Origin of the sequence: Pseudomonas sp. L5B5 (assembly GCF_020520285.1) — a bacterium.
Lineage (GTDB): Bacteria > Pseudomonadota > Gammaproteobacteria > Pseudomonadales > Pseudomonadaceae > Aquipseudomonas.
In genome coordinates this window covers 1,645,751-1,700,248 of record NZ_CP084742.1, presented here as the reverse complement: position 1 = coordinate 1,700,248, position 54,498 = coordinate 1,645,751, and the positions used below count along the sequence as shown (strand labels likewise).

Annotated in this window: 57 protein-coding genes and 1 pseudogene (2 of these 58 only partly in view); 22 read left to right on the top strand and 36 right to left on the bottom strand. The window is 64.5% G+C overall.

The genetic code is table 11. The features are described from left to right. Nucleotides 1–415, top strand: partial view of a hypothetical protein gene (locus LGQ10_RS07650; protein ID WP_058436675.1) — the 3' portion only. The gene continues 263 nt to the left of window position 1, outside the view; 415 of the gene's 678 nt are visible here — the last part of the coding sequence; the start codon falls outside the window, past its left edge; the stop codon is at nt 413–415. A 70-nt stretch (nt 416–485) separates the two neighbouring features. Here LGQ10_RS07650 and LGQ10_RS07645 read toward each other — a convergent pair whose 3' ends face one another. From LGQ10_RS07645 to LGQ10_RS07610, 8 genes are all read right to left on the bottom strand, one after another. After that, nucleotides 486–1,331 (bottom strand): CAP domain-containing protein, encoded by an 846-nt coding sequence (locus tag LGQ10_RS07645; RefSeq protein ID WP_226526107.1) that lies wholly within the window; start codon nt 1,329–1,331, stop codon nt 486–488. Nucleotides 1,332–1,430: 99 nt separating this feature from the next. Next, nucleotides 1,431–2,126, bottom strand: a complete 696-nt coding sequence (locus LGQ10_RS07640; protein ID WP_226526106.1) for a DUF1963 domain-containing protein — start codon at nt 2,124–2,126, stop codon at nt 1,431–1,433. Between the two features lie 104 nt (nt 2,127–2,230). Further along, entirely contained in the window at nt 2,231–4,672 is a 2,442-nt protein-coding gene (locus tag LGQ10_RS07635) for a TonB-dependent siderophore receptor (protein ID WP_226525176.1), read from the bottom strand. A gap of 96 nt (nt 4,673–4,768) precedes the next feature. Further along, nucleotides 4,769–5,740 (bottom strand): FecR family protein, encoded by a 972-nt coding sequence (locus tag LGQ10_RS07630; RefSeq protein ID WP_226525175.1) that lies wholly within the window; start codon nt 5,738–5,740, stop codon nt 4,769–4,771. Next, the gene (locus LGQ10_RS07625) at nt 5,737–6,246 is read right to left on the bottom strand and encodes a sigma-70 family RNA polymerase sigma factor (protein ID WP_413247590.1); all 510 of its coding nucleotides are present in this window, start codon (nt 6,244–6,246) and stop codon (nt 5,737–5,739) included. Before LGQ10_RS07625 ends, LGQ10_RS07630 begins: the two co-directional genes overlap by 4 nt. A gap of 119 nt (nt 6,247–6,365) precedes the next feature. Then, entirely contained in the window at nt 6,366–6,860 is a 495-nt protein-coding gene (locus LGQ10_RS07620; protein WP_058437587.1) for a PaaI family thioesterase, read from the bottom strand. A 49-nt stretch (nt 6,861–6,909) separates the two neighbouring features. Then, nucleotides 6,910–7,548: a hypothetical protein gene (locus LGQ10_RS07615; RefSeq protein ID WP_226525174.1), complete on the bottom strand. Its 639-nt coding sequence runs from the start codon at nt 7,546–7,548 to the stop codon at nt 6,910–6,912. Continuing rightward, on the bottom strand, nt 7,545–8,309 hold the full coding sequence (locus LGQ10_RS07610) for a hypothetical protein (protein WP_226525173.1): 765 nt from the start codon (nt 8,307–8,309) through the stop codon (nt 7,545–7,547). Before LGQ10_RS07610 ends, LGQ10_RS07615 begins: the two co-directional genes overlap by 4 nt. Before the next feature lie 775 nt (nt 8,310–9,084). Between LGQ10_RS07610 and mqo the strand changes: the two genes are divergently transcribed. The 3 genes from mqo to LGQ10_RS07595 all read left to right on the top strand — a co-directional run bounded on the left by mqo (nt 9,085) and on the right by LGQ10_RS07595 (nt 13,393). Further along, on the top strand, nt 9,085–10,722 hold the full coding sequence (gene mqo / locus LGQ10_RS07605) for a malate dehydrogenase (quinone) (protein WP_058437593.1): 1,638 nt from the start codon (nt 9,085–9,087) through the stop codon (nt 10,720–10,722). A gap of 237 nt (nt 10,723–10,959) precedes the next feature. Then, nucleotides 10,960–11,679, top strand: a complete 720-nt coding sequence (locus LGQ10_RS07600; protein ID WP_058437595.1) for a GNAT family N-acetyltransferase — start codon at nt 10,960–10,962, stop codon at nt 11,677–11,679. A 931-nt stretch (nt 11,680–12,610) separates the two neighbouring features. After that, nucleotides 12,611–13,393, top strand: coding sequence for a DeoR/GlpR family DNA-binding transcription regulator (locus LGQ10_RS07595; protein ID WP_226525172.1), 783 nt, complete (start codon nt 12,611–12,613; stop codon nt 13,391–13,393). On the opposite strand, the gene LGQ10_RS07590 is transcribed toward LGQ10_RS07595, so the two are convergent. From LGQ10_RS07590 to LGQ10_RS07565, 6 genes are all read right to left on the bottom strand, one after another. Beyond that, nucleotides 13,357–13,743 (bottom strand): hypothetical protein, encoded by a 387-nt coding sequence (locus tag LGQ10_RS07590; protein WP_226525171.1) that lies wholly within the window; start codon nt 13,741–13,743, stop codon nt 13,357–13,359. The genes LGQ10_RS07595 and LGQ10_RS07590 overlap by 37 nt on opposite strands. Nucleotides 13,744–13,746: 3 nt before the next feature. Then, complete coding sequence (locus LGQ10_RS07585; protein ID WP_226525170.1) at nt 13,747–14,544, bottom strand: nucleotidyltransferase domain-containing protein; 798 nt, start codon at nt 14,542–14,544, stop codon at nt 13,747–13,749. 85 nt (nt 14,545–14,629) lie between these two features. Then, nucleotides 14,630–15,958 (bottom strand): MFS transporter, encoded by a 1,329-nt coding sequence (locus LGQ10_RS07580; protein WP_058437603.1) that lies wholly within the window; start codon nt 15,956–15,958, stop codon nt 14,630–14,632. 153 nt (nt 15,959–16,111) lie between these two features. Continuing rightward, entirely contained in the window at nt 16,112–17,305 is a 1,194-nt protein-coding gene (gene lhgO / locus LGQ10_RS07575) for an L-2-hydroxyglutarate oxidase (protein WP_226525169.1), read from the bottom strand. A 96-nt stretch (nt 17,306–17,401) separates the two neighbouring features. Continuing rightward, a complete protein-coding gene (locus tag LGQ10_RS07570) occupies nt 17,402–18,112 on the bottom strand; it encodes a FadR/GntR family transcriptional regulator (protein ID WP_226525168.1) in 711 nt (236 codons plus the stop codon). A gap of 105 nt (nt 18,113–18,217) precedes the next feature. Beyond that, nucleotides 18,218–18,745, bottom strand: coding sequence for a GNAT family N-acetyltransferase (locus LGQ10_RS07565; RefSeq protein WP_226525167.1), 528 nt, complete (start codon nt 18,743–18,745; stop codon nt 18,218–18,220). Between the two features lie 138 nt (nt 18,746–18,883). On the opposite strand from LGQ10_RS07565, the gene LGQ10_RS07560 reads away from it, so the two are divergent. Next, nucleotides 18,884–19,771 carry a LysR family transcriptional regulator gene (locus LGQ10_RS07560; protein ID WP_226525166.1) on the top strand — a complete coding sequence of 296 codons (888 nt, stop codon included), beginning with the start codon at nt 18,884–18,886 and terminating at the stop codon, nt 19,769–19,771. Here LGQ10_RS07560 and LGQ10_RS07555 read toward each other — a convergent pair. Beyond that, a complete protein-coding gene (locus LGQ10_RS07555; protein ID WP_058435816.1) occupies nt 19,768–20,388 on the bottom strand; it encodes a LysE family translocator in 621 nt (206 codons plus the stop codon). The two genes, LGQ10_RS07560 and LGQ10_RS07555, sit on opposite strands and share 4 nt — an antisense overlap. Before the next feature lie 104 nt (nt 20,389–20,492). Next, entirely contained in the window at nt 20,493–21,362 is an 870-nt protein-coding gene (locus LGQ10_RS07550; RefSeq protein WP_226525165.1) for a LysR family transcriptional regulator, read from the bottom strand. Nucleotides 21,363–21,501: 139 nt separating this feature from the next. On the opposite strand from LGQ10_RS07550, the gene LGQ10_RS07545 reads away from it, so the two are divergent. The 5 genes from LGQ10_RS07545 (at nt 21,502) to LGQ10_RS07525 (ending at nt 26,350) form a co-directional block, all read left to right on the top strand. Further along, nucleotides 21,502–22,560, top strand: a complete 1,059-nt coding sequence (locus LGQ10_RS07545) for an agmatine/peptidylarginine deiminase (protein ID WP_226525164.1) — start codon at nt 21,502–21,504, stop codon at nt 22,558–22,560. Further along, entirely contained in the window at nt 22,557–23,465 is a 909-nt protein-coding gene (gene aguB, locus LGQ10_RS07540) for an N-carbamoylputrescine amidase (protein ID WP_058435813.1), read from the top strand. The genes LGQ10_RS07545 and aguB overlap by 4 nt, the downstream gene beginning before the upstream one ends. 62 nt (nt 23,466–23,527) lie before the next feature. Next, on the top strand, nt 23,528–24,589 hold the full coding sequence (locus LGQ10_RS07535; protein WP_226526105.1) for an extracellular solute-binding protein: 1,062 nt from the start codon (nt 23,528–23,530) through the stop codon (nt 24,587–24,589). 38 nt (nt 24,590–24,627) lie between these two features. Then, complete coding sequence (locus tag LGQ10_RS07530) at nt 24,628–25,758, top strand: agmatine/peptidylarginine deiminase (protein ID WP_226525163.1); 1,131 nt, start codon at nt 24,628–24,630, stop codon at nt 25,756–25,758. 133 nt (nt 25,759–25,891) lie between these two features. Then, the gene (locus LGQ10_RS07525; protein ID WP_058438986.1) at nt 25,892–26,350 is read left to right on the top strand and encodes a GNAT family N-acetyltransferase; all 459 of its coding nucleotides are present in this window, start codon (nt 25,892–25,894) and stop codon (nt 26,348–26,350) included. 183 nt (nt 26,351–26,533) lie between these two features. On the opposite strand, the gene LGQ10_RS07520 is transcribed toward LGQ10_RS07525, so the two are convergent. The 3 genes from LGQ10_RS07520 to LGQ10_RS07510 are packed head-to-tail and all read right to left on the bottom strand — an operon-like array spanning nt 26,534 to nt 28,947. Then, complete coding sequence (locus LGQ10_RS07520) at nt 26,534–27,475, bottom strand: class I SAM-dependent methyltransferase (protein WP_226525162.1); 942 nt, start codon at nt 27,473–27,475, stop codon at nt 26,534–26,536. 31 nt (nt 27,476–27,506) lie between these two features. Further along, nucleotides 27,507–27,983: a hypothetical protein gene (locus LGQ10_RS07515; protein ID WP_058435214.1), complete on the bottom strand. Its 477-nt coding sequence runs from the start codon at nt 27,981–27,983 to the stop codon at nt 27,507–27,509. A 28-nt stretch (nt 27,984–28,011) separates the two neighbouring features. Beyond that, nucleotides 28,012–28,947, bottom strand: a complete 936-nt coding sequence (locus LGQ10_RS07510; RefSeq protein ID WP_226525161.1) for an ankyrin repeat domain-containing protein — start codon at nt 28,945–28,947, stop codon at nt 28,012–28,014. A gap of 199 nt (nt 28,948–29,146) precedes the next feature. Here LGQ10_RS07510 and LGQ10_RS07505 point away from each other — a divergent pair. Beyond that, a pseudogene (locus LGQ10_RS07505) lies at nt 29,147–30,105 on the top strand (MDR family oxidoreductase). A gap of 131 nt (nt 30,106–30,236) precedes the next feature. Next, entirely contained in the window at nt 30,237–31,592 is a 1,356-nt protein-coding gene (locus tag LGQ10_RS07500; RefSeq protein ID WP_226525160.1) for an MATE family efflux transporter, read from the top strand. Nucleotides 31,593–31,601: 9 nt separating this feature from the next. Here the strand turns inward: LGQ10_RS07500 and LGQ10_RS07495 are convergent, their stop codons facing one another. Both LGQ10_RS07495 and LGQ10_RS07490 read right to left on the bottom strand, forming a co-directional pair. Beyond that, a complete protein-coding gene (locus tag LGQ10_RS07495) occupies nt 31,602–31,931 on the bottom strand; it encodes a hypothetical protein (RefSeq protein WP_058435218.1) in 330 nt (109 codons plus the stop codon). A 13-nt stretch (nt 31,932–31,944) separates the two neighbouring features. Then, a complete protein-coding gene (locus LGQ10_RS07490; RefSeq protein WP_226525159.1) occupies nt 31,945–32,346 on the bottom strand; it encodes a DUF6713 family protein in 402 nt (133 codons plus the stop codon). Between the two features lie 138 nt (nt 32,347–32,484). On the opposite strand from LGQ10_RS07490, the gene LGQ10_RS07485 reads away from it, so the two are divergent. Both LGQ10_RS07485 and LGQ10_RS07480 read left to right on the top strand, forming a co-directional pair. Continuing rightward, the gene (locus LGQ10_RS07485) at nt 32,485–32,952 is read left to right on the top strand and encodes a GNAT family N-acetyltransferase (protein ID WP_058435220.1); all 468 of its coding nucleotides are present in this window, start codon (nt 32,485–32,487) and stop codon (nt 32,950–32,952) included. After that, nucleotides 32,942–33,751: a helix-turn-helix domain-containing protein gene (locus LGQ10_RS07480; RefSeq protein WP_226525158.1), complete on the top strand. Its 810-nt coding sequence runs from the start codon at nt 32,942–32,944 to the stop codon at nt 33,749–33,751. Before LGQ10_RS07485 ends, LGQ10_RS07480 begins: the two co-directional genes overlap by 11 nt. Here LGQ10_RS07480 and LGQ10_RS07475 read toward each other — a convergent pair. Together LGQ10_RS07475 and LGQ10_RS07470 are read right to left on the bottom strand one after the other, a co-directional pair. Continuing rightward, entirely contained in the window at nt 33,748–34,437 is a 690-nt protein-coding gene (locus LGQ10_RS07475; protein WP_226525157.1) for a TetR/AcrR family transcriptional regulator, read from the bottom strand. The two genes, LGQ10_RS07480 and LGQ10_RS07475, sit on opposite strands and share 4 nt — an antisense overlap. A gap of 131 nt (nt 34,438–34,568) precedes the next feature. Further along, nucleotides 34,569–34,943 (bottom strand): DUF2784 domain-containing protein, encoded by a 375-nt coding sequence (locus tag LGQ10_RS07470; protein ID WP_058438265.1) that lies wholly within the window; start codon nt 34,941–34,943, stop codon nt 34,569–34,571. A gap of 128 nt (nt 34,944–35,071) precedes the next feature. Here LGQ10_RS07470 and LGQ10_RS07465 point away from each other — a divergent pair, with 128 nt between their 5' ends. Next, the gene (locus LGQ10_RS07465; protein WP_226525156.1) at nt 35,072–36,097 is read left to right on the top strand and encodes a hypothetical protein; all 1,026 of its coding nucleotides are present in this window, start codon (nt 35,072–35,074) and stop codon (nt 36,095–36,097) included. 63 nt (nt 36,098–36,160) lie between these two features. On the opposite strand, the gene ppnN is transcribed toward LGQ10_RS07465, so the two are convergent. The 3 genes from ppnN to LGQ10_RS07450 form a co-directional block, all read right to left on the bottom strand. Further along, nucleotides 36,161–37,534 carry a nucleotide 5'-monophosphate nucleosidase PpnN gene (ppnN, locus tag LGQ10_RS07460; RefSeq protein ID WP_226525155.1) on the bottom strand — a complete coding sequence of 458 codons (1,374 nt, stop codon included), beginning with the start codon at nt 37,532–37,534 and terminating at the stop codon, nt 36,161–36,163. A gap of 222 nt (nt 37,535–37,756) precedes the next feature. Beyond that, nucleotides 37,757–38,410, bottom strand: coding sequence for a suppressor of fused domain protein (locus LGQ10_RS07455; protein ID WP_226525154.1), 654 nt, complete (start codon nt 38,408–38,410; stop codon nt 37,757–37,759). A 51-nt stretch (nt 38,411–38,461) separates the two neighbouring features. Next, a complete protein-coding gene (locus LGQ10_RS07450; protein WP_226525153.1) occupies nt 38,462–39,211 on the bottom strand; it encodes an SIR2 family NAD-dependent protein deacylase in 750 nt (249 codons plus the stop codon). Between the two features lie 169 nt (nt 39,212–39,380). Between LGQ10_RS07450 and LGQ10_RS07445 the strand changes: the two genes are divergently transcribed. Then, the gene (locus LGQ10_RS07445; RefSeq protein WP_058437143.1) at nt 39,381–39,785 is read left to right on the top strand and encodes a response regulator; all 405 of its coding nucleotides are present in this window, start codon (nt 39,381–39,383) and stop codon (nt 39,783–39,785) included. A gap of 33 nt (nt 39,786–39,818) precedes the next feature. Here the strand turns inward: LGQ10_RS07445 and LGQ10_RS07440 are convergent, their stop codons facing one another. Then, nucleotides 39,819–40,688, bottom strand: coding sequence for an isocitrate lyase/PEP mutase family protein (locus LGQ10_RS07440; protein ID WP_058437142.1), 870 nt, complete (start codon nt 40,686–40,688; stop codon nt 39,819–39,821). A gap of 437 nt (nt 40,689–41,125) precedes the next feature. Here LGQ10_RS07440 and LGQ10_RS07435 point away from each other — a divergent pair, with 437 nt between their 5' ends. Continuing rightward, nucleotides 41,126–42,253: a saccharopine dehydrogenase family protein gene (locus LGQ10_RS07435; RefSeq protein WP_226525152.1), complete on the top strand. Its 1,128-nt coding sequence runs from the start codon at nt 41,126–41,128 to the stop codon at nt 42,251–42,253. A 7-nt stretch (nt 42,254–42,260) separates the two neighbouring features. Here LGQ10_RS07435 and LGQ10_RS07430 read toward each other — a convergent pair whose 3' ends face one another. The 3 genes from LGQ10_RS07430 to LGQ10_RS07420 all read right to left on the bottom strand — a co-directional run bounded on the left by LGQ10_RS07430 (nt 42,261) and on the right by LGQ10_RS07420 (nt 45,640). Then, entirely contained in the window at nt 42,261–43,586 is a 1,326-nt protein-coding gene (locus LGQ10_RS07430; RefSeq protein WP_226525151.1) for a PQQ-like beta-propeller repeat protein, read from the bottom strand. Nucleotides 43,587–43,699: 113 nt separating this feature from the next. After that, nucleotides 43,700–44,647, bottom strand: coding sequence for a GGDEF domain-containing protein (locus tag LGQ10_RS07425; RefSeq protein WP_058434244.1), 948 nt, complete (start codon nt 44,645–44,647; stop codon nt 43,700–43,702). A 3-nt stretch (nt 44,648–44,650) separates the two neighbouring features. Beyond that, a complete protein-coding gene (locus LGQ10_RS07420) occupies nt 44,651–45,640 on the bottom strand; it encodes a response regulator (protein WP_058434245.1) in 990 nt (329 codons plus the stop codon). 608 nt (nt 45,641–46,248) lie between these two features. Here LGQ10_RS07420 and LGQ10_RS07415 point away from each other — a divergent pair. After that, nucleotides 46,249–46,785, top strand: a complete 537-nt coding sequence (locus LGQ10_RS07415) for a DUF4174 domain-containing protein (RefSeq protein WP_058434246.1) — start codon at nt 46,249–46,251, stop codon at nt 46,783–46,785. A gap of 76 nt (nt 46,786–46,861) precedes the next feature. On the opposite strand, the gene LGQ10_RS07410 is transcribed toward LGQ10_RS07415, so the two are convergent. Next, the gene (locus LGQ10_RS07410) at nt 46,862–48,034 is read right to left on the bottom strand and encodes an acetylornithine transaminase (RefSeq protein ID WP_058434247.1); all 1,173 of its coding nucleotides are present in this window, start codon (nt 48,032–48,034) and stop codon (nt 46,862–46,864) included. A gap of 101 nt (nt 48,035–48,135) precedes the next feature. Here LGQ10_RS07410 and LGQ10_RS07405 point away from each other — a divergent pair, with 101 nt between their 5' ends. Next, nucleotides 48,136–49,041 (top strand): LysR family transcriptional regulator, encoded by a 906-nt coding sequence (locus LGQ10_RS07405; RefSeq protein WP_058434248.1) that lies wholly within the window; start codon nt 48,136–48,138, stop codon nt 49,039–49,041. On the opposite strand, the gene LGQ10_RS07400 is transcribed toward LGQ10_RS07405, so the two are convergent. Genes LGQ10_RS07400 through LGQ10_RS07390 form a run of 3 tightly spaced genes read right to left on the bottom strand, consistent with a single transcriptional unit; the run spans nt 49,038 to nt 50,804 of the window. Then, nucleotides 49,038–49,544 (bottom strand): NUDIX hydrolase, encoded by a 507-nt coding sequence (locus LGQ10_RS07400; RefSeq protein ID WP_226525150.1) that lies wholly within the window; start codon nt 49,542–49,544, stop codon nt 49,038–49,040. The two genes, LGQ10_RS07405 and LGQ10_RS07400, sit on opposite strands and share 4 nt — an antisense overlap. 5 nt (nt 49,545–49,549) lie before the next feature. Further along, nucleotides 49,550–50,257 (bottom strand): NUDIX hydrolase, encoded by a 708-nt coding sequence (locus LGQ10_RS07395; RefSeq protein WP_226525149.1) that lies wholly within the window; start codon nt 50,255–50,257, stop codon nt 49,550–49,552. 1 nt (nt 50,258) lies between these two features. Next, entirely contained in the window at nt 50,259–50,804 is a 546-nt protein-coding gene (locus tag LGQ10_RS07390; protein WP_226525148.1) for an adenylyltransferase/cytidyltransferase family protein, read from the bottom strand. Nucleotides 50,805–50,986: 182 nt separating this feature from the next. Between LGQ10_RS07390 and LGQ10_RS07385 the strand changes: the two genes are divergently transcribed. The 3 genes from LGQ10_RS07385 to nadE are packed head-to-tail and all read left to right on the top strand — an operon-like array spanning nt 50,987 to nt 53,720. Further along, nucleotides 50,987–51,634, top strand: coding sequence for a nicotinamidase (locus LGQ10_RS07385; protein WP_058433186.1), 648 nt, complete (start codon nt 50,987–50,989; stop codon nt 51,632–51,634). A 9-nt stretch (nt 51,635–51,643) separates the two neighbouring features. Beyond that, the gene (pncB, locus tag LGQ10_RS07380; RefSeq protein WP_226525147.1) at nt 51,644–52,873 is read left to right on the top strand and encodes a nicotinate phosphoribosyltransferase; all 1,230 of its coding nucleotides are present in this window, start codon (nt 51,644–51,646) and stop codon (nt 52,871–52,873) included. 1 nt (nt 52,874) lies between these two features. Then, the gene (gene nadE, locus LGQ10_RS07375; protein ID WP_226525146.1) at nt 52,875–53,720 is read left to right on the top strand and encodes an ammonia-dependent NAD(+) synthetase; all 846 of its coding nucleotides are present in this window, start codon (nt 52,875–52,877) and stop codon (nt 53,718–53,720) included. A 145-nt stretch (nt 53,721–53,865) separates the two neighbouring features. Here nadE and LGQ10_RS07370 read toward each other — a convergent pair whose 3' ends face one another. Then, on the bottom strand, nt 53,866–54,330 hold the full coding sequence (locus LGQ10_RS07370) for a hypothetical protein (RefSeq protein ID WP_058438643.1): 465 nt from the start codon (nt 54,328–54,330) through the stop codon (nt 53,866–53,868). After that, nucleotides 54,327–54,498 carry the 3' end of a GFA family protein gene (locus LGQ10_RS07365; protein WP_226525145.1) on the bottom strand. It continues 215 nt past the right edge of the window, so the window shows 172 of its 387 coding nt (coding positions 216–387); its start codon lies off the right edge, out of view; its stop codon occupies nt 54,327–54,329. Before LGQ10_RS07365 ends, LGQ10_RS07370 begins: the two co-directional genes overlap by 4 nt.

Genomic DNA, 54,498 nt, shown 5'->3' with positions numbered 1-54,498 from the left:
GTTCGTCAGCAGCTCCGACCCGAAACGGGCGATCAACTGGCTGATGGCTTCGCTGCACAAGCACTTCGCTTCTGTGACCGTCTACGACAACCTCGATGCGGCGGTCCAGGCCCATCCCGATGTGGTGGTGATGCTCGACACCTACAACCAGCTGGTGACCAAGCGCAACAACCGGGTCGAGGCCCGCTTCATCGCCAAGTTCTACGATGCCAACTTGCAGTACATCGGCCAGGCCGAAGGCCTGCGCGCCAAGGACATGCCTTCGGTATGGGTGCGGGGCAAGGCGGCACCGGAGATCGCTGCCCAGATCGACCAGCAGACCGAGCTGCAACTCGATGCCCTGAAACAGTTCGACGTCTCGCTCAAGGCCCTGGTGACCCAGGAGGATGCTGGGCAGATGGCGGTCAACAAGTGACGGCGCCCCAGCTGCAATGAAAACGCCCCGACTAGTCGGGGCGTTTTCATTTACGGCGGTTCAGGCAGGCTCAAGGTGCGCCGAACATCGCGGTCCAGTAGATGCCGGCATCGCTTTTCGGGTCCACCGCATAGGCCGCGCCCAGTTCGTGGTAGGCCGGGTTCATCAGGTTGGCACAGTGCCCGGGGCTGGCCAGCCAGCCGTCCACCACCTTGCGCACGCTGTCCTGGCCGGCGGCGATGTTCTCTCCCACTTGCTGGCCGGCATAACCTGCCAGTTCCGCGCGATCGCCTGGGGTGCGGCCGTCGCGGTCCTTGTGATCGAAGTAGTTCTGGTTGGCCATGGCCCGACTGTGCTCCTGGGCGGTATCGCCAAGGGTCGAGCTCCAGGCCAGGGGAGCGGTGGCGGCAAAACCCTGGCCGCCGCATTGCCGGGGCTGGCTGCGGGCGCTGTTGATCTGCGCCAGCAACTGCTGGCCCTCGGCCTGCCAGTCGCCCAGGCGGGCCGAGAGCAACGGGCGGGCCAGGACGATGCGCCACTGGGTGGCCTGGCGACTGACGCCGATATCGACGAATTGCGGGTCCAGCACCACCTGGCAGAAGCTCTCGCGGATCGCCTGCATCGCCGCCTGGGCATCACGCGGGCCGGCCAGGCTGATGGCCTGGACATTGACCATGGGGTAGGCCGCCCGCGCCAGGGCCTGTTGCAGGTCGCCGACGTTGTCCACCGGCAGGATCAGGCGGGGGTCGCTGGCCAGCGGTGGCAGTTCGGACGAGGCCTGGTTGGCACAGCGTTGCGGCTGGCTGCGGTAGGCGTTGATCGATTCGATCAACTGCGCCTGGTCATCGGCCATGGCCCCGGCCGGACCCAGCAGCCCCAGGGACAGTGTGGCGACGGACAACAGCAGTGAGCGCATGGACATGAAGGTCTCCCAGGAATCGATTGCGCCCATGATGCACTCGCCCTCGGTGCTTTTCATCCGGCGGCAGATGAAATCGGCGTTATCACCGGCACTTCAATAAAAGTCGTAGTACAGCGCCCATTCGCCGCTGTCGCGGTGCTTCCAGAACATCAGGCTGCCGCTGTGCACCACGTTGAGGTTGATCTTGGCGTCGGAGGAGATCTGCATCACGAACTCGAAACCCTCGCCGGGGTCGATCCCCGACTGGCAGAACGACGGATAACCTCCCAGCTTGTGCTCGTAGCAGTGGGTCACCAGGTCGTAGTAGCACTCGATGCGGCCGGAACGTTCCAGTTCGAGGACCTCCTGCTCCAGGTCTTCCGGCACGCCACCACCGTCCCACAATGGATAGTCGGCAGCCACAGACTCTGCCTTGAGTGGGAAGGGCTTGAGAAAGGCCCCGGGAGCCGTCAGCTCCTTGCGCACCAGTACCTCTTCGTCACGATACTCGCGCACCAGCCAACGCTCGCCCATGGGCTCCAGCTCATCGGGAAAGGGGTTGGCCACGAATACCGTGAGCAGCTTGATCCCTTGCAGCCACGGGCTGTGAAAGGGCAGGGACGGCAGGTGGAACTGGGCGAACGGCAGCAATGTTTCGCCGGCGCTGTTGCGCGGCAACTCCTCATCTGCGCGAAACAGGAAGACCCGGCCCAGCCAGCTTTCCTCATCGTCATGGGTGGGACGAAAGCCCCCGGCGGTGAACTTGAGCGCCGGCTTGGCCAGCCGCTCCTGGATACTCTGGATGTCCATGGTCAAGTACAGCGTCCTTACAGGGGAACGGGGGATCGGATCATACAAAAAACGGGCACCCCGTGCAGCGCCCGCCTGCATGGCGGGCGCCGGCTCGCCGTGCTTCAGAACTGCGGGGTGTACTTCACGCTGAGCATGAAGTTGCGCGGATCGCCGAAGCTGTTGTTGCCACCCAGCTGGTTGAAGCCGGAGACGTAGTAGTGCTTGTCGAACAGGTTGTAGGCATTGAGTGCCAGGCTGACCTGGTCATTGAGCTCATAGGCGATACGAGCGTTCCAGACGGTGTAGCCCGGCACCTTGTAGCTGCGTTCGTAGCCCAGGGTATGGCTCTGGCTGGTGAAGCCCAGGCCGGTACTGACCTTGCTCCATTCGCCGTCCAGGCGATAGTCGCCCCACACGCGCACCATGTGTTTGGGAGTCCACTGGCTGAAGATCCGCCCCTGCTCCTCGGGGTCCTTGAGGAATTTGGTGGTGTTGTAGGTATAACCGGCAGACAGTTGCAGGCGATCCATGACCTCGCCGCTGACCTCGGCTTCCAGGCCCTGGCTGCGCACCTTGCCCGAGGCCGTGGAGCAGTACCAGCCATCACAGGCGTAACCCGAGGCGGTGTCCTGGACGGCACGGTTCTTCTGGTCGTAGCGGAACAGCGCCAGGGAGGTGTTGACCCTGCCATCGAGCAGCTCGCCCTTGAGGCCAACTTCATAGTTGGTGCCGATCACCGGCTGCAGGACCGAGCCGCTGGCGGTGCGCGAGGTCTGGGGTTCGAACACATCGGTGTAGCTGGCGTAGAGCGACCACTGGCGGCTCAAGTCGTAGATGAAACCGGCGTAGGGCGTGACTTCGCCGTTGTCGGTCATGGTGCTTGGCGCCTGCACCGTGGCCTGGCGGGTGATGGCTTGGTAGTTGGTGGCGTCGTAGCGATAGTCGTACCAGCTCACGCGTGAGCCCAGCACCAGGGTCAGGTCCTCCACGGGCTTGATCCGCCAGCTGCCATACAGGCCTTTCTGGCGTATGTCGTATTGGCTGTGGGTGGCACGTCCGCCAGGCGTATTGAGCAGGCTGTCGTAGCTGATTTCCGGTCGATCATGATCGATGGCGAGGATGTTGCCGCCGTTGTTGAAGGTACGGGCGAAAACGTCGTCGCTGGTCATCTTCGCGTAGTTGCCGCCCAGGGTGACTTCCTGCTCCATGGACAAGCCCTCGAAGCGTCCCGTGACGTTCATGTCGAGGCCGATCTTGGTGTTGTCGAAATCGGTGATCCAGTCGGCGTACTGCACGCCGCTGCCGTCAGGATTGAGGCCGTCGGAGATGGTCTGGGTGCGCTGCTGGGTCGAGTCGTTGTCTTCGCTCATGCGCACGGCGCCGACCTTGAACGTCCAGTCCTGGTTGAAGCGATGTTCGAGGTCGGCATACAGCGTGGTGACGTTGATCTGCGAGTGGTTCCAACGAGCTCCGCTGTAGGTCGAGCGAGGCACGTCGACCGGGCTGCCGTCGGCGTATCGCGGCAGGCCGCGGATCATCGGCCGTGATTCGGCTTCGGAGCGGCTCACGGCCAGGCCCAGGGTGGTGTCGTCGCTGAAGTCGAAATCCAGGGCGCCGTACAGGGAGTGAGTCTTGCTCCATTGCTTGTCGATGAATGAATCGCTCTGGTCCTCGTCGAGCACCACGCGTCCGCGCACCGTGCCGGTATCGTTCAGCGGGCCGCCGGCATCCAGTTGCAGGCCGTAGTGGTCCCAGGAGCCGGCCTTGCCGGTCAGGGTCACGGTGGGTGCATCCTGGCCGCGCTTGCGCACCAGGTTGATCGCGCCCCCCGGGCTGCCGGTACCCTGCAGCAGGCCGGAGGCACCGCGCAATACTTCCAGGCGGTCGAAGAAGATCAGGTCCTGGGTCGCCCAGTTGCCCAGCGAGTAGGTGTTGCGCGGGATCGGCACGCCATCGTATTGCCAGTCGTCGATCTGGAAACCCCGCGACGACAGGATCATGCCTTTGCCCACCCCTTGCACGCCGACCAGGCCGGTGGTCTGGTTGGCCGCGGCCTTGAGGTCGGTCAGGCCCTGGTCATCCAGTTGCTTGCGGGTCATGACGGTGACCGACTGCGGAATTTCCCGCAGGCTGTGCTGGCCCTTGCCGATAGTCACCGCGCGAGCGGCATAGGAGTTGGAGCCTTCGGTGGTGGCGGTGTCGAACCCGCTCTCGACGATGCTGGTCGTGCCCAGTTGCACCCCGGCGCCCGCGCTTGGCAGTGGCTCGACGCTGAAGTGGCCGCTGGCGGTGAGCCGCAGTTGCAGGCCGCTGCCAACCAGGGCGGTGTGCATGGCCTGGGTCGGTGTCATCGTGCCTTTCACGGCAGGAGCCTGTTTGCCCGAGACCAGGCCTGGGTCCAGCGACAGCACAACGCCACTCTGGCCGGCGATGGCATTGAGTGTTTCCGCCAGTGCAGCGGCTGGCAGATTGAAGGACCGGGACTGTTCCTGGGCCAGGACCGGGCCACTCAGGGCTGCCAGGGCGACGGCGACGGGAAGGGCGTGAAGCCAAGGGTTGCGCACGGAGTTCTCCTGATTGCGTTGAGGTGTCAGGAGATAGGTGGGACGAAAAATGAAAACCAGACACGAATGAGAGTTATTTTTAAAAAATATCTGCTCTCAACTGCGCGGCTGGATCAGGGTGAGCCAGGGACCGAAGCGCTCGACGCGAACAGGCAGGGTCTGTTCCAGGGCATCGAGGGCCCGCTGCGGGTCGTCCAGCGGGAACACACCCTGCACCCGCAGACGACTGACCGCCGGGCTGACCCGGACATAACCCCGGCAATAGGGGCGCAGGGCGGCAATCACTTGTTCCAGGGAGTCGTCCAGCACATTCAGGCGACCGCTGAGCCAATCGCCACGGTGCGCCTGGTCTTGCGTCAGCCGTTCGATCCGCCCGGGATACAGCAGGGCGGCCTGGCCCTGTTGCAGGTCCTGCTCATGGCCGGTTTGCAGGCGCAGTCGCACCGAATGCTCCTGCACCACGACCCGGGTGGCGCCTGCTTCCTGGCTCACCAGGAAGCGCGTGCCCAGGGCCTGGACCTGGCCCTGGGCGCTGCGCACCCGCAGCGGCCGGCGTGGATCGCTGGCCACCTGGATCAGCAGTTGCCCGTGACGCAGGATCACCAGGCGTTGCTGGTCGTCGAACCGCAAGTCCACGGCACTCTCGGCATTCAGGCTCAGGCGACTGCCATCGGCCAGGGTGAAGTCCCGACGCTGGCCACGACCGGTGCTGAAGTCCGCCAGCAGGGTTTCGCCATAAGGTGTGCGTGCGCCGAGCCACAGGCCGCCACCCAGCAGGCCGAGCCCAGCCAGGCCACGCAGCAACTGGCGGCGAGACGCATGGGGGCTGAGCAGCATCTGCCGGGCTTGCGCGGCCTGTCCGGGCAACCGTTGATCCAGGGTGCGCAAGGTGCTGAACGAGGTGCCTAGCTTGGCCTGCAGATGGTGCCAGGCGTGGGCATGGGCGGGATCGCTGGCGAGCCAGGCGGCCAGTTCCTGTTCCAGGTGCGGGTTGGTGTCGCCGGCGCGCAAGCGCACCATCCAGTCGATGGCCTGCTCGACTGCTGGCTCCAGGCGTTGCCGGCTCACAGGGCGAGGTCACTCAGGTAGCACTGGCGCAGGGCTTGTTTCATGTAGCGGCTGACGGTGCGTTCGGACAGCTGGAGCTTTTGCGCGATCGCCACATAGCTCAGGCCATCGAGCTGGCTGTAGAGGAAGGCTGTCTTGACGATCATCGGCAGCCCATCGAGCACGCGATCGATCGCCACCAGGGCTTCGATCAGCAGCAGCTGTTCCTCGGGGGAGGGCGCGAGCAGTTCTGGCAGGGCGCTCAGGCGCAACAGGTAAGCCTGCTCCAGCTGACGTCGGCGGTGGCGATCGAACACCAGGCGCCTGGCGATGGTGGACAGGTAGGCGCGTGGCTGCTCGATACTGTCCGGATCGACCTGGGCGCTGAGCAATTGGCAGAAGGTATCGGCGGCGGTGTCTTCGGCGTCGGCACGGTTGCCCAGGCGCTTTTGGATGTGTTGCAGCAACCACCGGTGGTGGTCGCTGAAAAAGAAGCCCAGCTTGTTGCTCGAAGATGAGTGCACCATTGCCCGCCGAGATGTGAGTGTGAATCGTTCTCAATAATACAAGGGCGTCGGACAGGACTGCAATCACCGCATGAGGGCACTCTGACCCTCATCGATCAGGACGGCATGGGGGAGCAGTGTCAGTTTTCACGGCCATGGGCTGCGTTGGCCAGTTGCTGGGTATCGACGCGCACGAACACCGAATCGCCGATGGCCGTCAGCACGTCGCCGGCATAGACCTCGCAGATCACCTGGCTCTTGCGGCCCACCTCACCTTCGACCCGGGCCCGCAGGGTCAGGGGCACGCCCATGGGCGTGGGCTTGATGAACTTGATCCCCAGGTTGCCGGTCACGCAATCGATGCGGGGCAGGCTGCCGGGAACGCGTTGCTCGGCGCGGTAGTGGTAGGCCATGGCGGTCCAGTTGGAGTGGCAGTCCACCAGCATCGCGATCAGGCCGCCATACACCAGGTCTGGCCAGCCACAGTACTTGGCGTCGGGCAAGTGCTCGGCGACCACGTGGATACCGTCCTCGTGCCATTGGCTCTTGATGTGCAGGCCGTGGTGGTTGCTGCTGCCGCAGCCGAAGCAGACGCCCTCGGGCGCGGTGGTGTCTTGCAGGGAAGTGGAAAGCATGGGTGTTCCTTGTTGTTCTTGGATTCAGGTGTTCAGGGGGCAATGGGCCTCAGCGAGGCAGGACCCGGAACTGGCCGGGCTCCTTCGGCACCTTTGCATACTTGAGCGCACCGGCCTCAGCCAGCGGTTTGGTCGCAGTGTTCTCGAGCAATAGCGCGATCACCGGCTTGATGATGCAGCGCTGGACATCGAGTGGGGTATTGATGTCGGTCAGGCGCAGGCTGTAGCACCAGTAGTGAGGTAACCAGCGAAACAAGCGCTGGTTGTCCAGTTCCAAGCCGTCGAGGTCTTCGGTATCCAGCGGGAACGTTATGTGATTGGGGGTGAAGTCGATAGCGTCCTCAACACGGCCGATGTGAATCAATGGCACATGATTATCCAGGGCATCGATACCTTCACCGCTCAGGCTGATCTGCACCACCAAGTGGTCGCGCACGGAGCGCTTGCGCTTGATCATCAGTGGCAGTGAACAAGCAACATCAGTGATGACCCAGCCATGATCATCTTCGGCGTAGACATTGTTCCACTCGCCGCCAGCCCGGTAGCGCCGGGCGATTTCCGGTGACAGCAGCAGGCGGCTGAGCTCTTCGCGAATCAGTTGGGCCAGTCGGTCGCACTCGGCGCCGAGTCGTGAAACGAAAGCGATGTTGTCGCTGATCGCCTTGCCGATATCGGGCAGGGTGGTCATGGGAGGGAACTCCAGATGAAGCAACCCGTCTGTCGGGTTGCTGGAAAGAGGTCTGGCGGATCAAGCTCGGCGAAGCCGTTGATCGGAGTCCAGAACAGGGTCGGCCTATCGATGGCCGGTGGCGGCCGAAGCCCGGTGAAACCCTGGAACCGCCTGACACCCAACTGCTCGAGGAACGCACTGATGTGCAGCGTCCAGCGTTCCAGCAGCGCCGCCCCCGGGCCATTGAGATGGCGCAACAGGTTCAGGATGCCAGCCCAGGGGCGCAACAGCAGCCGGCCATTCCAGATGTCCTGCTCGCTCAGGGCCGTCAGGCCGGCGCTGATTTCCGGTGCGATGAACAGGTGGTAGGCATCGCCACGTTCCTCGGGCCGGAGAAATTCCAGCCATTGCCGGTGCAGTTGATCGCTGCCGCTCAAGGGCGCCTTCCACTTGAACTCCACCAGCAGCAGGCGCCGCTGCCCGCAAGGCCAGTGCAGCTCGACGAACAGGTCAGGCTCGACGCCTTGCCGGCGCGGCCAGAAATGCATCCGGGCACGGCTGACGGTGCCGACGGGAAAGGCCCCTTGTGGGGGCTGCATTCCCTGCTCGACCACGGCCTGCCAGAACAGACCGACGGCTTCGGCCGGCAGGTAGTCCAGCGGACCCATGATCAGGGCGGTGATTTCGTCTTCCTCGCAGACCCTGGCTTCACCTTCTTCGCGGTGGCCGAGATAGCGTTTGAACAGGCGGCTTTTTCCATGACGAAAGGCGTGCAGCATTCCATTGGCTTCTGTGGATTCGGGCGGCCGCCATCATGGCGTCTTGATTGAATGCTGGCTAGGAGGTCGGGCTTTTTTTACCCGTCCCATGCCGTGCCGCGCCTTCTTTATTGCATTTGGCGCAAGGATGGCCAGCCCGGCGCTGGGCCCGACAGGGCGCCGAGGCAGCGTCCTTGTGACGCATTGATTGCGTTGGATGTCGTAGACCCACGGGGTTTGTCCCGGGTGCCGGCGACCCGGCGCGGCCAAGACAGGCTGATGCCGTAATGATATTCTTGCGCTGAATCGGTTCATCGTTTGTGCAAAAATAGACCTCCTGTGCTTTGCTTCAAATGGCCTGACCGGGTCTTTTGCAAGTGGGCGGGAGTCTCTGGGCAAACCCGCCGAATGTAATGTCAGGCAATGTCCATCAACCTTCCTTGATGGAATCCGACCCTTTTTCCCTGCTGGCCCCCGCGAAGGCGGGTGCCGCCGTTGCGCGTCGAGTCGATGCCCGCGGACATGGAAAGGAGCAGGGCGGCTGCCTGTCGGCTGCGTCCCGTGACGAGCCCGAGTAACAAGTGTCACTCATGTAGCTGAGCCAAAAACGACAAGAAGTCAGCACCGGAGCGATATAAAACTGAGGTCGAGCCTGTTTCGTCGGCCTTGTGTGCCCACCCCCCAGTTCTCTTGAATGCGTTCATCCAGGACCTGCGAAATACCTGTTTCGCACCCTCCGGGATTCACAGGATCGAGGATCGGGCGGCGGATGGCGTTCTATCGTAGGTACTACAGAATGTTGAAGAAAGTGAACACGGCCCTCATCGGGCTGGCGATGTCGATAGGCCTCACGACCGCTCACGCGGCTGAGCCCAAGAAAGTGGATGTACTGCTGATCGGTGGCGGCATCATGAGTTCGACCCTTGGGGTCTGGCTCAATGAATTGCAGCCGGACTGGTCCATGGAGATGGTCGAGCGCCTGGATGGCGTGGCTCAAGAAAGCTCCAATGGCTGGAACAACGCCGGTACCGGCCATTCCGCCCTGGCCGAGCTGAACTACACCCCTGAAGGCAAGGACGGCAAGATCGAGATCGCCAAGGCCATCGAGATCAATGAAGCGTTCCAGATCTCTCGCCAGTTCTGGGCGTGGCAGGTCAAGAGCGGCGTCCTGAAGAACCCGCGTTCGTTCATCAACTCCACGCCGCACATGAGCTTTGTCTGGGGCGATGACAACCTCAAGTTCCTCAAGGCCCGCTACGAAGCCCTGCAAGCCAGCCCGCTGTTCAGCGGCATGCAGTACTCCGAAGATGCCGAGCAGATCAAGAAGTGGGTTCCATTGATGATGGAAGGTCGTGATCCGGCGCAGAAGATCGCTGCGACCTGGAGCCCGATCGGCACCGACGTCAACTTCGGCGAGATCACTCGCCAGTTCGTTGCCCACCTGCAGGCCCAGCCTAACTTCGCCCTGAAGCTGTCCAGCGAAGTAGAAGAAATCGAGCGCAACAAAGACGGCTCGTGGCGCGTGACCTACAAGAACCTGAAAGATGGTTCCAAGACCGAGACCGACGCCAAGTTCGTGTTCATCGGCGCCGGCGGCGGTGCCCTGCACCTGCTGCAGAAGTCGGGCATTCCCGAAGCCAACGAGTACGCCGGTTTCCCGGTGGGTGGCTCGTTCCTGGTGACCGAGAACGCCACAGTGGCCGAGCAGCACCTGGCCAAGGCCTACGGCAAGGCTTCGGTCGGCGCGCCACCGATGTCCGTACCGCACCTGGACACTCGCGTGCTGGATGGCAAGCGCGTGATCCTGTTTGGCCCGTTCGCGACCTTCTCCACCAAGTTCCTCAAGGAAGGTTCGTACTTCGACCTGCTGACCAGCACTACCACGCACAACATCTGGCCGATGACCAAGGTGGGCATCGAGCAATACCCGCTGGTGGAATACCTGGCCGGCCAGCTGATGCTGTCGGATGACGACCGTTTCGCGGCCCTGAAGGAATACTTCCCCAACGCCAAGCAGGAAGACTGGCGCCTGTGGCAGGCCGGCCAGCGCGTGCAGATCATCAAGCGTGACGAAGAGAAGGGCGGCGTGCTGAAGCTGGGCACCGAGATCGTCGCTTCCCAGGATGGCAGCATCGCCGGCCTGCTGGGCGCCTCCCCGGGTGCCTCCACCGCTGCGCCGATCATGCTCAGCGTGCTGCAGAAAGTCTTCAAGGACCAGGTCGCGACTCCAGCCTGGCAGGAGAAGCTGAAGCAGATCGTACCGAGCTACGGCACTGCCCTGAACGACAGCCCTGAGCGCGTGGCCAAAGAATGGGCCTACACCGCCGAAGTGCTGCAACTGACCCCGCCGCCACCTGTCAAGGGTGCGGCCCCTCAAGCGCCGGCCAGCATGGCCAAGCCTGAGAGCAACCCAGCGGCCGACATGGCGCTGTAAGCCCCGCTCCCGCCCGCGTTCGCCGGGCGGGGCACGGCCGATGCCCCCGGGCATCGGCTCGCTGGCTCGATTGCGCCGGCGTGTTGTGCTGCCACGATTGGCCAGCCTCCCTCCTTTGATTTCCCCGACTCTGCCTGAGTCCGCTGCGCGGCAGTGCGCCCCTGCGCCTGCGTGAAGGGGTATCATGGCGCGCCCGCCCCTGGCGGGCATGCCCCAACCCTCGGAGTCACCATCCAGATGTCCAGCATCACCCTGTTCCAGGTCCCGCCCGCCGAAGCCATCCAGAGCCAGATCCAGCAGATGGTGGTGGACTACATCACCGACATCAGCGCCGTCGCCATCGCCCCCAGCAATCCGCTGTACAACCTCTACCAGTACGGCGTCGGTTATGAGGTGCATTTGTACCTGCAAGCCATGGACGGTTCCCGGGGGATCGCCGTGGAGTTGCTGGTGGCCAGCGACCCGCAGGACCCGGAGCAGGTGCTGGGTTTTGTGCTGTACCTGCCGCTCAAGGACGATCCCGAGGCCTGCGCCGTGGCCTATATGGCGGTCCGCCAGGACCGGCGGCGCCAGGGGATTGCCCGGCAGATGCTGGACGCGATGCGCGTGCGCTATCCCCATGCCGAGCTGGCTTGCAGCGTGGCCAAGGTCCCGTGCTTCGAGGCCCTGGGGTTCCAGCTGCTGGGTGCACGGGGGCCGCAGGTGCTGATGAACACCCGCGACCATGGTAGCGATGGCCTGCTGGCAGTGCTGGATGTCGCGCCGATCTACAGTTCCGTGGAGGTGCGGCAGATCCACACCTACCTGCTGGCGCAGCAGGGTCGCAAGGCGATGATCGAGGCGGAGAAGAAGCGTGACCGCCACCTGGACCAGATGACTCGCCAGGCCCAGGCGCTGGTCCGCGAGCGGCTGGGGGAGGCCGCGTTGCATCGCTCACGGGCACCGCGGCTGGTCTGATCCTGTACCTGCCGTAGACAGAGCTTGCGGCAGCGGCCACACGAAGCGTCAAGGCGCGGCGCGCCCTTTGAGATCACCGCAGGTTCCGTAGCCGCTGCCGAGCCGCCAGGCTGCGACAAGGCCCGCAGGGCCTTCGGGGCCAGTGAACCTTGCGGCCGCTGCGCGCCCGTACGCAGCCTGCGGCAGCGGCCACACGAAGCGTCAAGGCGCGGCGCGCCCTTTGAGATCACCGCAGATTTCCGTAGCCGCTGCCGAGCCCGCGAGGCTGCGACAAGGCCCGCAGGGCCTTCGGGGCCAGTGAACCTTGCGGCCGCTGCGCGCCCGTACGCAGCCTGCGGCAGCGGCTACACGAGGCGTCAAGGCGCGCCCCTCGAAATCACCGCAGGTTTCCGTAGCCGCTGCCGAGCCGCCAGGCTGCGACAAGGCCCGCAGGGCCTTCGGGGCCAGTGAACCTTGCGGTCGCTGCGCGCCCGTACGCAGCCTGCGGCAGCGGCCACACGAAGCGTCAAGGCGCGGCGCGCCCTTTGAGATCACCGCAGATTTCCGTAGCCGCTGCCGAGCCCGCGAGGCTGCGACAAGGCCCGCAGGGCCTTCGGGGCCAGTGAACCTTGCGGCCGCTGCGCGCCCGTACGCAGCCTGCGGCAGCGGCTACACGAGGCGTCAAGGCGCGCCCCTCGAAATCACCGCAGGTTTCCGTAGCCGCTGCCGAGCCTGCGAGGCTGCGACAAGGCCTGCAGGGCCTTCGGGGCCAGTGAACCTTGCGGCCGCTGCGCGCCCGTGCGCAGCCTGCGGCAGCGACCACACGAAGCATCAAGGCGCGGTGCGCCCCTCGAAATCACCATAGGGCCTTCGGATGCGGGCGCCCCAAAGGGCTTGTGTCGTTGCGCCGGCCTGGCTAATCTCGCAAAAACACGCAATAGCGGGCATAAGCATGCAATACCTGCATTCCAGCGCCGAACTGCCATCCCTGCGCCGGCAAAAGATCCTCCTGCTGCTGGAGCGCGACGGCAAGGTCATGGCCGCCGAACTGAGCCGGCACTTCTCGGTTTCCGAAGACACCATTCGCCGCGACCTGGCGGAGCTCGATGCCAGCGGCCTGGTCCAGCGCGTTCATGGCGGCGCGCTGCCGCGACCCAGGGACAGCGGCAAGGACTGCTTCACCCGGGTCGGCGAAACCAGCGAGGCGAAAGTGCGCCTGGCGCAGTTCGCCACGCAATGGGTGCAAGAAGACATGACGGTGATATTCGACTCCGGCTCCACCACCTTGCACATCGCCCAGTCGTTGCCCAGGGATATCAGGCTGACGGCGGTCACGGCCTCACCGATGATCGCCGTGGCCCTGGTCGAGTACCCCAAGGTCCGGGTGATCCTGGCCGGTGGCCTGCTCAATCCGGCGACATTGGCGGCCAGTGGTCATGAAGCGCTGCGGATGATCCAGGGAATCAAGGCCGACCTGCTGTTCACCGGGGTCTGCGCGATCCATCCGGAGATCGGTATCAGTTCCCTGCATTTTGATGAAGTGCCGATCAAGCAGGCGATGTTCGACAGCGCCGCGCAAGTCATTGCCGTGACCACCGCCGACAAGCTCGGGGCCATGGAGCCTTTTGTCGTGGCGCCCTGCACTCGCCTGCACCGGTTGGTTACCGAGCAGGAGGTGGCGGGCGCGCAGCTTGAAGGTTATCGGCAACTGGGAGTCGAGGTACTGCAGATCTGACCCGCAGGCAGCTGCCAGAGCAGGGCTTGCACTTCGTCGAACCTGTCCGCCACTTTCAGGAACGTCTGCGCCCAGCCGCTGCTGAGGCTGACTTCCTGCAGCGGACCAGTGACGGCGAAGAGCACCGCCACACTCAATCGCTCGGGCAGCCTTCCGGCCTGCAGGGTGGCGATCAGCCCACGCAACTCGGCGCTAGCCTGCTCCTGTCCGGTCCAGCTCGACCAGTCGAAATCATTGTCTGGCAGCGACACCAGCTCCAGCGCGGCCTCTAATACAAGGACCAGTGCCTCGCGGGGCTGGCTGCGGTCCAAGTCCTGGTGCAGCAGTTGTCGGGTGTGGTGCAGATCCATGGTTCAGTCCCTGGGACACGGGTGGGCGGCTTGCTGGCTCATCCACTGCGCCATCTGCCGCAAGCGACTGCTGAAACCGGCATCGGCAGGGCGTGTTGCTGTGGCGAGCTGGCGAAATTCGTCGATGACCCCCTTCATTTGCGGGTAGTGCAGCACAAACAGTTGCACATGCTCATCCAGGCTGTGGGGCCAGCTGGATTCCTGTTCCGAGCGCAGCAGGTTGGTCGCGCGAATGAGTTTGCGCGAAGCCTCCCGTTGCAATCGCAGAGTCTCGTGGGGTTGCGGTTCGCGGTCGAGGCGGGTGGCATAGTCGTTCAGCACCGCGAAAAAATCGCCGTTCACCGCCAGGGCAATCCTCCGGCTGGGCCTGAAAGGCGCCAGGCCCCGGCGCAGGTCCTCGCCCCACAGGCAGCGGCAGTGATGCTTGAGCCAGTAGCCCCAGCTGTCGTGGTTCTCACGGGCCAGCACCTGCTGGAGGTGGCCGATGTCAAAATCGATCTTCGACACCAGCGGCTGCCGGGCTTGCAGCGCCTGGCGCAGGTTCTCCAGGTGCAGGAGTCCGCTCGGGTCGGCGGGATGTTGCAGCACCAGGCACAGGTCCAGGTCGGAAGCCCCCGGCCTGGCCGTGCCACGCGCGACACTGCCGTACAGGTACAGGCTGTGCAGTGGGGGGCTGTTGGGGGCGCCGAGGGCTGCGCGCAGCTCGTCGAGCAGGGCGTGGTATTCGGCTTGCAGGGGCGCCTCGGGAGGGAGGCTGATCAAGCCGTCGGCATCGACGCCAAAGGTTGCGCTGGGGTGCATGGAGTGGCCCGTGAGGCGGATTCGCCGACCACCTTAGCAGAGTCGTCACAGGCAGCCAGGGCCGCCTGTGACGCAGTCGCGAGCGTCAGTTCTTGAATGCCGAGTGCTTGCGGCCCTGGTCGCACAGGGCAAACACCACCACCAGCACGGCAGCGACGGCGAGGATGATCACCACGCCATCGGTGGAGTGGGTAGCCGAGGCAGTGACCAGCGACAGGGCGCCCAGCGGGGCCAGGCCGCCGGCGATGGCCGTGCCGATCTCGCGCCCGGTGCCGAAGCCCGAGGAGCGGGTCGCGGTGGGGAACTGGCGGCTGAGGAACGAACCCTGGGGCGCGAACATCATGGGCGCCAGGATGCCGGTGCCGACCCCGATGGCGATGTAGATCATCAAGCTTTCGCCGGTGTTGAGCAGGGCCAGGAACGGGTAGGCGAACAGCAGCGAGAACACGCCGCCGAGTACCAGCACGGTCTTGCTGCTCCACTTGTCGCAGAGCCAGCCGAAGAACGGCACGGCAACGATGGCGACCAGGCTGGCGATGGTCACCGACAGCGAGGTGACGTGCACGTCCACGCCCTTGTACTGGGTCAGGTACGCCAGGGAGAAGGTCTTGAAGATGTAGCTCAGGGCGTTGTAGCCGATGGCCACGAAGAACACCACGCCCAGGCCCTTGAGGTCATTTTTCAGCAGCGCCTTGAGGGGCGAGGCCTGGACCTTGGGCGCGTCCTTCTTCAGTTCCTTGAACTCCGGGGTTTCCGGGATGCTGTTGCGCACCCAGAGGCCGACGGCCACCAGGACGATGCTGCACACGAACGGAATGCGCCAGCCGCCAGCCAGCAGGAATTCGTTGCCGTTGATGGTCAGCAGGTAGATGGTCAGCGACGAGAGCAGCAGGCCCAGGTTCAGCCCCAGTGCCGGCCAGGCACCCTGGCTGCCGCGCTTGCCTTCACTGGCATGCTCGTAGGAGGTGACTGCCGCGCCGGACAGTTCGGCCCCCGCGCCCAGGCCCTGGATGATGCGGATGGCCACCAGGATGATCGGCGCCCAAATGCCGATGGAGGCATAGCTGGGGATCAGGCCGATCAGCGCGGTGCACACGCCCATCAGGCAGAAGGTCAGCACCAGTACTTGCTTGCGACCGAACTTGTCACCCAGGTAGCCGAACAGGATGCCGCCGAAGGGGCGGGCGATGAAACCGATGGCAAAGGTCGAGAAGGCCATCAGCGTGGCGCTTTTCGGGTTGCTGTTATCGAAGAAGATCTTCGAGAAGACGATCGCCGCCATGGTGGCGTAGAGGTAGAAGTCGTACCACTCCAGCATCGAACCGAAGATGGTGGCCGCCGCGACCTTGCGCAGGCGTTTCTTGGCTTGTTGTGGGGTTTCCGCTGCAGTACTGCTGGTTTCAACTGCGGTCATATCCGTACATCCTCATGAATCATTGTATTTATTGTCGAGTTGACGCGAGCCTTGCGCGACGCGCCTGCAACGGCGGTCGAGGGGTATTTCGGCGACACGGGCCCCGCCTGGCGGTGCTTGGGCACTGCGCGGCAAGGGGGTGGCACGGGGGTTTCAAGCGGCCTGGAAGATCCGGTCGGCAATCATCGAACCAATGGGAATCGCCGATGTAGCGGCGGGCGAGGGCGCATTGCACACGTGCAACATGCGTGGGGTTTCGGCGAACAGGAAGTCGTGGACCAGGCTGCCGTCGCGCATCACCGCCTGGGCGCGGATCCCCGCTTCAAAGGGCAGCAGGTCTTCCACTTGCAGGGACGGGCAGTACTTGCGGCACTGCTCCAGGTAGCCGGACTTGAACAGCGAGTTCTTCATTTCGGTGGTACCGGAACCGAGGTTCTGCCAGATGGTTTTCCAGAAGCCGGGGAAGCTGGCGTACTGCGCCACGTCGCGCCAGTTGATGGAGAACTTCGGGTAGTTTTCCCGGCCCAGGCCCAGCACCGCGTTGGGGCCAACGGTGACGCTGCCGTCGATCATGCGGGTCAGGTGCACGCCGAGGAATGGCAGTTCCGGATCGGGAATCGGGTAGATCAGGTGGTTGACGATATCGTTCTTCGACGCCGGCAGCCGGAAGTACTCGCCGCGAAAGGGGATGATCTGGTGGTCGATCTGCACTCCGGCCATCACCGCCAGGCGGTCCGATTGCAGGCCGGCGCAGGCCACCAGTTTTTTCGCCTGCCAGCTGCCACCGTGGCTGCTGACGGTGACCCGGTCGGCGTGCTCCTGGATCGCGGTGACAGTCTGGCTGAGGCAGATTTCGCCACCGTCGCGGCGGATCACCCGGGCCATGGTGTCGCAGACCTCGCGGTAGTCGACGATGCCGGTGGCGTCGAGGAACAGTCCGCCCAGGCCGACGATGTTCGGCTCGCGCTGGCGCAGTTGCCCGGCATCCAGGCGCTCGACCTTCAGGCCGTTCTGCTGCGAGCGCTGGTACAGGGCCTCCATGCGCTCCATCTCCAGGGCATTGGAGGCCACCAGCACCTTGCCGCAGACCTCGAACTTGATCCCATGCTCGGTGCAGAACAGCTTGGTCGCTTCGGCGCCGCGCTTGCACAGGTCGGCCTTGAGGCTGCCCGGGGCATAGTAGATTCCGGCGTGGATCACTCCGCTGTTATGTCCGGTCTGGTGCTTGGCGAGCACGTTTTCCTTTTCCAGGACCACCAGCGAGGCGCCGGGCTGGCGCTTGAGGATCTCCATGGCCGTGGCCAGCCCGACGATGCCGCCGCCGATGATGCAAAAGTCGTAGATCATGGTTCCAGGTGTCCGTATCAGTCTGGTTATCAGGTTGTCAGACTAAGTAGTCCGATAAAAAACCGCAGGCTTTGTCTGCGGTTTGTCGTTGTTGGGTCAATCCAGGGTGGGCAGCTCCAGTCCCAGGCGTTTGGCCGAGGCTCGCAGGTGGGCGTCGGCACAGCCGGCGGCGGCTTGGCGATCGCCGGCGGCAATGGCCTGGTACAGGGCCTGGTGTTCCTGGGCGGCGTCCGCGGAACCGCCTACCAGGCGCAGCGCCGAGTTCTCCCAGGCGGTCTTGCGGGCGCTGGCCAGCTGGCTGCGCAGGAAGTCGTGGAAGGCCACGAAGTAATCGTTCTTGCTGGCTTCGGCAATGGCCCGGTGAAACGCCACGTCGGCCAGGGCTGCGGCCTCGAAATCACTGCGCTTGTCGTGCATTTCCTGCAGGGCCTCCTGCATGCGTTGCAGGTCGTCGTCGTCCCGGCGCTGAGCGGCGATGGACGCAGCCTGGGTCTCGATCCACAGGCGCATCTCGAACATCTGTGCCAGGTCCGCCAGGCGCCCGTCGCCCTGGGGAAAGCGGAACACCGTGCCGGCAGGGGTCTTGGAAATATACGAACCCAGGCCCCGGCGAGCGATCAGCACACCGTCGGCCTTGAGCTGGGCAATGGCTTCACGCACCACCGAGCGGCTGACATTGAGCTGTTCAGCCAGTTGCTGTTCGGTGGGCAAGCGCGACTCGGGGGCCAGGCGGCCGGAGTCGATCTCATTGCGGATGGCGTTGACGACCCGGACGACAAGAGAGTCGGGACGCTGGAGTTCGAGCATGGCTAAGCCTTGGAAGTCAGGTTGTCAGACAATAGCCGCTGAGATTTTTTCCTGTCAAGAAAAAACCACGATTGGGGCCGCGGGTGAGTGCAGGAAAATGCCGGTTCAGGCGCTCAGGCGGCAGCCGAAAATCAGGTCATCGAAATCCCGACCGCCGAGTTGGAACGCTCGCTCGTTACGCTGCTTGAGGGCGAAGCCGTTTTTTTCCAGGACCTTGCAGGACGCCACATTACCGTCGGTGACCGTGGCGATGAGGTGCTTGATGCCCAGGGTGTCGCGGGCATGGTCCATCACCGCGCGCAGGGACTCCGCGCCCAGGCCCTTGCCTTGATGCTGGGGCAGCAGCAGGTAGCCGACCTCGGCTTCGGCGGTGTCGCGGTCGCTGATTCGCAGGCCAGTGAAACCCAGGCCTTCACCGCTGTGGCGGTCGCGGATCAGCAGGCACAACCAGTGACTCGAATCCACATCCCAATGGGGCAGGCGCGAGTTGAAGCGTTCCTCGATCTGCGCTCGGGAGAGTGGGTCGAAGACATAACGCAGGTTCTCCGGATCGTTGTGCAGGGTCAGGAACAACTCCCAGTCATTGGCGCTCAGTGTGCACAGGTGCAGGCGTTCGGTGTGCAGTTCCAGCATGGGGCAATCCTTGTCCTTGGGGTGGCGGATGCCGTCACTATACAAATCCAGTCCTCTGTTTGGAGAAAACTCTGATCTTGGCGTTGGATTTTTCGCATAACATTCCGACCTGGTTTCTCGGGGACAGGGCGGGTACGCGTGAATTGGGATGATCTGCGGTTCTTCATTGCGGTCGCCAACGCCAGCAATATCACCGATGCCGGGCGGGTGTTGAAGGTGTCCACGGCGACGGTCTCGCGCAAGATCCTGGTGCTGGAACAGGCCTTGAACACGCTGCTGTTCCTGAAGAACACCCAGGGTTATTTCCTCACCGAGGCCGGTCGCGACTTGTTGCCCATGGCGCTCGAGGCGCAGGAGCGCTTCGGGCAGATGGAGCGCCAGATGGCCCGGCCCGATGCCCGGATGGCCGGGGTGGTGCGCATCGATTGCCCGGAGTTGATGGGCAGTCACCTGCTGATTCCGGCCCTGGCGGAATTTCGTTCGCGCCACCGGGAGATCCGTTTCGACTTCGTCAACTCGGCGCGCTCGGTCAAGCTCACCCAGAGCCATAGCGACCTGGTGCTGCGCTTGCATCGGCCGCAGGCCGGTAGCCACTTCACCTTGCGCAAGGTCGGCACGCTGACCCAGGCGCTGTTCTGCTCTGCAGGTTATGCCCAGGTTCATGGGGTTGCTCAGGCCCCCGAGGATCTGCGACGGCATTCGTTGATCGGCTGGAACGAGACCCTGGCCCATATGCCCCTGGCCCGGTGGCTGGATCAGCTCAGTGGGGGGCAGCCGCTGTGGATGAGCACCGGCAACCTCGAGGCCCAGCTCCAGGCGGTGCAGGCCGGGCTTGGGATCGCCGCCTTGCCCACCTACATCGCCGATCCCATGGGGTTGCATCGGGTATTGCCGCACACGCCCATGCATCGTGCCGATATCTGGTTATTACGCAACCTGGCGACCCAGGGCCTGGATCGGGTCGAGCGGGTGGTGGCACTCATTGACCAGGTGTTGCGCCAGCGGGGTTTGCAAGGCGGTGCCTAGCCCATCTCGTTGCGCAGAAAGATCCAGGCCGCCACGCCCATCAGCATCAGGCCGAACAACAGATTCTGTGCGCTGAGCAACCCCGCACGGGTGCGCAGCAGTCGTTGCAGGCTCGAGCCCATGCAGGCCCAGAGCAGGTGGCCGAACAGATTCACCCCGATCAGCGCGGCGCTGAGCAGCACGACGGCGGCGCTGCCTGCACGGGCGGCCGGGCTGAAGGTGGAGAACATCACCAGCAGCATGATCAGCCCCTGTACGTTGCCCAGTTGCAGCACCACGCCATCGCGGAACAACAGCGTCCGTTCTGGCTCGCCGGGTTTGCGCAGCGGCCGCAGCAACAGGCGCAGGCCCAGCCAGAAGATGTACAGGCTGCCGGCTATCCTCAGGCCCCGCAGCAGCTGCGGGTGTTGCGCGAGACTGTGGTAGAGCCCCAGGCCCACCAGCAGCGCCAGCACGAAGTAGGTCAGATCCAGGCCGATGATGAAACGCAGGGAGCGACGCACGCCACTCTGGGCCCCGGAGCTGGCGACCATCAAGTTTCCGGGGCCGGCGCTCAGGGCCAGGGGCAGCATGGTGGACAGCCACAATGACCAGTTGATGTCGTGGGTCGGGGGCACGTTCGGCTCCTTGAAGGCGGTGCGGATTGCACCGGCGCCAGCTTAAGGCGCGGCCATGGCCGGGGTTACCACCAGGAATGCAAAGTCATTTTGCAGTTTGCGGTTCAGGCTTCGCCGGGGCGTTGCAGGGCATCCTGCAGCCAGGTGCAGAAACTGCGGGTCAGCGAACTGCCTTCGCTGTCGCGGTGGACCAGCCAGGCCCAGGTCGGACCGCGCACGCTCTGTTCGCATAACGGCTGCAGCAATCCCTGGCTGCGGGCCTGCTGGGCCAGCAACTGGCTGACCAGGGCGATGCCGTGGCCGGCGCAGGCTGCGTCCAGCAGCAGGCCCGGATCGGAGAAGTTCAGGCCGTTGCTGTGCTGGCCGATATCCACGCCGCCTTCCACCACCCAGTGGCTCCAGTCCATTTCCCGTTCGCCATGCAAGGTGGTGCGCAGGGCCTGGGGCTGTGCCAGCAGGGAGGGGTGGCAGGCCGGGTACAGCAGGTCGCTGTACAGCTCCAGGTAGCTGCATTCGGCCTGGGCGCTGAGGTCGTCGCGGATCGTCACGTCGATGGTCTGGGTGGTCATGTCCGGTGGCTCGAAGCTGGTGAACAGCCACAGGTCTACCTCCGGGTGCAGGCGATTGAACTCGCCCAGGCGCGGCAGCAGCCAGTGGCGAGCGAATGCCGGGCTGGTGTTGACCACCAGCTGGTTGGGCTTGCGGTACTGCTCCAGGCGACGGATGCCCACGGCCAGTTGCTGCAACAGCGACTGGGTGGTGCTGCGTAGGTCATGCCCGGCATCGGTCAGGGTGACGCTGCGACCGCTGCGGTAGAACAGCGGCTGTTCGAGGAAGGTTTCCAGGCTGCGGATCTGTTGGCTGATGGCCGACTGGGTCAGGTGCAGTTCCTGCGCTGCCTGGTGGAAGCTGCCCAGGCGCGCGGCAGCTTCGAAGCCCCGCAGGGCGTTCAGGGGAGGCCAGTGTTTTAACATGATTAATAAGTCTAGCTAATCAGAATTTCACTAAATCTATCGTTTGTTGGTCGATTTTCAAAGCAATAACATGGGCGCCATTGGTTACACCGGTATTTGTTGGCTGATAACAAAACCTTAATCGAGAGGTGCAAATCCCATGCAAAGCAATGACAGTCGAAACAGCGGTTGGTGGATGCCCGCCGAGTGGGCACCCCATGCCGCGACCTGGATGGTCTGGCCGCATAATCAGGACCTGTGGGAGTCGGTCTGGGGTGTGACCCTGGCTGAAGTCCAGGCCGACTTTGCCCGGGTGGCCAATGCCATTGCCCGTTTCGAGCCGGTGAAACTGGTGGTCGATCCCTCGGCGGTGGCGGTGGCCCAGCGTCAGTGCGGGCCCAACATCGAGCTGGTGATCCAGGCCGTGGACGACAGCTGGTGCCGCGATTCCGGGCCAAGTTTCGTCTGTCATCCTCGACATGGGCTGGCCGGCGTCAGCTGGCGCTTCAACGCCTGGGGCGACAAGTCGGCCCACGAACGCGATCGCAGCCTGGCCCGGCGCCTGCTGGACCAGTTGGGGCTGGACTGCTTCGGTACCCACCTGGCCAACGAAGGCGGGGCCATCCATGTGGACGGTGAAGGCACCCTGATTACCACTGAGTCGGTTCTGCTCAACCCCAATCGCAACCCGGGACTGGGCAAGGCCGAGATGGAAGAGATCTTCGAGCGCCTGCTTGGCGTGAAAAAGACCATCTGGCTGCCCGGCGATCCGGATTACGTGACCGGCGACATGACCGATGGCCACGTCGATGGTGTCTGTGCCTTTGCTCGTCCCGGCCTGCTGCTGGTCGATGCCACCCATGACCAGGGCTCGGTGTACGCCGAGGTGGTGCGCGAGAACCGCCGCGCCCTGGAATTGGCCCGCGATGCCCAGGGTCGCGCCTTCGAGCTGGTCGAACTGTTCGAGGCCACCGCCGCGGTAGACACCGAGGCCGAGGTGTTCTGCGCGTCCTACACCAACTTCTACATCGCCAATGGCGCGATCATCATGCCGGCCTACGGTATCGAGGCCGATCAGGTCGCGGCCGAAGTCCTGGCCAAGGCCTTTCCCGGACGCCAGGTGGTACCGGTGCAGATCAACCACCTGGCCCATGGCGGCGGGGGCGTGCATTGCATTACCCAGCAGCAGCCACGCTGGCCGCTGGAGGTGTCGGCATGAGCATCTTGACAGTCGCGACCCTGCAGATGCCCTGCACCTGGGACCTGGCGGGCAACCTCGAGCGTGCCGAGCAACTGGTGCGTGAGGCCGCGGCCCGGGGTGCCCAGGTCATCCTGCTGCAGGAGCTGTTCGCCACGCCGTATTTCTGCATCGAACAGCAGCACCAGCACCTGGCGCTGGCCGAGGAATATGGCCAGAGCCGGGTCCTCAAGCGCTTTGCCGCCCTGGCTGGTGAGCTGGGGGTGGTGTTGCCGCTGAGCTGGTTCGAGCGAGCCGGCACGGCCTACTTCAACTCCCTGAGCGTGGCCGATGCCGATGGGCGCCTGCTGGGGGTGTACCGCAAGACCCACATCCCCAACGCCGTCGGCTACCAGGAAAAGGAGTACTTCAGCCCCGGGGATACCGGCTTCAAGGTCTGGGACACGGCATTCGGCCGCCTGGGCATCGGCATCTGCTGGGACCAGTGGTTCCCCGAGACGGCCCGCTGCCTGGCATTGCAGGGCGCCGAGGTGTTGCTGTTCCCCACGGCCATCGGCTCCGAACCCGGGGCGGCCGACCTGGATTCGCGCGACCACTGGCAGATGACCATGCGCGGGCATGCCGCTGCCAACCTGTTGCCGGTAGTGGCGGCCAACCGGGTCGGTCGGGAAGTGGCCCGCAGCGACTCGCAGTTGCATATGGCGTTCTACGGCTCCTCGTTCATCTGCGACCACAAGGGCCGCCTGCTGGCCGAGGCCGATCGCGAGAGCACCGGCATGCTCCTGCACGATCTGGATCTTTCGGCCATGGCCGAGGAGCGCCGGACCTGGGGCATCTTCCGCGATCGCCGGCCGGAAATGTACGGACCGTTGCTGAGCCTCGACGGGCAGCACCTGCACTCACGCTGGAACCCTCGGGAGGCATGACCATGAACCGCATTGGCAGCACTTGGCGACACCGTCTGGGCGGTACGCTCGCGCTACTTCTGATGGCATTGCAGGTCCAGGCCGCCCCCGAGGAAAAGACCTTGCGCCTGTACAACTGGGCTGACTATTTCGCCGAGGACACCCTGGCGCGATTCACCGCCGAAACCGGGATCAAGGTGATCTACGACGTCATGGAAGGCAGCGAGGTCCTGGAGGCCAAGCTGATGACGGGCGGCAGTGGCTACGACCTGATCTTTCCCGGCGATACCGTGGCTGAGCGCCTGATGCGCGCCGGCAGCCTGCAGGCACTGGACCCGGCCCGGCTGACCCAGCTGGACGACATCGAGCCCGGCCTGCAGACCTTGCGCGTGCAGTACCCGCGGGCCAGCCAGGCCACCGTGCCCTATACCTGGGGCACCATTGGCCTGACCTACAACGCCGGGCAGATTGCCCAGCGCCTGCCCGACGCGCCGGTCAACAGCCTCGACCTGCTGTTCAAGCCGGAGCTGGCGGCGCATTTCGCCGACTGCGGGATCTCGGTGATCGACTCGCCCGATGAAGTGCTGGCCGTGACACTCCATTACCTGGGGCGCGATCCGCGCAGCGCCAAGCCGGCGGACCTGCAAGCGGCCGGCGAACTGCTGCTCAAGCTGCGTCCCTACATCCGCAAGTTCCAGTCACAGCCCGTCACCGACCTGGTCAATGGCAACCTGTGCCTGTCCCTGGGCTACAGCGGGGACGTGACCCAGGCCCAGCGCGCCGCCGATGCGGCCGGCAAGCAGGTGGACTTCCAGTACCGGATTCCCCGTGAGGGCACCACGGTGTGGATGGACACCATGGCGATCCCCAAGGATGCCCGGCATCCGGAATACGCCTATGCGTTCATCAACTTCGTCATGCGCCCGGAAAACATGGCGGCCATCAGCAACTTCACCGGCTACCCCACGGCCAACGCCAAGGCGCGGTCGCGGATCGATCCACGGATGGTGGGTAACCCGGACATCTACCCGGATGCCGCGACCTTTGCCCGGCTGCTGCCTGGGCGCGACATTCCCCAGGCCGACATGCGGGCACGGATGCGTACCTGGACCCAGTTCAAGACGGCTACGATGAAAGCACCCTGAGCCGTTTCCCTTCATGCAATCCCTTGAGAGTAAGACCGATGTCGACCCGACGTGAATTCATCAAACAGGCCTCGCTGATGGCCGGTTTCGCCGCCGTGACTACCCTGGGCCTGGGCGCCCGTCGGGTCCTGGCCCAGGAACAAGCACAGGAAGAGGAGGACTGGTCCATGCCTGACGAAGGCGATCGTCACCAGCGGGCCTTCATGGCCTTTGGTGCCCAGGACGCGATCTGGGAAGACTTCACCGGCGACGTGCAGGAAGCCCAGGGCCGTATCGCCCGGGCCATCGCCGCCCATGAACCGCTGACCCTGTTCTGCCGCGAAGATGAGCGCGACCTGGCCGAGGAGCTGTGTGGCACTCGCAACATCACCTATGTGATCACCGAGCTGGACGACATCTGGATGCGCGATATCGGCGCCAACTTCGTCGTCAATCCACGTGGCGAGCTGGGCGCGGTGGACTTCAACTTCAATGGCTGGGGCAACAAGCAGCGCCACTCCAGTGACGCCCGCCTGGCGCGGCAGGTGGCCGACGGCGCGCGCGCCACCTACCTGCGCAGCGAGCTGGTGGGCGAGGGCGGTGGCATCGAAGTGGACGGCCATGGCACCGGGATCATGACCGAGAGCAGCTGGGTCAACCGCAATCGCAACCCCGACTGGAGCAAGGCTGAAGTCGAGGCCGAGCTCAAGGCGTGCCTGGGCCTGCGCAAGATCATCTGGCTGCCGGGGATCAAGGGGCACGACATCACCGATGCCCATGTCGATTTCTATGCACGCTTCGCCGCGCCCGGGGTGGTGGTGGCCAACCTCGACAACGACCCGGACTCCTACGACTACGCGGTGACCCGCGCGCATCTGGAGATCCTGCGCAACGCCACCGACGCCGATGGTCGCAAGCTGCAGGTGCACACCCTGTCGCCGCCGCTGAACCCGCGCAAGAGTCGTTTCAGCCGGGGCAATGACGACTTCGCCGCCGGCTACATCAACTACTTCGTCATCAATGGCGCGGTGATTTCTCCGGAGTTCGGAGATCCGGTGGCCGATGCCAAGGCCCGGCAGCTGCTCACCCAGCTGTACCCCGGACGCGAGGTGGTGCAGTTGGATATCGATGCGATTGCGGCGGGAGGTGGGGGTATCCACTGCGTGACTCATCAGCTGCCGGCACTTTGAGCCTGAAATTGAAAGTGGTCTGCTGCCAAGGCTGGAATTGGCCTGATAAAACAGGCCGTTCTCCCCCTAGGCTGGCGTTCTTCGATATTCCCGGGAGGCAGTGGTCTTCCCGGTTTTCCATGAGGAGCGTGTGATGAGCGATCAACAGCAGGCGGTAACGGTACGTGCCATTCGACCTGAAGACCATGAACAGTGGCAGCCACTCTGGCTGGCCTACCAGGACTTCTACCAGGTGGACCTGCCGGAGCAGGTGAGCCAGCGGACTTTCGAGCGGTTTCTCGATTGCGCCGAACCGGTGCATTCGGCCGTGGCGGTGCAAGGTGATGAGTTGGTGGGGTTCGTCCATTCGGTGCTGCACCGCTCGACCTGGGCCACCGGTGATTTCTGCTACCTGGAGGACTTGTACGTGGCGCCGCAGGTTCGCGGTGGCGGCACCGGCAAGCAGTTGATCGAGTGGGTGCAGGCGTTCGCTCGCCAGCACGATTGTGCACGGCTGTACTGGCATACCCACTCCACCAACAAGCGGGCCCAGAAACTCTATGACTGGGTGGCGGCCAACTCCGGATTCATCGAATACCGGATGCCCCTCTAACTCCTCGCCGATCCTGGCGGCGCTTGCGCAGCCTGCGGCACCAGGCAAACCATGGATGCAACTCTGGCGGCTCGTGCCGAGCCGTGCGCAGCCTGCGACAGCGGCTACACGAAGCCTGTAGCCGCTGTCGAGCCATGGCGAGGCTGCGCCCGGTCGCGCAGCGGCCGCAACAGGCCCGGAAAACTACGGTTGCTGGTTGAACACCAGGGCTTTCAGGCCGCACTGCGGGTCGGCATCGGGGAATTCCGGCGGGTTGTCCAGGCGCTGCTCGAAGCGCAGCCCTGGCGCTGCCTCGGCCATGCCGTCCAGCAGGAACTCCACGCTGAACGCCGGATCGTTCATGCAGGCCAGCACCCGGCCCGTCGGTGTCAGCAACTCCGGCAGGCGCCGCAACACCCGCGCGTAATCCTTGCTCAGCACGAAGCTGCCTTTCTGGAATGACGGTGGATCGATGATCACCAGATCGTAGGGGCCACCTTGCCTGACCTTGCCCCACGACTTGAACAGGTCGTGGCCGAGGAAACTCACCTGTGCCAGATCATGGCCATTGAGCCGGTGGTTGTCGCGGCCACGGCTCAGGGCGGCCCGCGACATGTCGAGATTGACCACCTTCTCGGCGCCACCCGCAATGGCGGCAACGGAGAAGCCGCAGGTGTAGGCGAACAGGTTCAGTACCCTCTGGCCCCGGGCATTGGCCCGCACCCAGTTGCGCCCGTAGCGCATGTCCAGGAACAGGCCGTTGTTCTGCTTGCTGCCCAGGTCTACCCGATAGTCCAGGCCTTCCTCGGTGATGGTGCAGGACTCCACTGGTTCGCCCAGCAGCCACTCGGCCAGGCTGTCGGGCAGGTAGCGGTGTTGCAGCATCAGGCTGGTGGCGCCGCTGGCCCGCCATTGCGCAGTCGAGCCCAGCGCCACCAGCACTTGCTGCAAGGCCGCCAGGTGCTCGGCTTCCGGCTCCTTGAACAGTGACACCAGCAACACGCCCTGCAGCCAATCGACGGTCAGTTGCTCCAGGCCCGGCCAGCAGCGCCCACGGCCGTGGAACAGGCGCCGGGTCTCGCTCGGGACGTCAGCCAGGGCATCCTGCAGGTGTTGGTTGAGGGTGGCGAGGGCTTGAGGGTTCATCGGCGCGACCGGCAATTTTTCGGGGCGGCATTTAACCACAATTGCCGGGCAACGAGGCCCAGTCGATGTATTGCGGTCGGCCCATGGCCCGCCATTGCGCCAATCGCTTTTCGAGCCGCGGCGCGAGCAAGTCATAGTTGCTCCAGCTGTTCTCCACCCGGTAGATCGTATCGGGGGCCGGCGCCAGGAGCTGCTCATAGTCCTCGCTGTAGCGGCCGTCGTGATTCTTTCCCGCGTAATAGGCGACAGCGAAGGCATTGCCTTCGGCGTTGAAGTCTTCGTCGTAGAGCTTTTCATCAAGCATCTTGAACAGGAACTCACGGCCGTCGAGGTTGCGCGAGCGCAGTTGCGCCAGTTCCGCGGCGGCATCCTCTTCAAGTTCTTCGCTGGCAAAGCCGTTGAGCAGCATCCAGGCCAGGAACAGGCCGATATGGGTGGCCCCGGCGCTCGGTGGCAGGTCGCTGGGGAAGTCACCGCCGTAGTGCCAGGAGGCGTCATCGTATTTCATCGGGCATGGGTCCTTGTGTACATGCGATTCAAAGAAGGGTGTTTGTCCATTTCTCGGTGCCGGCCAGGCGGCGCTTGACGTTGTCGATCCGCCATTGCCCGGCCACCAGCTTGACCAGGAACCGGTACTCGTAGCGCAACCTTCGGGAAGCCGGGTCGCGCATCAGCACTTCGGCCTGGCTCGGCTTGAGCCGCTGGCAGGCCAGCAGTTCGCTGTCCTTCGAATAGGTGGTGGGCGAGCCGTAGGACGAGCGGGCATAGGCCCTGTCGCGCAAAGTACAGAAGCGTTCCAGCAGCTGTTGGGGTTCGGCCCAGAAATCCTGGTCCAGGCCGTTGCGAGCCTGGGCCTTGCCGCGCCGTTCCCAGGCTTCCAGGGCCAGGGTGTAGGCCCGTACCTGGGTGACCGGATCGGCGCTGCTGTGCGCATCGGTCGGCAGTTCCGGCCACGGCAGGTGCGGGGACGGCTGCACCGGGGCCTGTTCCCCGGCACCGGCTTCTGCCAACAACTGCATGATCCGCCCATGGCCTTTTTCTTGCGCCAGGGACCAGGCGTTGCGTTGCTCGAAGTCCAGTTGCCGGGGATCGGCGCCGGCCTTGAGCAGCAGGCCGACCATTTCCGCGTGACCGCCCTGGGCGGCGTTCATCAAGGCGCTGCGTCGCAGGTCGGGGGAGGCCTGGTCGAGGGCCGCGCCATGTTCGATCAGCAGCTTGGCGATGGCGCAGTCACCGTTGCCCGCAGCCCAGGACAGCGCGCTGTAGCCCAGGGCCTTGCAGGGTTGTTGCAGGTTGGCGCCGCGCTGCAGCAGCAGCGCCACGGTGGGCAGGCGCCCGGCGATGGTAGCGGCCAGCAGTGCGGTGCGGCCGGTGCCCTTGTGCTTCCATTCGATATCCGCGCCGGCATCCAGCAGGCGGGTCAGTGCTGCGAGGTCGCCGCGAGCGGCAGCTTTTTCCAGAAGGTGGGACAAGGTCGGGAATCCGTTCGATCAACAAAAACTCGGCGCAATGGTAACGCCGCGATGCCCGGGTTTGCCATGACAGCTTGAGCGTGGACGCCTTGCAGGGCCTTGAGTAGGATGGCGCCTTCGCTTGCATTCCCCCGTGTGTCGCGGGCGAACCAGGCCTTTGCCCGTTGCCGACAGACTACTTTCCAAGCAGGAGTCCAGGATGTTCAACGCCATTGTGATCGACAAAGACACTGCAGGTTATCGCGCTGATGTGACGCAGCTGGAAGAGGCCCGGTTGCCCGAGGGCGATGTCGGCGTGCGGGTCGCCTACAGTACGCTGAACTACAAGGACGGCCTGGCGATGACCGGCAAGAGTCCGGTGGTGCGCCAGTTCCCGATGGTCCCCGGGATCGACCTGGCGGGCACGGTGGAGTCCAGCAGCCACCCGCGCTTCCGGGTGGGCGATCAGGTCTTGCTCAACGGCTGGGGCGTGGGTGAAAGCCATTGGGGCGGCCTGGCGCAGAAGGCCCGGGTGCAGCAGCCTTCACTGCGCGCCAGGCCATGGCCATCGGCACCGCCGGTTATACCGCGATGCTGTGCCTGGTTGCCCTGGAGCGTAACGGCCTGCGTCCGGGGCAGGGCGAAGTGCTGGTCACTGGTGCCGGCGGCGGGGTCGGCAGTTTTGCCGTGAGCCTGCTGGCGCGCCTGGGGTACTCGGTGATCGCCGCTACCGGCCGGCCCCATGAGGCTGACTACCTCAAGCAGTTGGGCGCCAGCCAGATCATCGAGCGTGCCGAGTTGTCCCAGCCTGGGCGGCCATTGGCCAGGGAGCGCTGGGTGGCGGCAATCGACTCGGTGGGTAGCCATACCCTGGCCAACGTCTGCGCCGGCACCGCCGCCGATGGCCTGGTGGCCGCCTGCGGGCTGGCCCAGGGCATGGACTTCCCGGCCTCGGTGGCCCCCTTCATCCTGCGCGGGGTTAGCCTGCTGGGGATCAACAGCGTCACCCGGCCCTACGAGGAACGGGTCCATGCCTGGCAGCGGCTGGCCGCCGAAGTCGACCGCGATCACCTGGAACTGATCACCCGCGAGGTGGCGCTTGGCGAGGCCATCGGTGTTGCCCAGGAGCTGCTCGACGGCAAGGTCCGTGGGCGGGTAGTGGTCAATGTGAACCGCTGATCCTCTCTGGCAACATCGCGCGCGGCTGCTCCGCGCGCCTACCGAACCGCTGAGCCTGATAACAGCCGGTCGGTGGATGCCCGGGCCGCCGTGGCCCTTTTTTCGTAGCCCTGATTCGAGGTTGTCCGCGCATGTCCATCGCCACCCAGCGACCGCTCTGGCAGGTGTACCTGATCTTCCTGCTACCCATGGTGCTGTCGAACTTCCTGCAGTCGTTCTCCGGCACGCTCAACGGCATCTACATCGGCCAGTTGCTGGGAACCCAGGCCCTGGCGGCCGTGTCGGGAATGTTCCCGATCCTGTTCTTTTTCATCGCCCTGGTGATTGGCCTCGGCGCGGGGGCTTCGGTGCTGATCGGACAGGCCTGGGGCGCCCGGGAGCTGGATACCGTGAAGTCGGTGGCCGGCAGCACGCTGTTGCTCGGGGCCCTGATCGGCCTGGCGGGGGCGGTGCTGGGCAGCCTTTTCGCCCGCCCAGTGCTACAGGGGCTGGGCACCCCGGCGGACGTGCTGGATGACGCCGTGGGTTACGCCCGGGTGATGATGCTGATCCTGCCGCTGCTGCTGGTCTTCGTGCTCTTTACCCAATTGCTGCGCGGTGTCAGCGATACCCTGTCGCCGTTGCTGGCGCTGATCGTTTCGACCGTGGTAGGGCTGCTCCTGACCCCGGCGCTGATTCGCGGCTCGCTGGGCCTGCCGCCCCTGGGCATCCAGAGTGCAGCCTTTGCCGGGTTGGCCAGCAACATCATCGCCATGGGGTTTCTGGCCTGGCGCCTGAAGGGCCGGCCCCATCCGCTGGCGTTGGACCGGGCGCTGTTCGCGGCGCTGAAGCTGGACCGGGCGATATTGGCCAAGGTGTTGCGCATCGGCTTGCCCACCGGGGTGCAGATGGTGGTGATCTCGCTCTCGGAGCTGGTGATCCTGGCCCTGGTCAACCACCACGGCTCCCAGGCCACGGCGGCCTACGGCGCGGTGACCCAGATCGTCAATTACGTGCAGTTCCCGGCGCTGTCGATCGCCATCACCGCCTCGATCCTCGGTGCCCAGGCCATTGGCGCCGGCCAGCTGGAGCGGATCACGCCCATCCTGCGTACCGGGCTGCTGATCAACCTGTGCCTGACTGGGGCCCTGGTGCTGCTCGGCTACCTGATTTCCCATTGGCTGCTGGGGCTGTTCATCATCGATCCGGCGGCCCTGGTCCAGGCCGGGCACCTGTTGCACATCATGCTCTGGAGCCTCCTGGTGTTCGGTTTCCAGGCGGTGGTGGGCGGCATCATGCGGGCCAGCGGCACGGTGCTGATGCCGGTGGCGATCTCGATCTTCTGCATCCTCGGGGTACAGTTGCCGGCGGCCTACCTGCTGGATGCGCACTTCGGCCTGCAGGGCGTATGGATGGCGTTCCCGGTGGCCTACCTGACCATGCTGGTGCTGCAGACCAGCTACTTCAAGCTGGTCTGGCGGCACAAGAAGATCCAGCGCCTGGTCTGACGCGTAGCCTCAGGGATGCCGGGCGCCGGGTGGTTGTGTACGGCGCCAGCGGGTCACCACCAGGTACAGCAGCGGACCGATGGAGACAAAGACGGCTGTCAGCAACAGGTATGGCAGCACCGAGATCGCCGGTCGCCCCCGGGCGCGGGCGTCGGCCAGCATCCACAAGCCGGCCAGGAGTGCCATCAGGTACAGGTCGATCACCACTTGTGCGGTGTCCGGGCGCGACAGCAATTGCAGGCCGAACTGCAGCAACGACTGCTCGGCCTGCAGCAGGGTGAACAGGGTGTAGCCGCCGAAAGCCAGCAAGGCCAGGAGCGCAGGGTAGGGGCGGGGCATGGGTTGTCCTCGGTCATGGATGGGGGAAGCTCGGGGTTCGGTCAGGCACGGTGCCCAGGTCCAGCAGCAGGTACCCCAGGCCGGCGCCGGCGCAGCCGTAGATCAGGCCCTGGGACAGCAGCGAATCGAACAGGTACAGCGGGTGTTCCTGCAGGCGGTAATGCAGCCCGGCGTGGACCAGGGCGAATCCGGCCAGCCAGCGCCGGCTGGCGCGCCGGACCCGGGGCCGGGGATGTCCGGCCAGCAGCATCAGGGCCATGCACAGGGGCACATGCAGGGCAATGAACAGCGTCCGGGCCTGGGCCGGCTCGAGGTCGCGCAATCCGTACAGCAGGCGCCATTCGGCCTGGGCCACGGCGTCCAGTTCATGGCCGGCGAACAGGGCGATGCACAGCAGCCAAAATGTGTTTCTCACGGCAATACTCCTTGAACAACGCAAGGCGAACAGGCTAAGTGGCGAGCGCCGTGCCACTCAATGACCCCCCAGGTCATAGACAGCGACAGGCAGATCCGCTGTGCTGCACCGATGTGCACCTCTCTCAAGGACCGAACGATGACGAACCGCAACGATCAGGACTCGCCGCCTGGGGCCAGCCCGCTTATCCGCCAGGCAGTGCCTGCGGATGTGCCGGCCATGCTCGAATGCGATACCTATGCCCGCAGCCATCCGGCGCGAGGCCAGGCGGTCGACGAAGCTGTCGGACGTGGCCAGGGCTTCGTCGAAGTCGCGGCCGGGCAGATCGTCGGCTACCTGCTGCTCAGCCATGACTTCTTCGAGCACGGTTTCGTTTCGCTGGTGGTCGTGGCGCCCTGGCAGCAACGCCAGGGCGTCGCGCTGCGGCTGTTGGCGGCGGCGCAACAGGCGTGTCGTACACCGCGGCTGTTCATTTCCACCAACCAGTCGAACCAGGCTTCCCGGGCCTTGATCGCCAAGGCGGGTTTCCAGCCCAGCGGGGTGATCGAGAACCTCGACGAGCAGGACCCTGAGCTGATCTTCTGCAAGACCGTCCATGACCAGTAACCTTGATCACCCCGGTACCGATTGCCTGTCGGTGGGCGGCCAGTTGCGCCAGCTGCGCCGGCAGGCCCGCCTGAGCCAGTTGGACCTGGCCTTGCAGGCGGGCATGTCGCAACGGCACCTCAGTTGTGTCGAGACTGGTCGGGCCCAGCCCAGCCCCACCTTGTTGCAGCGCTTGCTGGACACCCTGGAAACACCCCTCGAGGTGCGCAACCGAGTGTTTCTCGCCGCTGGCTATGCACCGCGTTATGCCGCGCTGCCCTTGAGCGACCCGGGGCTGGCCCCGGTGCGCACGGCGTTGCTGCATCTGCTCGAGGCCAACAACCCGGCCCCGGCCATCGTCATCGACAGCACCTGGCAGGTGCTGGCGGCCAATCGCGGCACCCAGGCCCTGTTCCAGTTGCTGGGCCTGCCTGGGCAGGCGCTGGGCGAGGGCTTCAACCTGCTGGAGACGTTGTTGGCGCCTGGTGGTTTTGGCGACTGCCTGATCAATGCCGAACAGATGCGCCAGGTGGCCTGGCAACGGGCAGCCCGGGAAGCCGGCCAGGTTCCCGGGTTGGCGGCGCTGCTGGCGCGCTTGCCGGTGCCCCAGGCGACGGAGCCGGCCGAGCTGTCCACGCCGCTGTTGTTGACCCGGGTGCACGGCCCGGCGGGCGAACTGCGTTTTCTCTCCACCTTCACCACCTTCGGCATGCCCCAGGACATCACCGTTGCCTCGCTGCGCATCGAGCACCTGATACCGGCCGACGAGGTCACCTGGCAGGCCTTGACCCGGGCCTGCGCCGAGGCGGCGGGCAGCTAGAGCACTGGAGCGGGCTCCAGGCAGATGCCCGGGGTCACCCCGATGCCGGCCAGGACCATCTGGGTCAGGGTCCTGGCGACATCCTGGAAGTCGTCGTCGGTGGGTTCGCCACTGCCGCGAATCAAGGCGATCTGCCAGCCGAGGGTGGGGTAGGTCTGGGTCGCCGAATCGATGAACAGCAGCAGGTGCTCCGGGGCGACGGGCTGGATCAGGCCACGCCCCATCCAGTTGCGCAGGCAGGCGATGGCGTTGTGGTGCTGGGCCTGCAGGGCTTCGCGCCAGGTGGCTGGCAACTGCTGGGCACCATGCAGCAATTCGCTGCAGAGGATCTTCGAGCGCAAGGGATAAGCCTGGATGATCTGCAATCGTGCGGCGATGTAGGCGCCGAGCGCGGCCGTCGGTACGGCGCTGGCAGACAGCAGTGCCGAAGCCTGGCGCAGGGGTTCGAGCAATGGCTTGAGAACCTCGGCGTAGAGGTTTTCCTTGGTGTGGAAGTAGTAATAGAGATTGGCCTTGGGGACGCCGGCCTGCAGGGCGATGTCCAGCGTCTGGCAGGCGCTGAAACCCCGGGCGGCGAACTCGCTGCAGGCTGCGTCGAGAATCAGTTGCCGATGGCGCAATCGGGACTGGCGCTCACGTCCAGGTGGTCGGGGAGGGGCGAGTGCGGGAGAAGAGGGCGCAGGCATGGGGGCATCTCGTGATTCGATTTCGCAATATACAAAAGTATATAGCGATGCGTCTGCCCCGACTTCAACGGCTTGGGCGCCTGCCATGAGGCTGAGGGGGGAATCGGGGCCGGCTGGCGACCCCGGGGCTTTCACGCGCGACGGTTGCGCAGCCAGCGTCGCGTCAGCCAGGCATACACCGACAGGTTGATCAGCAGCACCAGGCCGCCGAGCCACAACTGGATACCCGGGGTCAGCCCGGCAGGGTAGATCAGTGGAATCAAGTAGTGCTCGATGAAGCCGGCTTCGTAGCCTTGTTGCCCGGCGGCATGGCGGAGCAGGTTTTCCCAGCGGGTCAGTGGGCACTCCAAGTGGCCGACTTCCACGGCTACGCCCCAGGCTGCAGCGGGCAGGTGCAACAACATCATCCGGGGATGGCGCAGCACCAGCAGGCCGCCCAGCAGGACGAAAATGATGAAGGACAGGTGGAACAGCACCAGGCTGTCGGCGGCAATACGGTAGAGCATGAGGGTTCCTTGGGCGGGGCAGACAAGTCCATGGCGCGAGCGCCGGGGCAATATACCGGTGTCGCGCTACCTATACTGAAAAAAGCTCAGTGCGGACCGGGTCCGGCACTGCATTCAGGGAGGGGCTGGTGGTGTGCTCACAGGCGCTGGATAGCGTTCACGGCAGGGCCTGGCTGGTCGCCCTCGGGCTGCTGGCGTTGGTGGGCTGCGCCGGTCGCGCCCCTGAACCCGTGGTGCAGGCCCCGGTTGCCGCGGCCACCTGGCAGCAGGTGGACCGTGCATTGCTGCAGGCTTCGCGCTCTGCCACCTTGCAGGCCGAAGTCTATGCCCAGGGCTCCATGGACCAGTGGCGGACCCGGGTCTACCAGCAGACCGACGAGCACTTCATTCCCTGGTTCAGTGGTTACTGGACCCAGGAGTGGTTGTCGCTGAAGGTCGGCTGGTACTCGCTCAACAGCCGCGACAGCGACCAGGCTTCCAGGCGCCTGGCGCTGTATCTGCAAGAGCAGTATCAGCAGCGGGTGCTGGTGCCCGTGGCGCTGGAGATCGATGCCGACCAGATCACCGCGCAGGCCATGGAGTTCTATGTGCAGTTGCTGCGTCAGCAGCTGGCGCTGACCACGGGTGCTCTGCAACTGCCAGCCGTGCAGTTGGACCAGCACCTGGAGCGGATCACGGCCATCGACCTGGGGCCCCAGGCGAGCCAGCGGGCCAGTCTGCGGCAACTGCTGCAGGTCGAGCCGATCGCCCGGTTGCCGGCCTATGGTCCGCTGCTGCAAAGGTTGCGTGTGCCCGAGCAGGCCTCGGGCACCTCGGGCGTGCCGCGGGTTGCGCAACAGACCAGCGACAAGCTCCAGGCCCAGTTTGCCGGACGCGGAGTCGCCGGCGCGGTGGCCGCCGCCGTGGGACGGGTGGCCGGGGCGTTGATCTCGGTGGGCGTGGCCGGTGTGCGGGCGCTGGTCCAGGACAACGATCGCCAGGATCTGCAGGCCCAGACCCGGCGCGACCTGGGCGAAGCGTTCGACCAGGCCTGGCTCAGGCAGTTGCATGATCCGGAGCACGGAGTCATGGCCGGGGTGCATTACCTGGGGCGCCAGCTCGAGGGCCAGTTGCAGGCGGCGCCAGTACCGCAGGGGATGGAAGGCGTGCCGTGACGGGGCTGAAACCCGCACTCCCTGGACCGGAATGCGGGGCTTGTGGTCGGTTCTGCCCCAGGTTCAGCTCACCACGCGATAGCAGGGCACGTAGGCCGCGCCGCCCGGCAGCTTCATGCGGTGCTGCTCGACGAAGGCTTCGAGCAGCTGGTCCAGGGGCTGCATGATCGCCGGGTCGCCGTGGATGCTGTAGGGACCTTTTTGCTCGATCAGGCGGATGCCCTGGTCCTTGACGTTGCCGGCGACGATGCCGGAGAACGCCCGGCGCAGGTTGGCCGCCAGTTCATGAGGTGGCAGGGCATGGCTCAACTTGAGGTTGGCCATGTTCTCGTGGGTCGGATCGAACGGATGCTGGAAGCCTTCGTCGATCTTGAGCAGCCAGTTGAAGTGGAACGCGTCGTTGCGCTCGCGCCGGAACTGCTTGACGGTCTTCAGGCCCTCGGTCATCTGTCGGGCGACTTCGGCCGGGTTGTCGATGATCACCTGGTAGTGCTGGCCGGCCGCTTTGCCCAGGGTCGCCAGCACGAAGGCGTTGAGCTGTTCCAGGTACGGCGCCGCGCTCTTGGGCCCGGTGAGGATCACCGGGAACGGCAGGTCGTGGTTGTCCGGGTGCATCAGGATGCCCAGCAGGTAGAGAAACTCCTCGGCGGTGCCCGCGCCACCCGGGAAGATGATGATGCCGTGGCCGACCCGGACGAAGGCTTCCAGGCGTTTCTCGATGTCCGGCAGGATCACCAGCTCGTTGACGATGGGGTTCGGCGCCTCGGCGGCGATGATCCCCGGCTCGGTCAGCCCCAGGTAGCGGCTGTTGCTCATGCGCTGCTTGGCGTGGGCGATGGTGGCGCCCTTCATCGGTCCCTTCATCACGCCCGGGCCACAACCGGTGCAGATGTCCAGTTTGCGCAGGCCCAGCTCGTGGCCGACCTTCTTGGTGTACTTGTACTCGTCGGTGTTGATCGAGTGGCCACCCCAGCACACCACCATCTTGGGCTCCACGCCGGGGCGCAGGGTGCGGGCGTTGCGCAGGAGGTGGAAGACGTAGTCGGTGATGCCCTGGGAGCTTTCCAGGTCGATGCGCTGGCTGTCCAGTTCGTTGGCGGTATAGACAATGTCGCGCAGGGCGCTGAACAGCATTTCCCGGGTGCTGGCGATCATCTCGCCGTCGACGAAGGCATCGGCCGGGGCGTTCAGCAGTTCCAGGCGCACGCCGCGGTCCTGCTGGTGAATTCGTACTTCGAAATCGTGGTAGGCGTCGAGGATGGTCTTGGCGTTGTCGACGTGGGCGCCGGTATTGAGGATGGCCAGGGCGCACTGGCGGAACAGTGTGTAGATGCTGCCGGAGCTGGCGGCGCTCAGTTGCTGCACTTCACGTTGCGAGAGGGTCTCCAGGCTGCCTTTCGGGCTGACCGAAGCATTGATCACATGTCTTTGCGGCATTCATCCATTTCCTGAAAGCGGCGACACCGGGTCATGGCCAGGTGGCGCAGAAGAGCGGGGCAGTGAACAGGGCCATCCGTATCGGGAGGCCGGGTTTCCAGCGGTTGGGCAAGAAAACGATGGTCGCTGCGAAGGTGTTCGCTGCTTGAATCTACCTCATGACGAACCACCGTGGCGGGAAAAATGATGAGTCGCGGCCTGGCCCATGGTTTTCGGGGAGGGTCACAGGATGCCGGCCCGCTGCGGATCGATCACCGGCGAGGCGCCGGCCCGCGCCAGGCGTTCCAGCAACTGCGGGTAGCCTTCGGTCTCGGCCCAGTTGTGTTCATCCGGGGTCATGCCCACCAGTTGCAGGAAGTCGAAGCGCCCGGAGAGCAGTTGCTGCGTCCCGGCAAAACCTGGCGCGGCGATGAACAGCACGCTTTGCAGCTGGCTGGTGCTGCCGTCGATGGGATTGCCCAGGCGCATGCGATCCCATTCATCCAGCAGCGGTCGCTCGCCGAAATGGCCGGCGGCCAGCAGCAACTGATAGGCGCAGAAATGGCGCAACAGGTACAGCGCCCAGGGTGATTGCTCGCGGGTTTCCAGCAACAGCTCGCGGCCCAGGCCGGACCAGCCCTCGGCATTCGGGTGTTCGTCGTGCCAGGCATTGGACAGCCCCGAAGTGACGTACAGCCAGCTGTCGTGGCGGGCGTTGGGCGGCGACTCGAAGACCCCATGGGTCAGCCAGCGCGGGTCGACTGCGGCGTCGCGGAACAGGCTCATGTCCAGGGGATGGATTCCCGGGCCGAGGTCACCGAACAGCTTGCGATAGACCTGTTCTTCGCGTTGTCCCCAGGCGGCTTCGAACCACGGGAGGTCTTGGGTATCCGACATGTTGGAGCGTCCTTGAAAGAGGCGGGCGGCCCGTTGTGGACCGCCCGGTGGTCAGGCAAAGGCCTGGTCCAGCAGGTGAGGCAGTACTTCGCCGGCCCTGCCCACCAGGTTGTATTCCCCCGGGGCAGTGCAGGGTTGGGGCTGCGGGTTGATATGCACCACGCACGCGCCTTGTTGCAGGGCCAGGTGGGGAATCCGCGCCGCTGGTTGAACCAGCCCGGAGGTGCCCACCGATAGCAGCAGGTCGCACTCGCGGGCGGCCTGGACGGCACGCTTGAGCATTCGCTCCGGCAGCGCTTCCCCAAACCACACCACCCCGGGCCGGATCTTGCCGTTGCAGCCGGTGCAGCGCGGCGGCTCCAGGCGGGCGCCTTGCTCGGGCAGCGACGGCAGGGGCAATGGGCCGGTGAAGGGGCGGTGGCAGGCGAAGCACTTGGGAGCGTGCAGGCTGCCGTGCAGGTGCAGCACATCGAGGCTGCCGGCACGCTCGTGCAGGTCATCGACATTCTGCGTGATCAGGGTCAGGCGCGGCAGGCGACGAGCCAGTTCGGCGATGGTCAGGTGGGCGGCATTGGGCTGGGCCTCAAGCACCTTCTGGCGCCGCCATTCGTACCAGCCCCAGACCAGGGCCGGGTCCTCGCGAAAGGCCTGTACCGTGGCCAGGCGCGCGGGATCGAAGTGTTCCCAGAGGCCGGTCAGGGCATCACGAAAGGTCGGGATGCCACTTTGCGCCGAGACCCCGGCACCGCTGAACACCACCACGTGCCTGGCCCGCGCCAGGCGCTTGGGATCGAACTCCATGAAATGACAAGCCTCCGTTCATTCATCGCCGATTGCGCTACTTGGGTGAAGCTGGCGGGGCTGGCATTATCCGCCGACGGTCACGGCAAGTGAATTTATCTTCGCAGTACCGCTCATAAGTGTGTCGGCGGCTTGGCTCGCCCATCCAACCTGCCAGGGAGTGTCACTCATGCATTCAACTTCACCCATGAACAACGGTGCTTGCAGGCGCTTGATCCTGGTGGTGGAGGACGAGCCGACGGTCCTGGAGTTCCTGTGCGAGATCCTGGTAGACGAAGGGTATGCCACCCAAGCCCTGGAAAGTGCCGATCAGGCCTGGGAGTTCCTGGGCGAGCGGGCCTCGGACGTGGCGCTGCTGCTGACCGATATCACCATGCCAGGCCGGCTCAATGGCGCGAGCCTGAGCAACCTGTGCGGCGAGCACTGGCCCGGGATGCCGATCGTGGTGATGTCGGGTTTCGAGACCCCCGAGAGCTCCGGGGTACGTTATCCGGTGTCGTTCATCCGCAAGCCCTGGACCATTGGCCAGATTCTGGATTGCGTCGAGGGTGCGCTGAGGTCGGCCCGGGGTTGAGGCATCGCGCCTTACCCCGGCCAACTGCCGCTGTTACTCCTTGACGCTCATGAACTCCCGCGCCCAGACGATGTACTCCTCGGGCTGGGTGTAGGTGTGCGCCAGTTCGGTGGCGCTCAGGTCCGAGGCCTGGGTGAAGATCTGCCGCTGCTCGCGCAGGCAGTCGTAGGTGGCCTTGATCGCGGCGAAGTAGGCGGCGTGCCCGTCGACTGCGATCTTCACGCCCAGCTGCGCCAGGCGGGCGTCGTCGCGCAGTGCCGGGTTGCCGTAGGTCACCAGCATCAGCGGCACGCTCAGGTGCTCGGAGATCTGTTCCAGTTGCTCGAAGTCGCGGATGCCGACCATGCAGATGGCGTCGGCGCCGGCGCGTTCGTACTGCTGGGTACGGCTGATGATTTCCTGCACCGGGAGGATCCCGGCGTTCGTCCGGGCGATGATCGCCAGTTCCGGATCGATCCGGGCTTCCAGCGCTGCGCGGATCTTGCCGACCCCTTCGGCAACGGAAATCAGATCGGTGGACTTGCGGCCAAATTGCGCCGGCAGCAGGGTGTCCTCGATGGTCAGCGCAGCGATGCCGGCGCGTTCCAGTTCGACCACGGTGCGCATCACGTTGAGGGCGTTGCCATAGCCGTGGTCGGCGTCGGCGATCACCGGCAGCTGGGCCACGCGGCCGATGCGGGTGGCCTGCTCGGTGAATTCGCTGAGGGTGATCAGGGCGAAGTCGGGGGCCGCCAGGACCTGCAGCGAGGCTACGGAGCCACCGAGGATGCCCACTTCAAAACCCAGGTCGGCAGCGATTCGGGCGGACATCGGGTCAAACACAGAAGCAGTGTGATAGCAGGAAGAAGAGGCGATCAGTTCACGGAAACCGCGGCGCAAATCTTGATGGGAAAGCCTGGACATAACAGCTCCGAGATGGGATCGAGAGATCGACCTTCAGGTCGAGTCGAATTTTGCAATCAGTTCCCTTGGCGAGCCGATGATCGAACGGTTCGCGGCGAAACGTTGGTTGGGCAGATGAAGGTGAAGCAAGAGGAGTAGCAAGGCGTCTTTATCCCGCTTGGTTGGATGAAACTGCGGGTTTGTTATGCGAGGCCGACATAGCAGGACGAGGCTAACATGCTCCGGGGCCGTAGATGATGAGGAATTTGCATAGCATTATGCCGGACTGGCATTGGAAATTTTTTAGCAACTTAATGTTACAAGTGCTGTGCAAGCCCTCCGCCGTGCTCCGGGCCGGGTGCCTGGCACTTGTCGATTCGAGGTAAATCGAGGAAGCTGCCGCGCCTCGGATTGCGGCCATCCAGCGGCGCAACGTTTTCACTTCAGGGATGCAGGCAATGACGCTCAGGGTGTTGGTGGTCGGTGGTTATGGCAATTTTGGCAGCATCATTTGTCGCTACCTGATCCACAGGCCCGGTCTGCACCTGGTGATTTCCGGACGTGACCCGGTGCGCCTGGCAGCCAAGGTCCAGGCCTTGCGCGCGGAGGAGGGCCAGCCTTGCGAAGGCTGGTGCGGCGACGCCATGGGCGAGGAATGGGGGCCGGCGCTCAAGCGCTTGGGCATCGACTGGGTGATCCATACCGGCGGGCCGTTCCAGGGGCAATCCTATGCTGTGGCGCGCGGCTGTATCGAGGCCGGGGTCAACTATTGCGACCTGGCCGATTGCCGGCAATTCGTCGGTGGTATCGGCGCCCTCGATGCCCAGGCCCGGGCAGCCGGGGTAGCAGTGCTCAGCGGCTGCAGCTCGGTACCGACCCTGTCGGCCGCGATCATCGATGAGCATCGCCAACGCTTTTCCCGGATCGAGCGCATCGAGCACGGTATTTCCTCTTCGGCGAAAATGCCCGGGCTGTCCACCATCCTCGGCGTGCTGGCCTATGCCGGCCGGCCGATCCTGCAACTCAAGGATGGCCAGCCGCACCCGGTGATCGGCTGGCAGGGCCTGACCCTGCGCAAACTGCCACGGCTGGGCACCCGGTTGGTGGCCAATGTCGATGTGCCGGATCTGGACCTGTTCGCCGCGCGTTATGGCGCCCATACCTTGTCATTCAAGGCAGGCGCCGGGCTCAAGGTTGCCGGCCTGGCCAACGCCGCGCTGGCCCAGGCGGTGAAGCTGGGGCTGGTGCGCGACCCGGCGCCGTGGGCCGCACGCCTGCATCGCTGCGGCACCTGGTTCGAGTGGCTGGGCGATGGCCTGAGTGCCATGTACGTTGATGTGCATGGCCTGGGCCAGGATGGCCAGCCATTGTCGATGACCGCGCAACTGACCGCCGCCAATGATCACGGTCCGGAGATTCCCAGCTGCGCAGCGGTAGCGGTGGTGCTCAAGGTGCTCGAGGGCCAGTCGCTGCTCCCGGGGGCCCGCGCCTGCGCGGGTGAAGTCAGCCTGGAGCAGTACCTGCGGGCCATCGACGATCCGGCCAACCTGCAGATGCAGGTCGAGTTCTCACGCCAGGCGGGCTGATCGTGCCTCACCACAGCAGCGGCTTGGCCAGGTCTTTCCAGAACAGCCAGCGCTGCACTTCATGGTGCTCGCCCGTGCCGATCTGCCAGGCCGGGCGGCCACGGTCCAGTTCGATGCGCACGATGATCCCGGCATAGGTGGCGGCCACCAGGGACTTGCCATCGGGGCTGATGTCCATGGCACTGAACGTCGAGCCGATATAGTGCTGCCAGCGTTCCTCGCCAGTGTCGCTGAAGGCCCGCAGGTAACCGTAGGCATCGCCGATGATGAACTCGTCGCCCCGTGACGCCGCCGCGTATACCCGAGCGCCTTGCTGCAACACCGGGGTGCGCGGGTCGTCGCTGTAGAAGTCGGTGGCCAGGCCCGGCAGGTCCGCCACTGCCACCCCCAGGCTCGCGCCGCCATAGAAGTGGCAAGCGTTGAGCAGCAGGCGGTCGCCGCGCTGGTTGAAGTACGCGAAGTGCGGGTACTCGCTGGCAGGGCCGATCTCGGCCACAGGTTGCAGGCGGGCATCGAACACCAGGTGGGAACCGCATTGTTCGCCCACGGCGATCCACTGGCCGTCCGGCGACACTGCGCCATGCTCCATGGACAGGCCGATGGTCAGGTCATCGGGGGCCACGCCATCGGCCAGGTCCTGCTGGATGTCCTCCAGCCGGCGCAGCAGGCGGGTGGCGCCATCGGCCGCCAGGACGAAGATGCCGTCGGCGCCCACCAGCAGCACTCTGCGCCCGTCCGGGAATGGAATCAGGCTGCTGGGGCTGGGATGCCCGGTGTCTTGCAGGTCCAGGCCCTGGGGCAGGCCGGCATGGCCATCGGGCCAGGGAAAGCTCGCCACCTGCGGGCCATTCCAGCCGTCGGTCACCTGCACGCCCTCGGCCTGCGCCCAGGCGACATAGCGCCGCCGCGGGCACATGCCGAAGAATTCCACGTGTTCCAGGGTCTCGACCTGGTCGTTGACGATATGCACCACGGAGCCGGCCTCGTAGGGCGCTCCGATGCGTGCCAGCAAACTGCCGTCCGGCAACAGGGCCAGGGCTGGAATCATCCGTCCCTGGCTTTCCAGGCGCGGCAACAGCGGGAAGTGCGCGGGCGGCCAGTCCTGGCGAAAGGCCTGGCGCGCGGCTTCATCGTGGGGCCCCTGATTGCTTGCTTCCAGAGCTGCCTGCCAGGCCGGCAGCAGGTGGGCGCTGTCCGGCATGCGAGGTTCCTGCAGGCCGTCGAAGCCCTCTCGCGTGCCGGTCTCGACATAGCGGTTGATGCGCTCGGCGTACATCAGTACGGCTTGGTGCCATTGCTGTTGCGGGGAGAGATTCGAATTCGACGAGGACATGCGCGCAGGACTCCTTGTGGCGCTGGAAAAGGCATAGCAGACCGGAGATGGACTGGAAAAGCGCGCAGTTTATCCGTTGCAGGCGGTTTTTTTTCAAGGACGTGAAGTGCTGCTCAAGGCGTGTAGGTACTGACCCGATTGCGCCCTGCATGCTTGGAGGCATACAGCGCCTGGTCGGCCCATTCGATCAGGCAGCGGTGATCCCGGGCCGGGCGATCGAGGCAGGCGATGCCCAGGCTGATGGTGAAGGCAATGACCTGGCCGTTGTGCAGCACCGCCTGGTTCTCCGCCGCCTGGCGCAGGCGTTCGGCCAGGCTCTGGGCACCGCTCAGCTCGGTGTGCGGTAGCAGGATGGCGAACTCCTCGCCGCCATAACGCCCGGCCACGTCACTGTCGCGCAGGTGGGCGTGGATCAGTTCCGAGAGGCGCTTGATCACCGCGTCGCCGGCCTGGTGGCCGTAGCGATCGTTGATCGACTTGAAGTGGTCGATGTCCAGCATCAGCAGGGCGAAGGCCGTGTCGTGGCGTGCATATTCATGCTGCAGGCGCTGTTCCCAGTGGCCGCGGTTGTAGAGCTGGGTGAGGTGGTCGGTGCGCGACAGTTGCTGCAACTGGTGGTTGGCCTTCTGCAGGCCCAGGTTGTTGATCGCCACGTCAGTGAGGTCGTAGATCACCAGGCATACGTGGTGGATCTCGCCATTGGAGGAGCGCAGGGGCAGCAGCGTGGTGTTCTGGTACATGAACTCGCCCTGGCCGGTGATCGGCTGGTAATTCTTGAAGTGCACCAGGTAGGGCCGCTGTTTCCAGATGGTGAAGGCGGGCGTGCCGAGGGCCACGACCCGTCCGACCTTGCGGGTGAACCAGGGCCGCTCGACCTCGGGGAACAGCTCGAAGAACGAGCAATCGATGGCCTGCTTGGAGGCCACCCCGGAGCGGTTTTCCATGAAGCTGTTCCAAACCTGGACCTGGCACTCGAGGTCCAGCACCACGATGCCCACGTCGATGCTCTGGACCACTGCCAGCAGCCAGTGCAGTTCGCTGAAATCCATTCGTCTGGGCATGATTCAACTCATCAGGTAGGCGAGCTTCTGTTCCAGCAGGGCCAGCGAGCCCTCGGTGAACAGCAGCAACAGGTCGAAGTGGATGTTCTGTTCATCCAGGCTGTAGCTGATCTCTACCGCCTGGGTGTTCTTCCAGCGCTGCTGGTTGAGCACGATCAGCTCGTCGATAGCGGTGTGTTCCCCCAGCACCTGGGGATGGCCCACGGAAAAGAACACATCCAGCTGGTCGGCGATGCTGCTCAGGCAGGCACCGATCAGTACGCTGGACAAGTCGATCAGTACCTCCATTTCCTGGTAGGGGTCGGTGCCTTGTTCCATCAGTTGGGCGATGTCGGCCACCGAGGAGTCATGGAACATCAACAGCGCCTCGCCGGCGATGCCACTGCCGATGTAGCTCTGGCAGATGGCGGTCAGTTGCCGGGTACGGTTGGCGTCCGCCAGGAGCATTTGCAGTTCGCCGGCCTCCAGCACATTGACGTGGGGAATCGGCAGGTGCACGAACACGTCCAGGACCCTGGCGATCAGAGCCGCGGCGTAGCCCATGGAGACGTTGACAGTCTCGCGAAAGGCATCGCGAAAGGTCACCACCGGCGGGGGCGAGGGATTGGGCACCGGCTTGCAGCGTCCGTTGTCCAGCAACTGCAACTCGTTGAGCAAGCTGCGCAGTTGCTGGGGATCGAAAGGCTTCTTGAGGAACGCCCGGGCCCCGAGTTCACGGGTCCGGCGCACGGCTTCTTCCTGTACGTCACCGGAGATGACGATGATCTGCGCGTCGATGCCTTCTTCCTGCACGGCGCTCAACACCTGGTAGCCGTCCATCACCGGCATGGTCAAATCCAGCAGCGCCACCTTGCCCAAGCCCCTGCGCAGCGCCTCCAGCCCTTCGCGGCCGTTGCAGGCCTGGGTCACGGACACTCGCCACTCTCCGGGCAAGGTCTGCAATACCTGCTTTCTGGCCATGCTCGAGTCATCGCAGACGAGAAGGGGAATCATCGGGATCGGACGCTCATTCGAAAAAATCCGCAGGTGGATAGTGTTCGGAAATATGACGAGTTGCCGTTTGTATATTGTTTGTTACAGGCTGTCCGTGCCGCGCGGAACTATAGAGCGACGGATAAAGAAAGAACAAGTAGCGGGTAGGCGGGTTATTTGCTTCAGGTCATTGTTCGGTGCAATTCACGGCGCAGGTTCATGTGGCGTTTGCTCGCCCTGGCAATGCTGTTCAACCCTGTTTACAGGCGTTGCCGATGATGCTTCGGAGGCCGGGGGCGAGCGTCGCCAAATTAACCGAATCGTTAATGACTGTTTTCTGGCGTTCGAAAAATGACACTTTGCCAGTGACTATTAAACTGAGTGAGTGCAACTTGTTAGTTACCCTGCGCAAACTTTAATAGTGCGAGACGCAATAATCCGAAGAGTGATTTTTCAGCGGCGTGCAGGCTCGGGAAGTTCAGCGGTTATCCGAGATCTTCCGGTAAATGCAAAGAAGCACGGGCGCGCGAGGCGCCGCAGTGGGAAAAAATGTCAGATTTTGAGTCTCGGGCTGGACCTTTTCCCGCAATGCGCAATCATTACTGCGTGGAAAATATAAGGAGAGACGCATGTTCATTCGGTCATTGACCCTCGCTACTCTGCTCGTTGTCGCAGGCCCTGTCCTGGCTGCCGACAACGATGGCCCACTGGCCCAGGACCTGGGCAAGTCACGGGCACTGATCGTGATCGCCCCCAGTACCGTCGATCCGACCCTGGTGAGCCTGAAGAAGTCCCTCGAGGAGCCGGCCAACCGCCAGGCCTTCAGCGAGCGCAACATGGTCCTGTACACGGTGGTCAACACCATCGGCCAGCGCGACGGCAAGGACATCGATCCGCAATCCACCATGGCCCTGATCCGCAGCCTCAAGCTGGGTGCCGGAGCCCAGACCAAGGTGATCCTGGTGGGCAAGGACGGCGAGAAGAAGCTTGAGCATTCCGGAGCCCTCGAGCTCAAGGAAGTCTTCAGCACCATCGATCAGTTACCGGCGGCCGAGAAGCAGGCGGCCGCCCCGGCCCCAGCGCCGGAACCCCAGGCCAAACCGGCCAATGCCAAGGCTGGCAAGCAGGCCAAGCCTGCGGCGGCGCCCCAAGCCCTGGACGACTGAGCCAGGTTTCAGGACCTGCCGGGAGCGGACTGCAGCCCCGGCATTGCTCCCGCCCCCAGGTAGTTCCCGGTTGCGCTCAAGGGCGATCCAGCAACTGGCTCAGCGCCTGGACGATCGTCCTTACCTCTGCCTCATCGATCACCAGCGGTGGCAGCAGGCGGATGGTCTTGCCCCGGGTGACATTGATCAGTAGCCCATGATCCCGGGCGGCAGCCTGCACCAGGTCCGGAGCCGGATGCTGCAGTTCGAGGCCGATCATCAATCCCTGGCCACGAATCTCCAGCACCTGCGGATGCCCCGACAGTTCTTCGCGCAGAAGCTCCAGAAGCAGGGTGCCTTGGCGTTCGGCGTTGGCCAGCAAGCCCTGTTCCTCGATGATGTCCAGCACTGTGCAGGCCACACGGCAGGCCAGAGGGTTGCCGCCGAACGTGCTGCCGTGGCTGCCCGGGGTGAACAGTTGCGCAGCCTTGCCTTGGGCCAGGCAGGCACCGATGGGGATACCGTTGCCCAGGCCCTTGGCCAGGGTCATCACGTCCGGTACCACGTTTTCGTGCTGGCAGGCGAACCAGCGGCCGGTACGGCCGATACCACTCTGGATCTCGTCGAGCATCAGCAGCCAGTTGCGCCGCGAGCACAGTTCGCGCACAGCCTTGAGATAACCTGCCGGCGCCAGCTGGATCCCACTCTCGCCCTGGATCGGCTCCATCAGCACCGCGCAAATGCGTGAGCCCTGGCTGGCTGCGACCTGCTCCAGGGCCGCCAGGTCGCCGAAGGGCACCTTGAGGAAATCCCCTGGCAATTGCCCGTAGCCCAGGCGTACCGCTGGCCCGTCACTGGCCGACAGGGTGCCCAGGGTCCGGCCGTGAAAGGCGTTCTCCATCACGACCACCAGCGGCCGCTCGATGCCCTTGTACCAGCCATGCAAGCGCGCCAGTTTCAAGGCGGTCTCATTGGCTTCGGCCCCCGAATTGTTGAAGAACGCCCGGTCCATGCCGGCCAGTGCCGTCAGCCGCGTGGCCAGTTGCTGTTGCCAGTCGATGCTGTACAGGTTGGAGGTGTGCAGCAGCAGCCCGGCCTGTTCGCTGATGGCGCTGACCAGGCGTGGATGGGAATGGCCGACACCGGTCACGGCCACGCCGGCGATGGCGTCCAGGTATTCGCGGCCGGCCTGGTCCCAGAGTCGGGTACCCAGGCCTTTGCTGAAGCTCAGGGACAGTGGCTGGTAAGTGCTCATCAGGGCGGCGGTCATGGCGGGGTACTCCATCCAGGTAGGGGTGTCGCCAGTATCGTTAGCCAGCCTGACTAGATAAACTCAGTAGATCTTTAATCATCTTGAAGCAAGGGTTGATAATGGATCTGTTCCAGGCGATGTCGGTGTACGTCAAGGTGGTGGAGGCCGGAAACATGACCGCCGCCGCCCGGGAATGTGGCTTGTCCACCACCATGGTGGGCAATCACCTGCGGGCCCTGGAGCAGCGTCTGGGCGTGCGCCTGCTCAACCGGACCACCCGCCGCCAGCGCTTGACCGAATTCGGTATCGAGTATTACCAGCGTTGCCTGGCGGTGCTGGGGCTGGTGGCCGATTCCGAACACCTGGCGGAGCAGGCCCAGGGCACGCCCTCCGGCACCTTGCGCATCACCGCGCCCGTGACGTTCGGCACCGAGCGCCTGGCGCCGGCCTTGAGCGAGTTCCGCCAGCGCTGTCCCCAGGTCAAGGTCGAGCTGAGTCTGGCCAACCAGCGCTTCGACCTTGCCGACGGCACCTTCGATGTGGCCATTCGCCTGGGCAATCTGGATAACAGTGCGCTGATCGCTCGTCCCCTGCAGGACTACACCCTGACCATCTGTGCGGCACCGCAGTACCTGGAACGCCACGGCACGCCCCAGGTTCCCGAAGACCTGGCGCAGCACAACTGCCTGGCGTTCGCCTTTCCGGCAGGTGACGAATGGAGTTCCACCGCCAGCCAGTGGCCCCTGAGCGGGCCCCAGGGCGATGTGCTGATTCCGGTGTCCGGTTCGTTGCTGGCCAACACCTCGTCCGGCCTGCATCGCGCAGCGCGCGGCGGCCTGGGAATCGTGATGATGCCCGATGCCCTGGTCGAAGAAGACCTGCAGCAGGGGCGGCTGGTGGCCCTGTTGCAGGACTATCAACTGCCCCTGCGGGCGATGCATCTGCTTTATGCCCAGGACCGCTATCGACTGCCCAAGCTGCGCAGCTTCGTCGACTTCGTCCTGGAGAAGTGGGGACGGATCTAGGACGCTTCCCGAGCCAGCAGCATCATCGCTGCCGACAGGGTATGGCCATCGGTGATGCGTCCGGCGGCGATCATCGCCAGCAGTTCCTGGCGGCTGACCCACAGCAGCTTGTCGACCTCGCCATCGGTGGCGATGGCCTGTTGCTCGGCGATTTCCACCTGGCACACCGCAACGGCACTGGCGATCAGCGAGGTATTGCTGTGCAGCAATCCCAGTTGGCGCACCTGCGAGGCCTGCCAGCCGGTTTCCTCCAGCAGTTCGCGGGTGGCGGCGTCACAGGGGCTTTCGCCGGCATCGATGGCCCCCCGTGGAAACTCGATGGACTGGCCGCCGATGGCCCGGCGCCTGAGGTCCACCAGCATCAGCCGACCATCGGCCAGGGTCGGCACGGCGACCACGCCGTTCACCGCCTGGGCTTCCTTGATGATGAAGTAGCCCTGTTCACGGACCACCCTGAAATAGGGGGTTTCCAGCAGGCATTGATTATCGGGGGTCGAACTCATGTGGGTCACTCCAGGAAACAACGATCGAACAGGTACACCTGCTCGGGCTTGAGATTGTTGAGGGTCGCCTGGGGGCGGCCGCCGTCACCGCTCTTCTTGCGTCCGGTGTCGCGCAGGTAGCCGGCTTCGCTCATCTTCAGCAGGCGTTGGCGGATGCTGGTCTTGAGCACTGGGCGTTGCAGCACGGTGGAGAAGATCGCCACCGCCTCGGGGGCACTGAACTCGTTGCCGAGGAACATCAGCGGCAGGCTGCTGTACAGGGATTTGGACAGTAGCCGGTCATGGGCCTGGGCCACCAGGCTGTTGTGGTCGAAGGGCAGCTTGAAGGCGCCGCTGGCCACTTCCTGCAAGGCGAAGAAGCCCTGCTGCGCACCTGGTTGCACGGGTTCGCTGGCGATCCCCAGGTAGAAGGTCGAGGAAGACCAGCAGCGCGGATCACGAAAGGCGTCGCCCACGGTGCCCACTTGTTCCAGCCAGGCCAGGGGCATGTCTACCTTGCTCGAACGGCGCAGGCGTTCTACCGCATCGTTCAGGCTGCGATCCTCGACATCGCCGTTGACCACGATCCCCGGCAGGGCCCAGTGCCCGGCGAAGGGCTCGCTGTCACGCTGGTGCAGGAGGATTTCCAGTGCGCCGCTGTCACGGTTGTAGCGCAACAGGCACAGGTCGATGGTGTGCAGGTAGGCGTTGGCGAGGGTGGGGCGGTCGTGCATATCAACTTCCGTGGACGGCGTAGAGGCCATAGTTTAGCGGATTCATCCCCGGTGCCAGCCACTGGCTGGGCGGTGTTTCGCCCCGGGCCAGGCATTGGCGCAAGACTGTGCTGCGCACGCCGGGCTGTTCCTCGATGCAGAGGACGGAAAAGCGCTGCAGCAACTCCTGGCCGCGATGGAACCTGGACAGCTGTTGGGCTACATCTTCACCGACCACCAGGGCGATGCGCTTGCCCTCCAGGGCCAGGTCATCGGCGAGGCGCTCGAGCAGGGTGATGCTGTACACCGGGCCGGGATCGGCCAGTGCCAGTTGTTGCTCCAGGCGGCTCACCGCCAGTTCGGCCGGGCACTGTGCTTGCAGGTGTCCGGTGATGGCCTGCAACCAGAGTGCGCGTTGCTCGAAGTCGGCCATGCGCTTGCCATCGGGGTGGCGAAAGCTGGGTACCACCAAGACGCGCCGGGCATGGCGAGCCGCCTCGAGCATCACTTGGGCATGTCCGGCGTGGGGCGGATTGAAGGCGCCGCCGTAGAGGGCCAGTTCGAACATCTGCTTATCCTCATTTGGTACACGACGTGTACTTTATCACTGCTTCCTCTCGTTGCAACTATTGGTTGGGGTGGTTCTTTGACTTGTGATCTATTTGGCAGCGCAAAAAAACCTGAAGCAGGGGTATTGCAACAAAAGTACATGACATGTACTTTGTGTTCCATGCAGAGGAGAGACCCAGCATGAACAGTCAAACGATGAAGACCGCTTCTTTCGATGTCGATGCGCAAAAGAGCTTCACCCCGCTGTGCCCGGACGAGTTGCCCGTGGTCGAGGGCGACCGCATCGGTGGCGAGCTGAACTTCATGGCAACCCTGGCCGGCCTGCGCGTTGGCAGCAAGGATGCCCACAGCCCCCGGGCGCCCTGGGTAGTGGCCGAGCACGCACAGATGCTCCAGCCCACCGGCCTGGAGCATGCCGACCTGACCTGGGTCAGTCACTGCGTACCGGGCACCGCGGGCTTCACCTTGCTGGACGAGCTGCCCGCGCCCTATGACTACGACTACTTCGTGTGGAAGGGTGTCGAGCCGGACCTGCACCCCTATGGCGCCTGCTACCACGACCTGCACGGCAAGCTGTCCACCGGGGTCATCGAGTACCTCAAGGGCCAGGGCGTGCAGCAAGTCATCGTCGGCGGCCTGGCCCTGGACTTCTGCGTCAAGACTACCGCCCTGCAACTGGCCGCTGCCGGTTTCAAGGTGATCATCCACCTGCCGGCGTGCCGGGCCATCAGCGCCGACGGTGCTGCACAGGCCATCGCCGAGCTGCAACAAGCGGGCATCACGGTTGCCGCGACCCGCGAAGAAACCGCCAGACTGGCCAGCGTTTGAGGAGTCACCATGGAAAGTGCATTTGACCGCGACAACGGCGTGATCCAGAGCCTGCTGGACACCGACTACTACACCTTCACCATGATGCAGGCCGTGCTGCACCAGCACCCCAATGTCGATGTGGAATACCAGTTCATCGTCCGCTCCAGGGAGTCCCTGGTGCACCTGATCCCCGAGATCCGCCAGGAGCTGGAGAAACTGGCAGGTCTGCAGATGCGCGAAGGCGAGCAGCGGTTTCTGTTCAACAAGCGTTTTCGCGAATACCTGACCCCGGATTTCGAACAGTTCCTCGGCCTGTTCCGCTTCAACCTGCGCTACATCCATGTGGCCGCCGTCGATGGCCAACTGAGCATCCGCGTCCGTGGCCCGATGCTGCACTGCATCATGTTCGAACAGCCGGTGCTGGCCATGGTCAGCGAGCTGCGCAACCGCGATAAATACCCGGATGTCGAGCTGGCGGACGTCACTCGCCGGCTCTACCAGAAGTTCGAATGGCTGGAGAAAAACGCCAGCCGCGAAGAACTGGCCGAGCTGCGGGTCTCGGACTTCTCCACCCGCCGGCGCCTGTCGTTCAAGGCCCAGCGCGAAGTGGTGAAGATCATGCGCAGCGATTTCCCCGGGATCTTCGTCGGTACTAGCAATGCGCACCTGGCCTACGAATTCGACCTGCCGCTGATCGGCACCATGGCCCACCAGTGGCTGATGGTGCACCAGCAACTGGGGCGGCTGCGGGAGAGCCAGAACGCGGCCCTGGAAAACTGGGTGCACGAGTATCGCGGGCGCCTGGGCATTGCCCTGACCGACTGCATCAGCACCGACTTTTTCCTCAAGGACTTCGACCTGTATTTCGCCAAGCTCTACGACGGCCTGCGCCAGGATTCCGGGGACCCGCTGGTGTGGGCCGACAAGGTCCTGGCCCGCTACCGGGAACTGGGCATCGACCCGCGGACCAAGGACCTGATGTTCTCCGACGGCCTGAACTTCGAGAAGTGCCTGCCGATCCTGCGTCATGTGCGTGGCCAGGCCCGCTTCGGCTTTGGCATGGGCACAAGCCTGGCCTGCGATGTGGAGGGTGTGGAGCCGCTGAGCATCGTGATGAAGCTGGTACGGGTGCATGGCGAACCGGTGGTGAAGTTCTCCGATGACCCGATCAAGAACGTCTGCGAAGACCCATCCTTCCTTCGCTATGCGGCGCAAGTGTTCAACGTCGATCTCGCCAATTCGCCCCTGGAGGCCTGACATGAGCAACTCGACCCAAGAACGTATTGCCCGTGAACTGGGCATCGATCGGCAACTGGTCCCTGGCGGCGAGCCTGCCGAGATTGCCCGCCGCGTGGCGTTCATCCAGCAGGTACTGGGTGCTTCCGGTTGCCACAGCCTGGTGCTGGGCATCAGCGGTGGAGTGGACTCCCTGGTGGCCGGGCGCCTGTGCCAATTGGCGGTGGAGCAATTGCGCGAGGCGGGACATGACGCTCGCTTCATCGCCATGCGCTTGCCCTATCGCAGCCAGGCGGATGAACGTGATGCCCAAGCGTCCCTGGCATTCATTCACCCGGACAGCATCAGCACCTGCAACATCGCCGACTGTGTCGATGGCCTGATGCACCAGGTGCAGGTCGACGGCCTGCAGCCTTCGCCGGCCCTCACGGACTTTGCCAAGGGCAACGTCAAGGCCCGGGCACGGATGCTGGCCCAGTATGCAATCGCCAACCTGAGCAATGGCCTGGTAGTGGGCACCGACCATGGCGCCGAGGCGTTGATGGGGTTCTTCACCAAGTACGGTGATGGTGCCTGTGACCTGGCGCCATTGTCGGGCCTGACCAAGACCCAGGTGCGGCTGCTGGCTGGTGCCCTCGGGGCCCCCGGGCACCTGGTGCACAAGGCGCCCACCGCGGACCTCGAAGAACTGGCCCCGGGCAAGCTGGACGAGGACGCCTATGGCTGCAGCTACGAGGAAATCGACGCCTACCTGATGGGCCAGCCGGTCATCGACAGGGTGCGGCAACTGATCGAGAACGCCTACCGTCGCAGCGCCCACAAGCGCGCCTTGCCCTGCACTCCGACCCCTCATGCCCGGCCCCTCTAGCCGCTGTCGAGCACGCGAGGCTGCGAACGGGTGCGCAGCACCCGCCAAACCAGGCGATGGGGTACATCAGGCCAGTTTCTGATACGCCAGATGTGGCTCGTGCCGAGCCATGCGCAGCCTGCGGCAGCGGCTACACGAAGCAGTTTCAACCGTCGCGCCACTTGTCCAGGGCCACACGGCAATCGGCGACCAGCTCGGGCATGTGTTCCCTGGCCTCGGGCCAGCCCAGGTCCTCCAGTGCTAGCTGGGCCGCCTGGCGCAATGGCTGCCATTGCCGGTGTTCGAAGCCGTTGTCCTCGAGGGTAATGCCATAGGCCTCCCGGCTCAGGCCCTCGCAGGCCTCCAGCAAGGCTTGCAGGTGCTGGTGCAGGACCGGGTCCAGCCGCGCCGGGAAATCCCGCACGAAACGCTCCAGGTAATCCAACTGATCGGACCACAGGTTGCATTCCGCACAGCAGCCGATCTCCACCCGTTGCTGCTCCGCGTCCATGGCCAGGAACTCCAGGGCCGGCCCCAGTTCGCCCAGGAGGATGAGCCAGCGGTACTGGTCCTGGCCGTACCAGGTCCAGATATGCGTCGCCAGTTTTTCGCGGCCGGTATCCTGGTTCATGGTGCTTCTCCAGCGTGCCACCAGCGTGGTCGCCGGCTCTTGTAGGAGTGGTGGGTGGGCATCAGCGCCTTGCGGTTGTTGCTGTCGAACGTCCCCAGCAGCAAGGCGACCGTGGGTTCATCATCGATGGCGCCCAGGGAGCTGCCGCACTGGGAACAGAACGCCCGG

Coding starts and splice junctions, on each gene's coding strand:
- LGQ10_RS07645 (WP_226526107.1), bottom strand. CDS start 1,331: ATGCGCTCACTGCTGTTGTCCGTCGCCACACTGTCCCTGGGGCTGCTG.
- LGQ10_RS07640 (WP_226526106.1), bottom strand. CDS start 2,126: ATGGACATCCAGAGTATCCAGGAGCGGCTGGCCAAGCCGGCGCTCAAG.
- LGQ10_RS07625 (WP_413247590.1), bottom strand. CDS start 6,246: ATGGTGCACTCATCTTCGAGCAACAAGCTGGGCTTCTTTTTCAGCGAC.
- LGQ10_RS07620 (WP_058437587.1), bottom strand. CDS start 6,860: ATGCTTTCCACTTCCCTGCAAGACACCACCGCGCCCGAGGGCGTCTGC.
- LGQ10_RS07615 (WP_226525174.1), bottom strand. CDS start 7,548: ATGACCACCCTGCCCGATATCGGCAAGGCGATCAGCGACAACATCGCT.
- LGQ10_RS07610 (WP_226525173.1), bottom strand. CDS start 8,309: ATGCTGCACGCCTTTCGTCATGGAAAAAGCCGCCTGTTCAAACGCTAT.
- mqo (WP_058437593.1), top strand. CDS start 9,085: ATGTTGAAGAAAGTGAACACGGCCCTCATCGGGCTGGCGATGTCGATA.
- LGQ10_RS07600 (WP_058437595.1), top strand. CDS start 10,960: ATGTCCAGCATCACCCTGTTCCAGGTCCCGCCCGCCGAAGCCATCCAG.
- LGQ10_RS07595 (WP_226525172.1), top strand. CDS start 12,611: ATGCAATACCTGCATTCCAGCGCCGAACTGCCATCCCTGCGCCGGCAA.
- LGQ10_RS07590 (WP_226525171.1), bottom strand. CDS start 13,743: ATGGATCTGCACCACACCCGACAACTGCTGCACCAGGACTTGGACCGC.
- LGQ10_RS07585 (WP_226525170.1), bottom strand. CDS start 14,544: ATGCACCCCAGCGCAACCTTTGGCGTCGATGCCGACGGCTTGATCAGC.
- LGQ10_RS07580 (WP_058437603.1), bottom strand. CDS start 15,958: ATGACCGCAGTTGAAACCAGCAGTACTGCAGCGGAAACCCCACAACAA.
- lhgO (WP_226525169.1), bottom strand. CDS start 17,305: ATGATCTACGACTTTTGCATCATCGGCGGCGGCATCGTCGGGCTGGCC.
- LGQ10_RS07570 (WP_226525168.1), bottom strand. CDS start 18,112: ATGCTCGAACTCCAGCGTCCCGACTCTCTTGTCGTCCGGGTCGTCAAC.
- LGQ10_RS07565 (WP_226525167.1), bottom strand. CDS start 18,745: ATGCTGGAACTGCACACCGAACGCCTGCACCTGTGCACACTGAGCGCC.
- LGQ10_RS07550 (WP_226525165.1), bottom strand. CDS start 21,362: ATGTTAAAACACTGGCCTCCCCTGAACGCCCTGCGGGGCTTCGAAGCT.
- LGQ10_RS07545 (WP_226525164.1), top strand. CDS start 21,502: ATGCAAAGCAATGACAGTCGAAACAGCGGTTGGTGGATGCCCGCCGAG.
- aguB (WP_058435813.1), top strand. CDS start 22,557: ATGAGCATCTTGACAGTCGCGACCCTGCAGATGCCCTGCACCTGGGAC.
- LGQ10_RS07535 (WP_226526105.1), top strand. CDS start 23,528: ATGGCATTGCAGGTCCAGGCCGCCCCCGAGGAAAAGACCTTGCGCCTG.
- LGQ10_RS07530 (WP_226525163.1), top strand. CDS start 24,628: ATGTCGACCCGACGTGAATTCATCAAACAGGCCTCGCTGATGGCCGGT.
- LGQ10_RS07525 (WP_058438986.1), top strand. CDS start 25,892: ATGAGCGATCAACAGCAGGCGGTAACGGTACGTGCCATTCGACCTGAA.
- LGQ10_RS07520 (WP_226525162.1), bottom strand. CDS start 27,475: ATGAACCCTCAAGCCCTCGCCACCCTCAACCAACACCTGCAGGATGCC.
- LGQ10_RS07515 (WP_058435214.1), bottom strand. CDS start 27,983: ATGAAATACGATGACGCCTCCTGGCACTACGGCGGTGACTTCCCCAGC.
- LGQ10_RS07500 (WP_226525160.1), top strand. CDS start 30,237: ATGTCCATCGCCACCCAGCGACCGCTCTGGCAGGTGTACCTGATCTTC.
- LGQ10_RS07495 (WP_058435218.1), bottom strand. CDS start 31,931: ATGCCCCGCCCCTACCCTGCGCTCCTGGCCTTGCTGGCTTTCGGCGGC.
- LGQ10_RS07485 (WP_058435220.1), top strand. CDS start 32,485: ATGACGAACCGCAACGATCAGGACTCGCCGCCTGGGGCCAGCCCGCTT.
- LGQ10_RS07480 (WP_226525158.1), top strand. CDS start 32,942: ATGACCAGTAACCTTGATCACCCCGGTACCGATTGCCTGTCGGTGGGC.
- LGQ10_RS07475 (WP_226525157.1), bottom strand. CDS start 34,437: ATGCCTGCGCCCTCTTCTCCCGCACTCGCCCCTCCCCGACCACCTGGA.
- LGQ10_RS07470 (WP_058438265.1), bottom strand. CDS start 34,943: ATGCTCTACCGTATTGCCGCCGACAGCCTGGTGCTGTTCCACCTGTCC.
- ppnN (WP_226525155.1), bottom strand. CDS start 37,534: ATGCCGCAAAGACATGTGATCAATGCTTCGGTCAGCCCGAAAGGCAGC.
- LGQ10_RS07455 (WP_226525154.1), bottom strand. CDS start 38,410: ATGTCGGATACCCAAGACCTCCCGTGGTTCGAAGCCGCCTGGGGACAA.
- LGQ10_RS07450 (WP_226525153.1), bottom strand. CDS start 39,211: ATGGAGTTCGATCCCAAGCGCCTGGCGCGGGCCAGGCACGTGGTGGTG.
- LGQ10_RS07445 (WP_058437143.1), top strand. CDS start 39,381: ATGCATTCAACTTCACCCATGAACAACGGTGCTTGCAGGCGCTTGATC.
- LGQ10_RS07440 (WP_058437142.1), bottom strand. CDS start 40,688: ATGTCCAGGCTTTCCCATCAAGATTTGCGCCGCGGTTTCCGTGAACTG.
- LGQ10_RS07435 (WP_226525152.1), top strand. CDS start 41,126: ATGACGCTCAGGGTGTTGGTGGTCGGTGGTTATGGCAATTTTGGCAGC.
- LGQ10_RS07430 (WP_226525151.1), bottom strand. CDS start 43,586: ATGTCCTCGTCGAATTCGAATCTCTCCCCGCAACAGCAATGGCACCAA.
- LGQ10_RS07425 (WP_058434244.1), bottom strand. CDS start 44,647: ATGCCCAGACGAATGGATTTCAGCGAACTGCACTGGCTGCTGGCAGTG.
- LGQ10_RS07420 (WP_058434245.1), bottom strand. CDS start 45,640: ATGATTCCCCTTCTCGTCTGCGATGACTCGAGCATGGCCAGAAAGCAG.
- LGQ10_RS07415 (WP_058434246.1), top strand. CDS start 46,249: ATGTTCATTCGGTCATTGACCCTCGCTACTCTGCTCGTTGTCGCAGGC.
- LGQ10_RS07410 (WP_058434247.1), bottom strand. CDS start 48,034: ATGACCGCCGCCCTGATGAGCACTTACCAGCCACTGTCCCTGAGCTTC.
- LGQ10_RS07405 (WP_058434248.1), top strand. CDS start 48,136: ATGGATCTGTTCCAGGCGATGTCGGTGTACGTCAAGGTGGTGGAGGCC.
- LGQ10_RS07400 (WP_226525150.1), bottom strand. CDS start 49,544: ATGAGTTCGACCCCCGATAATCAATGCCTGCTGGAAACCCCCTATTTC.
- LGQ10_RS07395 (WP_226525149.1), bottom strand. CDS start 50,257: ATGCACGACCGCCCCACCCTCGCCAACGCCTACCTGCACACCATCGAC.
- LGQ10_RS07390 (WP_226525148.1), bottom strand. CDS start 50,804: ATGTTCGAACTGGCCCTCTACGGCGGCGCCTTCAATCCGCCCCACGCC.
- LGQ10_RS07385 (WP_058433186.1), top strand. CDS start 50,987: ATGAACAGTCAAACGATGAAGACCGCTTCTTTCGATGTCGATGCGCAA.
- pncB (WP_226525147.1), top strand. CDS start 51,644: ATGGAAAGTGCATTTGACCGCGACAACGGCGTGATCCAGAGCCTGCTG.
- nadE (WP_226525146.1), top strand. CDS start 52,875: ATGAGCAACTCGACCCAAGAACGTATTGCCCGTGAACTGGGCATCGAT.
- LGQ10_RS07370 (WP_058438643.1), bottom strand. CDS start 54,330: ATGAACCAGGATACCGGCCGCGAAAAACTGGCGACGCATATCTGGACC.